The following is a 57,671-nucleotide window of genomic DNA, read 5'->3' as shown; positions in this document are numbered from 1 at the left end:
ACTCTGGTAGTAAGCGATTTCGGGCTATTATGTTAACTTCGTTAACTACCTTTATCGGTTTAGTACCTATTGTATTTTTCGAAACCAGTATGCAAGCCAAAATAGTGATCCCAATGGCGGTTTCTCTATCGTTTGGTGTGTTATTTGCGACGATCGTTACCTTAGTACTTATTCCAAGTCTTTATGTCATTATTGAAGATTTAAAAGGACTAATAACACGTAAAAAAAGTACGCCTTCTATCTCAATTGAGCAGAATGAGAATGTGACTTCTCATTAGCACAAGAGATTATGACGTAGAAAAAACCAGCACTTAAATTCAGTGCTGGTTTTTTATTTTGCTTTTCACCTAAGATAAAACTTTGTTCATCCATTGCTTTTATCTGACACAATCAAGTTTTTTTGATTTACTAAAAAGCTGCTTGCAAGCAAGGTCATAAGGTGTCAAAGTGAGAGTGTATCTCAGTAAATATTATTCACGAGAGCTATTCAAGGAGGTTATTGCTACAAAATTGATTGTTGATCATTTTGTCAGCTTAAGTTCTTAGCTAAAGGTTGCCAATTGATTGACTCATTGTTTATCAATAGTTAGGGAACTTTTTATGACCGAAGAAAAAGCCATTTATATCCTAGATACCAATATTCTCTTACACGAACCCTTTGCCTTTCTATCTTTCCAAGAACATGACGTTGTTGTCCCAATGACGGTATTAGAAGAACTTGATTCCATTAAAGACCGACGTAAAGACGTTAGTAGAGATGCTCGTGTCGCCATTAGAGCTCTCGAAGATGCTTTAGTTGATGCAACTCCCGAAGAAGTGTTAGCGGGCGTCCCTTTACCTGCCAAAGATGGTGAAGTTGGTATTGGCTGTTTGTCGATATTTAATGACTATAATTTAGAGCAAACCGCTGGAAAGCTATCTTATAACGACAACGATAATCGTATTATTAATACCGCTATTTATATTCAAAACAAGCGCAAAGATCGTAAGGTAGTTTTAGTTACTAAAGACATCAACATGCGGTTAAAAGCAAAAGGCGCTGGCTTAAACCATGTTGAAGATTATCGAACCGATCAGCTGATTGATGATATTCAGTTTTTAACTAAAGGTTATCATAAGTTTGAAGGTGATTTTTGGCAGCAAGTTACTGACTGTGAAAGTGAAACTGAAGGGCGCACCACAACTCATTATCTGAGAAAAGAGATTTTGCCTAATGCATTTATGAATGAATATTTGATTGATGAGGGAGAGCATTTTGCAGGTAAAGTTGTTGGTGTTAGCGATGATAAATTGGCTATTGAAGACCTAAGCCGTGAACGTTTATTAGGGAAGCAAGCCTGGGGGATCAGTCCAAAAAATATTTATCAGGGTATGGCGATGGATGCATTGTTAGATCCCACTATCGATTTAGTCATAATGACGGGCCCTGCAGGCTGTGGTAAAACGCTATTAGCGTTAGCTTCTGCTTTAGAGCAAGTGGTAGAGCGTGGATTATATGACAAAGTTATTGTCACCAGAAGTACCCCCGAAATTGCAGAATCGATAGGCTTTTTACCAGGTACCGAAGAAGAGAAAATGGCACCATGGTTAGCCGCTATTACTGACTCACTTGAAGTGTTACATAAACAAGATGAGAACATGGATGGCAGCCTGAATTACATTATGGATAAAGCCAATATTCAATTTAAGTCGGTCAACTTTATGCGTGGCCGTAGTATTCAAAATGCTATTGTCTTATTAGATGAATGTCAGAATTTAACGGCGTCGCAACTAAAAACCATTATTACCCGTTGTGGTGAAGGGACTAAGCTGGTTTGTTCAGGTAACTTAGCGCAAATAGATAGTAATTATTTAACCGCACTGACTTCTGGCTTAACCTATATTGTTGAGCGTTTTAAAGATTTTCCTGGCAGTACGACTATCAATTTAAATGGTGTGGTACGTTCACGATTAGCATCGTTTGCTGAAGAGAATCTATAATATTCAATGAGATATCATCAAGCACCAAGATAGAGTCATTAACCTCTATCTTGGGTGATTGCTTGGCAAAATTTGAGCAATGAATCGTTTTTTCTTCGTCGGCTTTTTAAAGACATAGCTGCATAACTAAGCGAGTTAAATTAGTGAGTATCAATCTGACATATATCAACATCTAATATTTTGGTTATTTACATCGATAGTAAATATTCATATAATCGACGCAGTTTTTGTAGAGAGTTTGTATGTTAAAGTCATTATCAAAAGTCTTTGTTGTGGTTGCTATGCTTGTTGCCTTTATTGGTCAAGCATTGGCTTATACAACTATGTCTTGTGAAATGCCATCAGATGCTCACCAATCCCATATGACTATGGAACACTCATCGTTTACTGCTCATGCAGGAATGGATCATAGTGATATGCAAATGCAATCATCAAATTCTGAAGATTGTTGTGAAACGGATTGTCATTGCCCAAAAAGTGCTTGCAGCACTGTGACTTTTGTTAATGCAAATAATGCGTTGTCAGATGCTATTGCATTTAATGAGGCTGTTGAAAGTCATACTACTGAACAAACTAATTCAATTCCTGCTTCACTGTATCGCCCCCCAATATTCGCCTAACACAGGATCAGTGCGCCTAATTTTTACTAAGTATTATTCTTGCGCACAAAAATAACTTTTCTTGTTAATACATTTTAGCGTGATTGCGCCAAAATAATGTCCAGCATAGTCTGGAGGCGAAAATGATAAAAAGATATATAACTATTGCAGCAATGTTGCTGTGCTTACCGGTGTTAGCTCAGGCTAATGAAAATAAAACACACACATCACCTATTGAGTTAATGGTGTATAAAACGCCAACTTGTGGGTGTTGTAAGAAATGGATATCGCATATTGAAGATGAAGGTATTATTGCGTATTCAAAGAACTTCCACAACATTAGCCCTATTAAATCAAAGCTAGGTATAAAGCCCAACTATCGTTCTTGTCATACGGCGGTGAGCAAAGAAGGCTTTGTTTTTGAAGGACATGTGCCTGCAAAATATATTCAACAATTTCTGTCTGAAAAACATTCTAATGCCATTGGTTTGTCGGTGCCTGCCATGCCTGTTGGCTCGCCTGGCATGGAAGTGAGTGATCGTTTCATGCCTTATAACATACTCATTCTTTTTAATGATGGCACCAGTGAGGTTTATCACAAAGTGAATAGTTATGAGGAGCAGTTTTAATGAAAGTTAGTTATTTAGGGTTGTCGAAGCTAACGTTTGCTTTGATGGTTGGTATGTCGGCTGTTACCGCTCAAGCTAAAAGTGTGATATCACTTGAGCAAGCAATTACACTGGCTCAACAAAACGACCCTTGGCTGCATGATAGCCGATTAAAGCAAAAAGCCGTTGAATATCGTAGTGTTGCTGCTGGTACGTTGCCAGATCCTAGAGTGTCTCTTGGTATGATGAACCTACCCACCAATACTTGGGACCTTGATCAAGAAGCGATGACGCAGCTTAAGGTTGGTGTTTCCCAAATGTTGCCCAGAGGCGATAGTTTAGCGATCAAACAAAATCAACTTAAAATTGAGTCTTCAAAATTTCCATTATTACGGGAGAAGCGTAAAGCTCAGTTAAAAAGCAAGGTTTCTGAAATTTGGTTAGATATCTATTTAGCGCAACAGACAATTGCGCTCATTGAAAAAGATAGCGCTTTGTTCGATCAAATGGCCGAGGTTGCAAAGGCGAGCTATTCCAATGCAATCGGCAAAACTCGCCAACAAGATGTGATCAGAGCTCAACTTGAAATCATCCAATTGGAGGATCGATTGACGGTTGAAAAACAAAAGTTAGAAAGCGCAATGGCACGCTTAAATGAATGGCTGCATATCTATGATGACAGCAATTTAGCACAGGCTTTCAACTTTGATACTCAACCTATGTCGTTTGAAGTTTCTGAGCAGCTGCCAGTGATATCGTTAGCAGCCCCTGCGTTATTAAGGCCATCACAGTATTCACGTAATCGTTTGGCGAAAGAGCTGGCAAAACACCCGGCGCTTCTTACCATCGATGTTAAGCAAAAGGTGGTAGAAAAAGGTGTGGCGTTAGCTAAACAGCAGTATCAACCGCAGTGGGGACTTAATGCTAGTTATGCTTACCGCGATGATATGCCGTCAGGGAATAGCCGAGCGGATTTATTTTCTGTCGGTGTTACCTTTGATTTACCGTTATTTACTGCAAATAAGCAAGACAAGCAGGTTGCTGCATCTATCGCTGAGTCTGAAGCGGTAAAAACTGAAAAGCTACTATTAATCAAACAAATGATCAGTGCAGTTGAGAAAGAGCTAAAACAACTCAATCGTCTTTCACAAAGACAATCTCTATATCAAAAGCAGTTGCTTAAACAAACACATGATCAAGCTGAAGCTTCATTAACCGCATATACCAACGACGATGGTGATTTTGCTGAAGTTGTTCGGGCGAGAATTGCAGAGCTTAATGCGAGAATATCGGCATTACGAATTGACGTTGAACTACTCAAAACCGTTGCACGGATTAATTACTTTTTTGCTCAGTCAACCGCTGACCATCATGGGTTAACTAACCCAGCGCTATCGAACACATTTGGGGAAGAAAAATAATGTCAACCAATACAAAATTACTTATCGCTGCTGTCATTGGTGCCGCAATCGGGGCTGGATCAATATCGACTTTTCAAAATAGCAATTCAGAGGAGAATAATGCTGACACGGGTGCTGTAGAGAAAAAACCGCTTTATTGGGTTGCGCCAATGGATGCCAATTATCGTCGGGATAAACCGGGTAAATCTCCTATGGGCATGGATCTTATTCCAGTTTATGACGAAGCTTCATCCAATGATGATTTTGGCCCAGGTGCCGTTAAAATAGCCCCTCATGTGATTAATAATTTAGGTGTTCGAACTGCACCGGTAGAACTAAAAAATATGCATACTGAGATCTCAACGGTAGGATATGTTCAGTATGATGAAGACAAATTAGTACATATTCATCCACGTGTGGATGGTTGGATTGAAAAGCTCTATGTTAAAGCCGCAGGTAACCCTGTGGAAAAAGGGCAGCCACTCTATACGCTTTATTCGCCACAATTAGTTAATGCGCAAGAAGAGTTTTTGATTGCACTAAAGCGGCAAAATCGCTCACTTATCGATGCGGCAAGAGAGCGCTTAAAGGCGTTGCAACTTTCGTTAGAGTTTATTCAAACACTTGAAAAAACACGTAAGGTAACGCAAAACATTACCTTCTATTCGCCTCAAGCGGGTGTGGTTGATGGCTTAAAAATAAGAGAAGGCTTTTTTGTTAAGCCAGGAAATACCTTGTTTAGCATTGGCAAGTTAGATCAAGTATGGGTTGAGGCGGAAGTGTTTGAACGTGATGTTGCGCAGATTGAAAAGGGCTTGCCAGTTTCTATGACCCTTGATTATTTACCAAGCCGGGAATGGACTGGCGTGGTGGATTATGTTTATCCAACATTGAACAGTAAAACACGCACCCTTCGGGTGAGATTAAAATTTGATAACTCAGACCTCCAATTAAAACCCAATATGTTTGCGCAAATCTCTATCCATGCCAATCAAGCCCAAAGTGCGTTAGTTGTTCCTAAAGAAGCGGTTATTCGCACAGGTAAACAAGACAGGGTTGTGGTTGCCTTGGGTGAAGGTCAATTTAAATCAGTCGAAGTCACCATTGGTCGGGTAGATAATAACAATATTGAAATTCTAGCGGGCTTATCTGAAGACGATGTTGTGGTAACTTCTGCACAATTTTTAATTGACTCAGAATCAAGTAAGTCATCAGATTTTAAGCGTATGACTCATGACGAAGAGCCTAATTCAGTGTGGGTGCAGGGACAAGTGAACAGTGTCATGACAGATCATCGCATGGTGAATGTTTCTCATGATCCGGTTGAAGCTTGGAATTGGCCTGAAATGGTCATGGATTTTAATGTGGCAGACAATGTCGATATGGACGCATTAACTTCTGGACAGTCGCTTCATTTTGAAGTGAGTAAAACAAGCGATGGTGGATATGAAATTACTACCATTCATATTATGGCTGAGCCTGAAGAAGGCAGTGATGACGTCGCCATGGCAACGGTCAATGGGGTGATAAATACAATTGATCATCAAAATCGTATTGTTAATATCAGCCGAGCTGCCATTGAAAAATGGGACAGACCCGCTGCGACCATGGATTTTATCGTCACTGAGGGCGTATCAATGGCAGATTTCAATCCTGGTGATGAGATCTCATTTACTTTTGAAGTGCACGATGAGCTCATTATCACCGAAATCTCACATGTCACTATAAAGCAAAACAGCCATGAGCAAACCTCAGGTGTTGTTGATCACACCAACCATTAATTGAGGAAAACGACTATGATTGAATCAATTATTAGGTGGTCAATAGGCAATCGTTTTTTTGTCGTACTTGCTACTTTAATTTTAATTGGTGGTGGGCTGTTTTCATTAAAGAACACTCCCGTAGATGCTATACCTGATTTATCTGATGTGCAGGTGATCATTAAAACCAATTATCCAGGTCAAGCACCTCAAGTGGTGCAAGATCAGGTGACTTACCCATTAACTACTGCGATGTTGTCGGTGCCGGGCGCCGTCACTGTTCGTGGTTATTCCTTTTTTGGTGATTCATTTGTCTATGTGATATTTGATGAAGATACCGATCTGTACTGGGCGAGAAGCCGAGTGCTTGAATATTTAAGCCAGGTGGCTCCATCACTACCGGCTACTGCTCGGCCGCAGCTTGGGCCTGATGCGACAGGCGTTGGTTGGGTATATTTATATTCGTTAATCGATAAAACAGGCAACTTAGATATTAGCCAGTTACGTAGTTTGCAAGACTGGTTCCTAAAGTATGAATTACAAACGGTTCCTGGCGTGTCAGAAGTTGCTGCTATCGGTGGTATGGTGAAGCAATATCAGGTTCAAGTGGATCCTGACAAACTGCGAGCCTACGATGTGCCATTAAGCCATATTCAGACAGCCCTTAAGCGCGGTAACCAAGAAACGGGCGCCTCTGTGGTGGAAATGGCGGAAGCTGAATATATGGTGACAGCTTCGGGGTACATTAAAAGTCTTGCAGACATTGAATTGATTCCTTTAGGGATTAATTCACAAGGAACACCACTAACCATTGGTGATGTAGCTCAAGTTACTCTTGGGCCGCAGATGAGACGTGGCATAGCTGAGCTTAATGGTGAAGGGGAAGTTGTCGGTGGTGTTGTGGTGATGCGTTTTGGTGAAAATGCGCAAAAAACCATTGATGGTGTTAAAGCTAAATTAGAAGACTTAAAAAAAGGTTTACCTGAAGGGGTTGAAATCGTCACCGTATATGATCGTTCTGGCTTGATTGGTGAAGCAGTGGAAAACCTTTGGTACAAGCTATTAGAAGAATTCATTGTTGTTGCCTTAGTTTGTATTGTGTTCTTGTTCCATGTTCGCTCCTCATTGGTGGCTATTTTTAGTTTACCTGTTGGTATTCTAGCTGCATTTATTGTCATGCATATGCAAGGTATTAACGCCAATATTATGTCTCTAGGTGGTATAGCCATTGCCATAGGAGCCATGATTGATGGTGCTATCGTGATGATTGAAAATATGCATAAGCATATGGAGAAAACGCCGTTAACCAAGGAAAATCGTTGGCAAATTGTGGCAGAATCTGCCAGTGAAGTGGGACCTGCGTTATTCTTTTCATTATTGATTATTACCGTCTCGTTTGTGCCTGTATTTACTTTAGAAGCACAAGAAGGACGCATGTTTTCACCATTAGCATTTACTAAAACTTATGCAATGGCCGCTTCGGCAGCGCTTGCTATTACATTAGTACCAGTATTAATGGGCTATTTCATCCGAGGCAAAGTATTACCTGAACACAAAAACCCGGTGAATAGAGTGTTGACGGCGGTTTATATGCCAGCGTTAAAGCTAGTGTTGAAATTTCCTAAGTCCACTATAGTTGCAGCATTATTGGTCACTGTCGTCGGTTTTTGGCCGGTTAATAAAATTGGTAGTGAGTTTATACCGCCATTAGATGAAGGCGATTTAATGTACATGCCGACTACCTATCCGGGAATTTCTATTGGTAAAGCGCGTGAGTTATTACAGCAAACTGACAAGTTGATTAAAACTGTGCCAGAGGTAGAAACGGTATTTGGTAAGGTTGGGCGTGCAGAAACGGCAACAGATCCAGCGCCATTAACTATGATTGAAACCTTTATTCAATTAAAGCCTCGTTCGCAGTGGCGAGAAGGCGTGACCACCGAAAGCTTGAAAAAAGAGTTTGATAAATTAGTGAAATTTCCGGGCTTAACCAATGCTTGGGTAATGCCAATTAAAACACGGATAGACATGTTAGCTACAGGGATCAAAACCCCTGTGGGGATCAAAATCGCAGGTTCAGATCTTTCCGTCATTCAAGATATTGGCAAGCAGCTTGAAATCATCATGATGGATATTGATGGTACTGCGTCTGTTTATTCTGAACGTGTTGCCGGTGGTCGCTATCTTAAGGTTGATATTAAGCGCGAAAAGGCTGCAAGGTATGGGCTTAATATCGCTGATGTCCAACAAGTGGTAGCGTCAGCTATTGGTGGCATGAATGTTACCCAAACAGTTGAAGGGCAAGAGCGATATCCGGTTAATTTACGTTACCCACAAGATTACCGTGATTCACCTGAGCAACTAGCAAGGTTACCAATTGTCACACCAAACGGTATGCGTATTTCACTGGCCGATGTCGCAGATGTCTATGTAGCAGATGGACCTCCAGGCATTAAAAGTGAGAATGCGCGGATCAATGGTTGGGTGTTTGTTGATATCGATGGTGTAGATGTCGGTACCTATGTTCAACAGGCGCAACAGGTAGTTGCTGATAAATTAGTATTACCTGCAGGCTATTCAATTACATGGTCTGGGCAGTATGAATACATGCTACGCGCTAAGGAAAAACTAACCTATGTTGTTCCGTTAACATTAGCGATCATCATTATTTTACTGTATTTAAACTTCAGAAATTTTGTTGAAGTAGCCATTATCATGGGCACCTTGCCACTCGCCATGATTGGCAGTATCTGGCTAATGTATTTACAGGGCTTCAATTTTTCAGTGGCAGTTGGTGTCGGCTTTATTGCCCTTGCTGGGGTTGCTGTTGAAATAGGCGTGATCATGTTGGTGTATTTAAACCAATCGTTTAATGCGCTAAAGGAACGCTGTCTGGCTGATAACAGCACTCCAACGGTGTCAGATTTGCAAGAAGCCGTGTTGCAAGGGGCTGGTATGCGGGTACGACCTGTCATGATGACGGCAGCGGCGATCATCGTTGGTTTGCTACCGATATTATATGGGACGGGAGCTGGTTCTGAAGTGATGAGCCGAATTGCTGCGCCTATGGTAGGCGGTATGGCGAGTGCGGTTATTTTAACGTTATTGCTACTACCCGCAGTTTATTTTCTGTGGCGCTCAAGCGGATTAAAACCTCGCTCAACTGATACTTTCAGTCTGCTTAAAACAAGCCGAAAACTACATAAATGGCTGATGGCATTTATTGGGGCTCAGTTTGTTATTTGGTCGGTAACTGGCGCTTACATGGTATTTTTTGATATTGACTACATTCACGGTGACAGTTTAGTGCAGAATCACCAAACAAAACTGAATGTAGAAGATATTCATTATTCTCAGCAAGCGCTTTATCAAGCTTACCCTAATGCAGAAAAAATACAGTTAGCTAAATTTATTGACCGCGATGTATATCGCTTTAAGCAAGATGGCGTTCATTTCATTGTTGATGCTCAAAACGGTGAACTGCTATCTCCGTTATCTAAGCAGCAGGCAGTTAAAGCAGCGCAATTTGAGTATACCGGCTCAGGTGGTGTGGCCGAAGTCGAGTATATTGAAGATAACCCGCCGTTTGAATTGAGCCGCAGAGTACATGATGCTCTGCCGGCATGGCGCGTGAATTTTGATGATTTTGGTAGCCCTTCATTATATATCTCAGCACGCTCAGGTGCTTTACTGGCAAAGCGTCATGAGTGGTGGCGAATTTTCGACTGGATGTTCAGGTTCCATGTCATGGACTATGAAGACAGTGAAATTGATAACCAGTTATTATTTTGGTTCACCTTGTTAGGCATCTTTGCTGGCATTAGTGGCTTAATACTGACTTTCTATCGCGTATTTAAAACGAACAATAGTGATACTCAATTGGATGCAAAAGGGGGGAATATTTAATGGATTGGGTGAAAAAAATTCATAAATGGGCTTCCATTATCGTTGGTATCCAGTTTTTATTGTGGTTAGGTTCGGGGATTTATTTTAACTTGATGGATCACCATAAAGCGGGTGGCCATGCGTATCGTGCTAATGTAGAGAATAAAGTGGCACTTGATAAACAAAGGTTATTAGAGCCTAAGCAGATTCTTGCGCAAGCAAAAGCGGCGATATCTATTAATGTTACACAGTTATTAGGCCAGCCATATTACATTGTTAACCATGAAAAGGGGTTATATCCAAACTTTAAAAATGCCTATAGCTTGTATGATGCCTATACCGGTAGGGAAACTAAACTAGGCCGCGAAATGGCATCAAGTATCGCGATGCAGTCATATAATGGACCAGGTAAGATTGACAGTGTTCAATTAATACAACCTCCTATTGCTGATTTTCCTAAACAACAAAATGCGACTTGGCAAGTTAACTTTGCTGATGATCTTGATACCAGCGTATACATAGAAGCGGGATCTGGCCGTATAGTTGGTCATAGTGACGCTAATAAAAGGTTGGCAGACATATTTTTTATGCTCCATTTCATGGATTATGCTAATGAGGGGAGCTTTAATAATATTCCAATTATTATCTTTGCCTTTATTACGTTATGGCTGTCATTTACTGGGCTTATTTGGACGATTGATTTGCTTCAAAGGGGGCAGTATAAGCTGTCAGTGTTCTCCTCAAAACGAGCCATTAAAATATTTGATCAGCAACAGCAATCCTTGGGGCAAGTAACACTTTCTACTGCCACCAATGTACTTGATGGCTTAGTGGAACATGGCATTTCGTTACCATCAAGTTGTGGTGGTGGAGGAACCTGTGGGCGCTGTAAAGTGCTAATCAACCCACCTGCACCTCCGACATCTTCAGATTTGGCTCAATTTTCACAACAAGAGTTAGATCAAGGGTATCGTTTAGCCTGTCAGCACTTTTCAAATGACGTTCAGGATATGACATTATTTGATATAACCGATGCGAAGAAATTTAACTTAACGTTAGTTGCCAGTAAATTCTTAACTCCGGATATAAAAGAGCTGCGCTTTAAGACTGACGGTTTACCGTTAACTTATAAGGCAGGTGCCTTTATGCGATTTTTCATTCCAGAAGGAATTGGTTATTCGAAACCTCAAGAGATCCCAGAAGATTTTGCTTATTTTTGGGATACTATCGCTAACTACCAATATCCAAGAAAAGCCAGTTCAAGAAACTATTCCATGGCATCTGCTTGTCAGCAATCAGATGAATTAGTTTTTGCTATCAAGTATCAACGAGCTCCAGAAGAAGGGGTACCTTCTGGGCTAGGTTCAAGCTACATGTGTAACCTAGCTGTTGGTGAATCTGTTGAAGCGCTAGGGCCATTTGAAGAATTTTACGCTGATGCAAGCTATGCTGGACCTATGATTTTTATAGGTGCTGGTTCGGGTATGGCACCATTAAGAGCAATTATTATTGAAAAATTGCTGGTACAAAATACTCAACAGCCTATCCATTTTTATTTTGGCGCAAGAAATGAAGAAGATTTATTGTACAAAGATGAATTTTTTGCGCTGAGCCAACAATATGAAAACTTTCATTTCACACCGGTACTTTCTGGTGAACCGGACGATTGGTTAGGCGCGACAGGATATGCACAGCAAGTGTTATTTACTAATTTTGCTCAAAAAACGTTGCTTTCTGCACAATTTTACCTGTGTGGACCAACAGGGATGATGGATGAAACCATGTCAAAATTAAAGAAGATTGGTGTTACAAATGAAGCGATTCATTATGATAGTTTTCTATAAAATGAGGCCGAAAAATAGTCAGTGAGTTATTTAATACGGTTGTCTCCTTTTAAAGGAGAGCAATCGTGTTAATGTACTATGTCTGTACTTATTTGGTTACAGAGTCAGTTAAGCTATTTAGGGAAAGTAATAGAGTCAAGGGATTATACTATGGTTAAATTTTTAGTGACTATCATGTTCTTGTTTGGATCAGCAATTGGTAGTGCTGCTTCGCTGAATTTAGAAATGGATAAAATTAATGAGGGGATTAGCCAGAAACCCGAACAATATTTTTATGAACTACAAGCTCAACTAAATGACGATATCTCTATATATGAAAAAGTAAAATTACAAGTCATTATCTCTGAACTTGCTTATTACATCGATCAACCTGAAAAGATACTTTACTTTGTACAAGAAGCGATTTCTTCGGGCGTATTAAATGACTTTTGGTATACAAGAGCCTTGATCAATAAATCAAGAGGGCATTTTCAAAGAAGAGAAAGTAATCTTCACCTGATCACTGCTCAAATGGCTTATGTAAAAGCAAAAAGCATTGGCGAGCCTAGTTTAGAGACCGCAGCTTTGCTCGAAGTGATTTTAGCAAATATACAACTGAATAAAGACTCTCAAAGAGCACATAACCTAAAACTGGTTAAGAAATATTTATCTTTTCTAGATGACGATCTTTATAAAGCGATATTGCTTCAAAGGTATACAACAATTTTAAGAAGCCTAGAGCGTTTTGAGGAAGCGTCTAAGATTTCGCAAGATACTATTAAAATCTTCAAGCAATTAGGTAGCTTACATTTTACCTCAATCAGCTACTACAATTTCGCAAGAGTAGAGGAATTTAGAGGAAATTTTCAAGCAGCACTTAAAGCAATGGAGTTGTCATACCGATGGGCGTTAAAAGATAATAATTATTTGAATCAAGCTTTTTCATTGACAAGAATGGCACAGTATCAAGAAAAACTTCAGCTGGTTGAGGATGCTGAAAAATCTCTTTTATTGGCTCAGCAAAGCGCGTTTAAGACGCAATCATCGAGAGTGCAGTTACTGATGTATAAAAATATTGCAGAGTTTTCATGCCGTCTTCACGATGATACATGCTATAGCAAATTTGAAACCGCGATAGAGCATGCTAATGCCAATAACCTTAAACAAGATAAAGTTGAGTTACAAAGACAGTTATCTAAAATTTATGCGACTAATGGTCAATATCAAAAGGCATATGAGGTACTGTCTTCTACGATAGATTGAACTAAATGTATGCTTAAACACGCTTTGACGCTATTTCTTATACAAACTTGAGGTTGATTAGATAGATACTAGTTTACCCGTAAGTTGAAAGGTATTACCAGGGTGGTAAAGGTTGGCAAAACTTACAGTGCCTTCGCCGGAGAGCGTCACTCGCGTTATTTTAAGACACGGAACAGAATCCGACATTTCTAAGTGATGTTTTAACACCCCTTGCGGCATAATTGCTTCTATCGATATTTCTGCGCTGGTTAACGGTAAGATACTATTGAGGTATTCAGTGCAGGTTAATTTACTAAAGTCTTGATTGATAAAATTGGGTGCTAACGCGGTATTGACGTAACGCTCTTCTAGTTGAAACGGCCGGTCGTCTTCTAAATGTAAGATCACAATTCTAACTACCTCTGCTTCGGCTGTTAGTTTTAACGATTTTAATACTTTTTCATTCGGGCGCATCAGCACTTTGCTAAGCACTACGCTAGTGTGTTTATGTCCTCGTTCAGCGATTTCTAGCGAGATATTTCTAATCTCTAAAAATGAGCTTTGCACTTTAATTGGTGCGACAAAAGTACCAACACTTGGACGACGATAAAGTACCCCATCTTGGACAAGCTGCTCGATAGATTTACGCACTGTCATACGACTCGTCGACAGTATATCTGCTAAATCATTCTCTGATGGCAGTTTTTCATTTTCTGCCCATTTGCCATTATTAATTTCTGTTAAAATGAAATTACTTATTTCTTTATATTTTGGTAGCAGCATAGCCTACAACAACATCCAATATTAATTTATAAATTATAGCTTTGCATAAAGATAAGCTCACCAATAATGGTGAGCTTATTTTGCTCTCAAGACATAAACTTCAAATTAAAATTTGTAATTTAGTCTTACAAAACCTCTGCGACCAATAAGATCATATGTCATTACGTCGGTATTAGCATCATTCCAAGAGGTGAGGTATGGTGCTTTTTTATCAAAGATATTATCGATACCAGCAGAAATTTTCAAATCTTCGGTGAGTTGATAATAACCTTGTACATCTGTATACAATACCGCATCAACAGACTTTCCAAGTGGATCAAAGTCTCCGCCATTTACGTCATCGGCTGCGCCAATGTATCGTACTGACACTCCTCCTGACCAATTATCTGCCATTACCGAGAAGTTAAAATTACTGCGCCATTTAGTATAGCTACCTTGATCTTCTGTAATATAGCCTACTTTGTCTATGGTCGGTTGACCAGCAAATGGTGTACTTTCATGTGTTAACAGACGGGTAATATCCAAAGTGGTTTTTGCGTGTAATCCTTGCAGTTCAAAGCGATAGTCCATATTTAGATCAACACCTGAGACATTTTCTGTCGCAGCATTTACTGGTCGTTGATTGATCTCAGTGACTTGTCGAGTCAATGGATGTCTGGTAAAAGTCCCGCAAAATTCAGAGTTACCGATTGGATCTTCATAACATAATTTAAGCATATCAGATCCATTCACTGACGTGATCGCTCCTTTCATGTCGATATCGAAATAGTCAACCGTCATTGAAAAACCATCAAGAAATTGCGGACTCCACACTAAACCAGCGGTTAGTGTGTCGGCTTCTTCAGGGCCTACTTCCGGGTTGCCACCCACATTAGTTAATACCGTTGTACCATCTTGAACAAAGTTTTCAGGGACATTATCGGCTAAACAATTCTTGGCAATAGCGCCTGTTGCATTTTCACAAGGGTCTATTGTTCTTAGGTTTTCACCATTTGTGCCGCCAAATTGCTCAGTGATAACTGGGGCGCGAAATGCAGTAGATTTTACCGTTCTGAGCATGACTTCTTCATTAATTTTCCACGTTAGACCAAGCTTGTACGTAGATTCTGCATCTAATGTGTCATAATCTGAATAACGAAATGCGACTTCGGCGTCTAACTTTTGAGCAAAACTTACGTCTTCTAATAGCGGAGCAGAAAATTCTACATAGGCTTCAGTAACACTAAATTCACCTGAAATTTCATCTTCTAAACCATTCGCAAGTACGGTTGAATCTGGATTTCTCCAGCCTTCTTCCCAACGTTTTTCGAGCCCCGCTGCGAAAGCAAAGGTACCCGCGGGTAATTCAAATAAATCACCGGCTAAGCTAGCACTCCAAGTGCGCATTTCATTACCGCCAGTGCCTTCACGACGATATTTTACGTAGTCTATAACTTCTTGACTCAGTTCATTGGCACCGAACCAGTCTCCACAAGGAATGCCATTACTATTATCGTAAGTACATATACTGTCATCTAAAGTTTGTTGAGCTTTTGCTGGATCTATATCGAATGTCCAGCCATCAGAGCCTGTATTTCGTCCGTAGTTGTAGGCAACTTCCCAGTACCAGCCATTATCAAATTCACCGTCTAAGCCTAGGACAATTCTCATGGTATCTGTTTCTTGGAAGAAATATGGTGCACCTAATTCAGAGTTACGTCGGCGCTGAAACTCAACTTGCTCACCTGTTGGGTTATACATGAAGTCTGCGTCAACAGTTATGCCGCCAAAACCATTTCGTGGTGTGACAATTTGCTGAGCTTTTCGCTTGGTGTACATTGCCTCATAAAAGACTTTCATTGAATCATTTATTTGGTAATTAGCAAAGTTTGCAATACTAACTCGTTCTAGCGGGCTGACCGCATTTAAGTATGGCAACCAATCAAACCCATGTTTGCTGCTGTCATAAGGTCCAAAGTCATTGCCGTGGGTTGCCGTATCAGGATCTTGGTTAAACTGTATCGCTGTTCCGTCTGGTAATAACGCGCGACCTCCTTCAGTAGTACCACTACCGAAACAGACAAGCTCTCCTTCTTCAGTACCATAGACAGGGCAATCAATTCGGTCTGATTGACGTACAGCTTCACTATTACTATAAGTTGCGTTGACAAAGAAGTTGCCTTTGTCAAAGTTTCCACCAAGACTCAAACTAACATCTTGACTTTCTCCATCGCCATCATCAGCCATACCTGTTTTGATATCTAACTCTGCACCGTCAAAGTCTTTTTTAGTGATGATGTTGACAACACCTGCCACAGCATCCGCGCCATAGACTGCAGATGCACCATCTTTAAGCACTTCTATTTGTTTAATAATAGAGGTAGGGATCATGTTTAAGTCAACAGAACTGTTTGCGCCTGTGCCACCAGCGACAATGCGTCTACCGTTAAGCAGTACTAGAGTTCGCTTAATTCCCATTCCTCTGAGGTTAACCTGTGCTGTACCATAACCGCCACTAGTCCAGTAAGCGTTGGTTTGGTTACCAGCAACACCTGCTGAAAAAGACATTTCTTGTAGTAGGTTTTCAACATTAGAAATTCCAGTAGCTAAAATTTGATCGGAGGTGATCACACTTACTGGACTGGCAGCTTCCATATCTGTTCTTTTAATTCTACTACCCGTAACCTGTATTTTTTCAATATCTTCTTCCATGCTTTGACTTTGGGGGCTTTCTTGAGCTACTACCGTACTTGAGCTAAGTAAAGCCAGGCATACTATTTTTGCAACTGGTGACAGTTTCATAAGGACTCCTGCTAGGTTTCTTGATAAATGTTTTATGTTATTTTTTATTGTTGTAGTATATACCGCTCTATTTTTATACAATAGATTTGTGGTATATACAACAGCTGTGTTGGAAAAGTTAACTAAAGTCATGTAATGATGATAAAGGGAAGGAAACATTATCATTCACTTCAGTTACTTATAATTTAATTGAAACTTTCCTGTTAGCTAGCTTGGTCAGCCACAACTTCATTTGAAATATTATATAAATTGAAGGTTGTTATTCTATTATATTTACTTGTTTTTACAGAGGTAGTCATGAATTTAATAATCAAATTTTTAATTGTTATCAGCTTAGCGATCAGTTCAACTGTTTTTGCACATGTACATCTTGAAAAAAGTGTGCCTGCGGACAGTGCGATGTTGATGAAAGCGCCTGAAGCATTGTCTTTAACCTTTAGCAAAGAGGTGCGCGTGGTTAAAGTGTCATTGAGAAATAACCAAGGTGATAAAATCAACTTTGGTTTTAAGCCGGTGAAAGCAGCAAGTAAGCAATTCTCTTGGCAACTGCCTAAGATGGCACCAGCAAGTTATACCGTTAATATCACTTTTTTAGGTAAAGACGGCCACAAGATGAAAGACAGCTTTGGCTTTATGGTCCATTAAGAGAATGGGGTAATTAGCATGGAAATGTATCTCTGGAATACCATAATAGTATTGTCAAAAATTATATTTTATCTTGGCTTCGCTAGTATTGCTGGATATACATTTTTCAATCTAGTGATGATTCAAGCTAAAATTAATGACAAATTGATGATAGAACAGTTGAATCAAAGTAACTGGGTGAAAGCTTCTTTGTTTACTGCTTTGATTGCTAATCTAGTTTGGTTCTTCGCCAGTACAGGAGCAATGGCCGAATCAGGCATTGAAGGTGCTTTTGCTCCGGATATGTTAGCCATTTTGTGGGATTCGACAGTTGGCGATGCTACTTTGCTTCGAAGCATTGGAGTAATGTTAGCGATATTAGCCTTGGTACCTTTTTTTCGCTCTACAGCGTTAAAAAATTACTTTAGACAAGCTACTTTTCTGTTAAGTGTGTTAACACTTACTTACTCATTTACCTTATTAGGGCATATCTCTGAGCTGGGTATGTTCGTACAAATATTGCTTATGTGTCATGTGCTGGCAATGGCTTGGTGGTTTGGCGCGCTTTACCCATTAAAACGAGCCTGTGATTTGTTGCAAGATGATAAACTTTATCAGTTAATGGAAACCTTCGGTAAGCAGGCAAGTGTGATGGTCAGTATATTGTTATTCGCAGGTCTGTGGATGGTGATACAACTAGTTGGCAGTATTGACGCACTATTAAGCTCAAGTTACGGGCAGATCATGTTGTTAAAGTTATTGTTTGTTATCGCTATTTTAGCTATCGCTGCTAAGCATAAATTGAAATTGGTGCCACAACTTAAACAGGGTGAAAGTCGAGCAATGTTATCTCGATCTATTAGGGTAGAAATGATCATAGCATTGATTATTTTGTCGATAACCGCAGTGTTAACCAGCGTTGTTGGCCCTGCAGATTAGAGTCAAACTAAAGTATTAAATTAATTAGGTCTTGTTGATCTTTCAAGTTTGTTTTTGCAGCGGTTTGTTGGAAATTTATACAAGGCAGTGCTTTTGATGTGTGGTTGTTCCACATGATAAAGCACTAAAGATTTTATGCTCCTGCAAAATCACCTTACCCCACATCCATGTGGGGCAACATAGTAGAAATGACAACAAACGCTGCCTGAAAGGTTCGGCTAAAAGCGTTTTACTCTTTGTTGTGAGGAAATTTGCTTAGATGACTAGGCGTCATTCCTCACGCCGCGATTAAAACGCTTTTATCTCGAACAAAAATTAAACAGCAAAGATCAGCATGCCCTAATCTATTACTTGTTTGCTTATTAATGATTTTTAAAACATTTCGGCAAGCATTTAAAATCCCTCAGTCATCTTTCACATATGCGCCGCTTGCAGGTGATATGATGATTATTAAATGGACACCTCCCACTTTAGGTACTTAATTTTTCAAACCGTCTTTTCATTATTAGCTAACTAAAAAAGTGTATTTTCATTTAATAGGAAAGTTACCTATTTTGAGAGATTAATCTTATATTATTGCAAGGGATGAAGGATATGCCAGAAACGCTGTTAGTTAAGGTAATTGCAAATCTTGCCGCGTGATAAAACAACAACTAAACAGAAGTTTATTATATAAAATAATGAAATGATCAAATAAGCTTGACCTGTGTCTAAGGCACAGGTTTACACTTGGTTTGAAAATGACAATGTAGGTGAGAAATTAAGGAGCGAATGTGAAGGTAACAGAGCTGGCGACAAGTCTAGGTACAACACCGGATACGGTGAGGTACTACACGCGACTAAAACTCATACACCCTAATAAATCTGTAAATGGCTATAAGTTTTATTCGGCGAAAGATGTTGCTCGATTGAAGTTTATTTTAAGTGCCAGACAACTTGGGTTTTCGGTTGCTGATATCAAGCAAATTATCAGTGAAGCTGAGCATGGTAAAAGTGCCTGTCCGTTAGTTCGCACCTTGATTAAGCAGCGTTTAGATGAAACGGAAAAGCAATTTCAAGCCATGTTAGCACTGAGACAAAATATGACATCTGCCTTAACACAATGGGGTACGATGGAAGATAAGGCACCTACACCTCATATGGTTTGTCATTTAATCGATAGTTTTGAACACACTCATTTGGGAGAAAGTGATGACTGTAACGAATCCTGAGACTGAGAGTACTCAGCAGCTTATTATTGAAGGTGCAGGATGCGCCAGTTGTGTTGGTAAAATTGAACGGGCTTTGAAAGCAACACAGGGTGTTGATAGTGCGGAAATGAATTTTGCAGATAGAACCGTCTCCGTTACAGGTAGCGTAACGGCTGAAGCATTAGTCAAAGCGGTAGAATCTGTTGGTTATAATGCTAAGCCACTCGATGATAGTGGCGCGATTGATGCGCTTAGTGAAAAAGAAGAAGCTGATTGGGCATATTATAAAAAGTTGATGCGCGATATGACGATTGCTTTATCGCTCGGTGTGCCCTTAATGATATACAGCATAGTGGTTGGTGAGATGACCGTTGAAAGTAACCTAGAAAGGTTGTCTTGGTTGATCGTTGGCGTGTTAACCTTTGGTGTAATGTATTTTTCAGGTAAGCATTTTTATTTGGGAGCTTGGAAAAGTTTAAAAAATCATTCTGCTAACATGGATACCTTGATTGCACTTGGTACGGGTACGGCGTGGTTGTATTCAATGGTGGTCGTTTTTATTCCTGATGCCGTGCCATTGATGGCGAGGCACGTGTATTTTGAAGCTACAGCAATGATCATCGGTTTGATTAATCTTGGCTTAGCTTTGGAAATCAAAGCCAGAGGAAAAACCTCTGAAGCCATTAAACGGCTGATTGGATTGCAAGCCAAAACAGCGACAGTTGTTCGTGATAGCAAAGATGTGCAAATTGCAATTGAGCAAGTGCTGCTCAATGATGTGGTAAAAGTCAAACCTGGGGAGAAAATCCCTGTCGATGGTATTGTGGTTGACGGTCATAGCTCGATTGATGAATCTATGTTAACTGGTGAGCCAATGCCGGTTGAGAAATCTGAACAAGATGAAGTGGTTGCTGGGACGCTAAATAAGTCTGGGCTGTTGTTATTTAAAGCAACGCGTGTCGGAAAGGATACGGCACTTGCCCGTATTATTAATATGGTGAAGCGAGCACAAAATTCCAAACCACCGATAGGACGGTTAGCGGATGTGATTGCCGCGTATTTTGTGCCTGTTGTTATGATTATTTCAATTTTAAGTGCGCTCGCATGGCTTAACTTTGGTCCTGAACCTGCGATTGCTTTTGCTGTTGTCTCAGCGACAACTGTGTTGATCATTGCTTGCCCCTGTGCACTTGGATTGGCGACGCCAATGTCAGTGATGGTCGGGGTGGGAAAAGCAGCCGAAGCAGGGGTACTTATTCGTAACGGCGAAGCATTACAAGCCGCCTCTAAAATTACCGCTATGGTGCTAGATAAAACAGGCACTATTACCGAAGGTGCGCCTAGTGTCACCGATATTGTGTTAGCCAATGCTAGTGATGAGCAAAGCGTGTTACAACTTGCTGCAAGTTTAGAAAGTGGTTCTGAGCATCCTTTGGCGCAAGCGATTGTTGAAAGTGCGTTAGCGCAAAATATCGAGTTGTTTAATATTGAATCGTTTAATGCCATCACAGGCTATGGTGTTGAAGCTAAGTGCGATGAGAAGGCCTTGCTTTTCGGTAATGACAAATTGATGAAACGAGAAAATATTGAGTTGACAGACTTTACTGAGCAGGCGCAATCCCTAGCCAAAGAGGCCAAAACTCCGATGTACTTTGCTGTTGATGGTGAACTTGCTGCAATTATCGCGGTTGCCGACCCGATAAAGTCGGACTCTATTTCCGCGATTAAAAGACTTCAGGCAAATAATATACGTGTGATCATGCTCACTGGTGATAATAGGGAAACCGCTGCAGCTGTCGCGAAGAAAGCGGGTATTCGTGAGTTTTATGCTGAAGTGCTGCCTGAAGATAAAGCCAATAAAGTACAAGCATTACAAGATAACAATGAAATTGTCGGTATGACAGGAGATGGCATCAACGATGCACCTGCGCTTGCATTAGCTGATGTTGGTTTTGCCATCGGTACAGGAACTGATGTGGCTATTGAAAGTGCTGACATTACGTTAATGCGCGGTTCATTACATGGCCTTGCTGATGCTATCGCTGTTAGTAAAGCAACATTGCGCAATATTAAGCAAAACTTATTTGGCGCCTTTGTCTATAACGTAGCAGGGATCCCATTTGCTGCCGGCGTTTTATATCCGTTTTTTGGTATTTTGCTTAGTCCGGTCATAGCTGGTGCCGCGATGGCGTTTTCGTCACTGACCGTGGTGTCGAATGCTAATCGACTTCGTTTATTTAAAGCTAAAGAACATTAAGGAGAATCATCATGATGATAATTAATTTATTTGGCTTCTTACTAATAGCGCTGATTATTTGGTGGTTTTGGCTTTATAAACCCAAACAAACCACAGTGAATAACCATGAATTGTTAATTGAAGTACAAAATGGCGTCTATTCGCCATCTGTGATTCAAGTACCGGCAAATCAGCCTGTTACATTGAAATTTTTGCGTAAAGATGAGTCGCCATGTGCCGAAACATTGTTGCTCCCAGCTTTGGAAATTAGCAAACAGCTCTCATTAAATACAGTGACGCAGGTGACGCTACCGAGTTTATCACCAGGCGAGTATCAGTTTCATTGTCAGATGCAGATGTATCGAGGTGTTTTGAAGGTTGTTTGATGAGACTTATCAGTGATCACATGGAAAATATATGAATGTGATCACTGGTGATGTTTAGGGAGTGTTTATTTTTATATATGAGATATCGATTCGCGAGTGATCAACTCTGGCTTGAAAAAGTTTTCAACATCAATATTTTTCTGTTTATACACGTGTTTAAGGATCCACTGCGTTGACATTTTAGCCATATCTTTAATTGGGAAATTAATCGTGCTGAGTTGCGGATAGAGATACTCAGTAAAAAATACGTTATCAAAACCAATAATGGAATAATCATCAGGCATAGTGAAGCCTCGGTCTCTCACTGTTTTCATGGCACCAGCAGCCATTTCATCGTTGGCACAAGCCACCGCTGTGAAATTAATACCTGTATCTAATAGGCTGGCCATGCCATCTCTGCCACTTTGAATGAGATAGTCTCCTTCAACAACTAAAGCATCATTTAAAGGTATATTGGCTTCTTTTAATGCTCGTTGGTGACCATGAAACCGGTCGGTAGCATCTTGTTTTGATAAAGGGCCAGAGATATAAGCAATATGTTTATGACCATGTTCAATAAAATGTTTGGTGGCCAGATACCCACCTAATTCATTATCTAAATAAAAACAGTTGTCTTCGATTTCTGGAATATGACGATTCAGCACGGTAAATGGTGTTTTATTCTTTTTAAGCTTAACAAAATATTCATTAGGCAGAGCATCAACGAGCATAATTAAAGCATCGCAGTTTCTGTCGATCAGAAATTCAATGCCTTCTTTTTCACTTTGTTCATTACTGTGACCAGCAGTAACAATGGAATGTTTTCCTGCTTTGCGTAGTTCTGTTTCAATTTCACTTAACATGGCTCCGTAGAAAGGACCATGAAGCTCAGAGACCAGAATACCAATACAATTAGAGCGGTTTGATGCTAAAGAACGAGCAACAGAGTTAGGGCGAAATCCTAATTCTTGCATAGCATCCATGACTTTCTTTTTAGTTTTTTCACTAACATGTTGATGATCGTTTAATACACGAGAAACCGATGATAATGAGACACCAGCGAGTGCAGAAACTTCATAGATGGTTGCCATTGTTGTCCTTAGAGATTTGCATGTTCTTATCTGGGTAACTTTAACACGATTGAAATAAACTACACCAGTTTAAAGTGGGTAGCATATCATCAAGATACTGATCATTATCGCATAAAACGCAAAATTTTGGAAGCGCTTCCAGTTTTTTATGGAAAACGGTTGCTTTTTATTTTTGTACAGGTAAGAATGGAAGCGCTTCCAGTCTCGGTGAGTGTGATGCTTATCGCTCATAGTGACTAGAAATAACAACATTACACAATAGCATGATTGAATATTCGCTAAGGGGGAAATAATGGCTGGTACATCAGCTCAAGGTCAATTTACACCACAATCTACGGGGGTAACAGGTCAGTCGTACGGCTTTGCTCTAACCACACTGACTACCTTGTTTTTTATGTGGGGGTTTATCACCTGTTTGAACGACATTTTGATCCCTCATTTGAAGGCCGTATTTGATTTATCATACAGTCAAGCAATGCTTATTCAGTTTTGCTTTTTTGGTGCTTATTTTCTCGTGTCATTACCCGCTGGAAAAATTGTTAAGGCGATAGGTTTTCAAAAAGGGATTGTCATCGGTTTGGTTGTTGCAGCACTTGGCTGCTTTGCCTTTTATCCTGCGGCGGCGATGTTAAGTTACCCTATATTTCTTGGTGCTTTGTTTATTCTGGCAAGTGGTGTGACAATTTTACAAGTATCGGCAAACCCTTATGTCAGTATTTTAGGTGACGAGAAAACCGCTTCGTCACGATTAAATATGACTCAAGCATTTAATTCTTTGGGCACGACTGTTGCGCCGTTTTTTGGTGCGTATCTGATTTTAGATACTGTGACAGATAGCATGTCTAAAATACAGCATGCTGAATCTGTACAACTTCCTTATCTGATGTTAGCTGGAAGTTTATTGCTACTTGCCTTAATTTTTTCTCGTCTTAATCTGCCTGTTATTACTCATGTTGAACAACCTGATGAACATAAAGATGTTGATGGTAGTGCATGGCAATACCGACATTTAGTGCTGGGAGCATTTGGAATATTCGTCTATGTAGGAGCAGAAGTCTCAATTGGTAGCTTCTTAGTCAGCTTTTTAAATGATCCCAATATTGCTGGCTTAGTAGAAAGCGAGGCAGCAAAATATATTGCTTATTATTGGGGAGGAGCAATGGTCGGTCGCTTTATTGGCGCGGCGGTAATGCAAAAAATTCCAGCAGGTAAAGTGTTAGCATTCAATGCGGTTGCGGCGATTAGCTTAATTGCCATAGCAGTGTCAACATCGGGACCATTAGCTATGTGGTCAATTCTGCTTGTTGGTTTATGTAACTCAATCATGTTTCCTACAATTTTTAGTTTAGCAATCATTGGTTTAGGTAAGCATACTAGTCAGGGTTCAGGTATCTTATGTTTAGCTATTGTTGGTGGTGCTATTGTGCCATTACTGCAAGGGGTGTTGGCTGATACTATTGGCCTACAGTTGTCTTTTGTTTTACCTATTATCTGTTATCTCTATATTGGTTACTTCGGTCTTGTTGGTAGTAAGCCGGTTAAACGGGATGCTTAAGGAGATGAAAATGCTGAAAGAAAAATCAATGAACAAAAAGTTTGCATTCGTTATTTCGACCTTAAGCTTATTGTTATCAGGTTGTCTGGAGCAGGCTGAAGAGAAGAAAATTGAGACAACAGTCGCGAAACCTGCGCCAGCCCATAATGTTAATATCTGGCCGGAACTCGATATTGCGGTAAAAAAAGATCCTGCTATCGAGCAAAAAGTTGCGAAGCTATTATCCTCAATGACAATTGAGCAAAAAGTTGCTCAGATGATCCAACCAGAAATTCGAGACATTACTGTAGCTGATATGCGCAAATATGGCTTTGGATCTTATTTAAATGGTGGTGGAGCGTTTCCTGATAATAATAAACATGCAACACCTGCTGACTGGATCCGTTTAGCGGAGAATTTATATCAAGCATCGATTGATGATTCATTAGATGGCTCAACTATTCCCACTATGTGGGGTACTGATGCGGTGCATGGTCATAACAATGTCATTGGTGCGACATTATTTCCACATAATATTGGTTTAGGGGCGGCGAACAACCCTGAATTAATTGAACAAATTGCTCATGTTACCGCAAGAGAAGTTATGGTTACTGGTATTGATTGGGTATTCGCTCCTACGGTGGCTGTGGTACGAGATGATCGCTGGGGACGCACTTACGAAGGTTATTCAGAAGACCCTGAAATCGTAAAAAGTTATGCAGCTTCAATTGTCAAAGGTTTACAAGGTGTAAGCGGGAAAAACTTTCTGGATGATAACCATGTGATCAGTACCGTTAAGCATTTTATTGGTGATGGTGGTACGGTTGATGGTGATGACCAAGGTAACAATATTGCCTCAGAGCAAGAGTTGTTTGATCTCCATGCACAAGGGTATGTTGGTGGTTTGACGGTTGGCGCGCAATCAGTGATGGCCTCATTTAATAGTTGGCATGGTAAGAAAATTCACGGTAGTAAGTACTTGTTAACTGATGTGCTTAAAGAACGTATGGGTTTTGATGGTTTTGTTGTCGGTGATTGGAATGGCCATGGCCAAATCAAAGGTTGTAGCAACGAGAACTGTCCTCAAGCCATTAATGCGGGTTTAGATGTATTTATGGTACCAACCGGTGCTTGGAAGCCGCTTTATGATAACACCGTTGCCCAAGTCAAAAGTGGTGAAATTCCTATGGCGCGGATTGACGATGCCGTAAGCCGAATTTTGCGTGTGAAATTTAGAGCGGGGTTATTTGATAAGCCAAGCCCAGCAAAACGTGCTTTGTCGGGTAAAACTGAACTGATTGGCGCAAAAGCACATCGTGATGTTGCCAAACAAGCAGTACGAGAGTCTTTAGTTTTATTGAAAAATAATGATCAATTATTACCACTGAATCGTCAGCAAAATGTCTTAGTGGCTGGTGATGCCGCCGATAACATAGGTAAACAATCAGGTGGTTGGACAATTACTTGGCAGGGTACCGGTAATACCAATGAAGATTTTCCTGGTGGTAGTTCAATTTATGATGGTATCAAAGCTAAGTTAGCAGACAGTGACGCTAGGGTTGAATTTAGTGTTGAAGGTCAATACCAGCAAAAACCTGATGTTGCGATTGTTGTCTTTGGTGAAGAGCCTTACGCCGAAGGTAACGGTGATTTAGATAACCTTGAATATCAACGAGGTGATAAAAAAGATTTAGCGCTGCTTAAGCGTTTAAAAGCTGACGGTATTCCAGTGGTATCTATTTTTATTAGTGGTCGACCTATGTGGGTTAACGCGGAATTAAATGCCTCTGATGCTTTTGTTGCCGCTTGGTTACCTGGTTCAGAAGGTGCTGCCATTGCTGATGTGTTATTTACCCAAACAAACGGTGAAATTGCTCATGACTTTAAAGGTAAATTATCATTTTCATGGCCGGCAACAGCGCAGCAAACAAGCATTAATCGCTTTGATAAACAATATCAGCCGTTACTTCCATATGGCTATGGCCTAACTTATGGTCAAGAAAGTCAACTATCAAATACGCTGAACGAACAAAGCCAAGTGTCTGCTGAACAAACTACTGCCTTATCTATTTTTGATCGGGCAGTGCAAAAACCTTGGCAAGCATTTTTACAGTCTGGCGATCAAGTCAGACAAATCAATTCCAATGTGCAACATATGGGTGCTATCTCCTATAAAACCATTGATAAACAGGTGCAAGAGGATGCTCGTGCCGTGACGTTTGATGGCAATGAGCAAGCATCAATATATTTTAGTGGTAGCTTCCCAGAAGATATCCGCAGTTATGTTGAATTGAAGTCAGCATTATCTATTAACTTGAAAGTTGAGCAGCAAGCTTCTGAAAAAGTATGGTTAAGCATGGCGTGCGAAGGGGAATGTAAAGGTGCTGTTGATCTTTCTCAGCAGCTCAATGCCTTGGAGTTGAACCAATGGCAAACAATTAGCGTTGACCTAGCATGTTTTACTCAGGCGGGTTTAGATGCCGCTAAGGTATATTCGCCATTTAAGTTAACGACCAAAGGTACATTGTCACTGAGTTTTGCTGACATCGCCTTAGTACCCGATTTAGCCCCTAAGGCTGATATTAACTGTCAATAAGCAATATAAAATTAAGCAAAGCAGTATGATAAGCGGATTCATTATCATACTGCTATCATTTGAGAAAGCATGATAGCTAAATTGAATGATATAAAGATTAACTAAAGGTCATGTTATGAAGATGAATACTCTTTTGTTGAGCAATGCAAAGTACACTAGTTTACTGTGCGTAGCTTTATTAGTAGGTTGTGGTTCTGGTGATTCAGACAAAAGTGAACAACCGACATCTGTTGTGACGACACCAACAGATCCTGTTGATAATGGTAATGACAATTCAACAGGGGGCTCAACAGGTGATGATACTAATAACACAACGTATAACGATCCTACAGAAGCATCGCTGATCAGTGACCAATGGCAGCTGGTTTGGCAAGATGAGTTTGAGCAAACAACAATTGATAATACCAAGTGGGGTTTTGAAGTTAATTGTTATGGCGGTGGTAATAATGAGCAACAATGTTATACCGACCGTGAAAAAAATGCCTATATTGAGCAAGGCATATTAAAAATTGTTGCTCATAAAGAGGACTTTAGCGGTCCAGCTGCACAAGATGATGATCCGAATTATAACCCTGATAATACCCGTACCTTGCCGTATACTTCGGCACGTTTACGCACGAAGCATAAAGCAGATTGGCGTTACGGACGTTTTGAGATAAGCGCAAAGCTACCTCAAGGGCAGGGGACATGGCCTGCAATATGGATGTTACCAACCGAGTGGGTTTATGGTGGCTGGGCTGGCTCAGGTGAAATAGATATTGTTGAGGCGGTAAACCTTAAAGCGCAATCGGATGAAACGGGTGTTGCTGCAGGGACCGAAGAAACTCGTGTTCATGGCACCTTACATTATGGCCGAGCCTGGCCTGAAAATGTTTATTCAGGGCAAGCATTCCACTTACCGGATGGGCTTAACCCAGCAGATGACTTTCATGAATATGCGGTTGAGTGGCAAGAAGGGGAAATTCGCTGGTATGTTGATGATATTCATTATGCAACACAAACCGAAGATGGCTGGTACAGTCAATATATGAATGATGATGGTAATTTAATTAATGGCCAAGGCAGTGCACCGTTTGATCAAGCATTTCACCTGATCCTAAACTTTGCTATTGGCGGCGCATGGTCGGCTAATGTTAATGAAAAAGGTATTGATGCCACTGTTTTTCCACAAGCATTTGAAATTGATTATGTTAGAGTATATGAATGTTCGGTTTCGCCACAAACTGGTGCGGGATGTGAAGCAGTTGGTGATGGCGCAACCCATGTAGAGGGACATAAAGCCCCCAATTTATAATGGTTAGTTAATACATAGTGCAAGGATAAAAAGTGTTCGTAATAAAGTACCTTAGCTTGGTTATTTATCTGTTAGTGATGCTATCGGGTGTATTGAATACACTTCCTGCACAGGCCCAACAAGCCTCGCTGAAAGAAATTCAGCAACAAGTGAATCAATATTGTGGTGCTTGTCATAAGGTACCACCGCCAGATGTCATGCCAAAAGATTTTTGGCCTCGAGCGGTTGATGTCATGGCTGATATGGCGAAAAAACGCATGGGCACGACGTTTATTCCAAGCCAAGCGCTTGATAATATCAAAGCCTATTATTACGGTAGTGCGCCAGAATCGTTAATTACCCTACCTAATTTTGCTACTAACCCTGATCAAAGTGCCATCGCTAGGTCAGGTATTGGCGAACTATCGATGACGCCTCTGGTAGTTAATGTCAATAAAATAAACTTATCTGATAAGAAGAATGCTCAATTTTTAATTGCAGATGCCGATAGTAATCAAGTCTCTTTGTTAACTCGCCAACAGAACAATTGGCATGAGCAGGTGGTTACCAATATCAAAGTGCCCAGCCATACTGAAGTTATTGATTATGACTTAGATGGTGATAAAGACATTTTAATCGCTGCCTTAGGGCTTATTCCTCCTTCTCCCGCTCTTGCAGGGCAAATTGTATTATTAAGACAAAACGAAAAAGGTCAGTTTCAGCAAGAGTTATTACTTGATGGAGTCGGCCGGATCACTGATGCAAGAGCCGCAGATCTAGACAACGATGGCGATTTAGACATTGCCGTTGCGGTATTTGGTGGCGGCAATGTGGGTGAAGTGTCTTGGTTAGAAAATAAGGGTAAAGGACAATTAGTTAAACACGATATTATCAGTGCCAGCGGTGCGCTAAATGTCTCTATTGTTGATTTAAATAATGATGGCAAATTAGATATTGTGAGTTTATTCGCGCAAGAGTATGAGATGGTGCTTGGTTTAATCAATCAAGGCAAAGGTCAGTTTAAACAACATGCATTGGCTGAAGCGCCTCATCCTATGTTTGGTTTCACCGGCATGCGTGTTGTTGATTTAGATGGTGATAATGACAGTGATATTCTCATGACCAATGGCGATGCTAATGATTTACATATGGATCCTAAACCTTACCACGGGGTGCAATGGTTAGAGAATAAAGGAAATTTAGTGTTTCACTACCATGATATCGGCCGCTTTTACGGCGCTGCATCTGCTGTTGCGGGGGATGTAGACAATGATGGTGATTTAGATGTCGTCGCGGGTAGTTGGAATAACTTCTGGCAAGATGCTAATCGACAAAGCCTTATTTGGTTTGAAAACGATGGTAAACAAGGCTTTACTCGTCACAATATTACCAATCAGCCACAAAGTATCGTGTCATTTGAATTAACCGATGTCACTGATGATGGCAAATTAGACATTGTTGCTGGCGTATTTCGAATGGACTTATTGATTGCTCAAATGATGGGAACGCCAAAAGAGCAACAAGATCAAACATTAAAAACACGTATTGTGTTGATTGATAATCAGCAACTTTCAATTAAATAATAACGAGAATAATGGTTAAATGAAGTCTGCGCTTTCCTTAATCGCAACCTGTGTTGTTGCGTCATCGCCTGCTGTTGCTAATAACAGTAATATCACTGTCGAACAAAAAAATATTCCAGTCACTAGTGATAATCTAGAGCATGTCACGGTATTAGGTACACATTTGCCGAAAACGAGTCATGACCAATTGGCAAAAGTGACGCTAGATGCAGAGCAGATCGCTGCGTTAGCGGCTAACAGTTTTGCGGATGTGTTACGAGGTTTACCTGGCGTTGATGTGTTTCAGCAAGGTGGCGCTGGTGGCCTTACTTTTCTATCGGTGCGTGGTGGTGATCCTAATTTTGTAGTGGTGTTGCTTGATGGTGTGAAAGTGAACGACCCGACCAATAGTCGTGGAGGTGCCTTTGATTTAGCGACAGTCGATCCTGCAACAGTTGAAAAAGTAGAACTACTATATGGTGGTTATTCAACGGTTTATGGCAGTGATGCTTTAGCAGGGGTACTCAGTATTACTACCAAAAGTGCCAAACAAGGTGATTTAGCCAATGCAACGATTAATTTAGCGAGTGCAGGGCGTTATGGCGGAAGTGTTCATATCGCTACTCGTGTTGCTGATTTAGTTGATTTAAGTGTGACTGGCGGCATACAGCGTGACGATCAAAGTACGTTTGGTGATACATTTAAACGTCAACAGTTTACAGTGAAGCTTAATTCCGTCAAAGCGTCTCCATTTTATTGGCAGCTTAATAGTTTTTATGCCGAGGGCAACAGCCAGGCATTTGCCGAAGATAGTGGTGGTGAACGGTTAGCCGTTATTCGTCAGCCACAATCAATAGAATTTCAACAACAAAATAGTGCCTTAACCTTAGGTTATGCATTGACTGAGCAACTTAGTGTAGAACTTCAAGGGACTTTGTCTGATAGAAACGAGCAAGTTGATAGTCCAGCCATAGCGCCTGGAGTGATTGATGGTGTGCCAGCATTACAAACCGACAGTGATTACCAGCGCAGTGATATTAGCTTGCTCTCACGTTATCGGCTGTCTGAGCAGATTGATTTTGCCTTTGGTGCCAGTTATGCCGATGAACAAGGCGGCATGGAAAGCTTGATTGATTTTGGTGTTTGGGTGCCAGCCAATTATCGTTTACATCGACAATCAAAAGCCATTTTTGCTGAAGCTGCACTGGCGTTTGAACCGTTAATGCTTACTGCGGGGGTGCGTTATGATGATAGTGACGCCTTAACTATCAATACCCATCGACTGTTAGCCCAATATCAACTCACGAGTGAGACACAGATCTCTGCTCATTATAGCGAAGGATTTAAACTACCGAGCTTTTTTGCCTTAGGTCATCCTTTTGTTGGTAATAAAGCATTACAACCTGAACGTAGTAAAAATTATGCTGTCAGTGCTAAAACGGACTTTCCTGAACAGCAATTTAACGTAACAGCGAGTATATTTCACAACCGTTTTAGTGATTTAGTCGACTTTGATCCTGAGGCATTTACCAATATTAACCGCTCTCAAGTAGACGCTAAAGGTATTGAGTTAATTGCTCAGTATCAGGTTAATTCACGGCTATTTGTCTCTGGGCAAGTGAGTTATAACCATACCGAATTAAAAGACACTGACGCTAAATTAAGAAGAAGACCTAAGGTTAAGTCCGGCGTTGCTTTGCACTATCAACCGCTTGAACAACTTAATTTTACGGCCCGGTTAACGGCTAACGGCCAATATTATGATAGTGCTATTCCAACCGGCATGATCAAAATGGACAGTCATTATCGTCTGGATTTATCATCTGCTTGGCAAGTAAAACCTGCGATACAGCTTAGGTTAAATATTGCTAATGCTTTAGATGATCACAGTGAAATGGCGGTTGGCTTTAAAAACTATGGTCGTAACATTAAGTTAACGGTATCAGCTAGCTTTTAAAAGGTGTCAGTAGGTTACTCCAAACTTTATCGTCAAAGGGTGGTAGCTTCTATGCTTTATAAATACGCTAACACTAGGTAAACTCATTATTCTGTTGTTAATTGGTCTCATTTATCTAAGCCATGAAATCCGAATATTCTCACCTTCCTCATATAAAAGATCACAATGAGCTAACGTTATATGAATTAATTCCTGACGTTGTATGGATATTTGATATCGACCGCCATGGTTGGTGGTGGGGCAATGAAGCTGCATTGAACTTTTGGGGATTAACGACGCTTGAACAACTAATAAACAAAGACTTATCTGGAGATACTCAAGGAGCCAGAGACAGAACGGTACAAACGTTTGAACGAGCAGTCGCTGAAGGCTTAACTAAAGATCCCTGGACGACATATCCCAATGGCAAAGCAAAAACCTTGTATATGAAGCATAAAGCCGTGTTGGTGGGGCCAGAAAAACATAGAGCCATTATTGCTTTTGTTAATGAAAGTGTCAGCTTGGGTGAAATCCCTGAGAACCTTTTGCTGGTTGAAGCTATGCGATATACCAAAGTGTTGGTAACTAGTTTTACTTTATCCGGTGAAATTGTGGTCGAAAATCCTGCAGCAACCAACGCATATTTATCAGTGAACCCTCGTGAAAAAGGTATTGCACAATCGACCTTTGCAGCCCGATTTGCCAATGCTCAACAGGGTAATAACTGCCTGAATCAAGCGATTGCTGAACATGGTGGTCGTTGGACTTATCAGATGCAAACAATTCATGGTATTAAACAGCATACGTTAGATATTAGGGAAACTCGTCACCCACTGACTGGCGAATTTTTGTTATTGGTGGTGGAATATGATGTGACTGACTTACACCAAGCCATTGCACAGGTAGAACAAACTAAAAATAAATTAAAACAAATGGCGCATGTTGATGCCTTGACTAATTTACCTAATTTAAGGCAACTTGAGGAAACGGGAGCTGCATTACTTAAACAAGCAGACAGGCGACAGGAAAATATTGTCATTATGTTTATCGACCTCGATGGCTTTAAAGGAGTTAATGACAAATATGGTCATCATGCAGGGGATGAGTTATTAAAGGCTGTCGCCAGTCGGCTGACTAGCCAATTACGCAATTCTGACTTAATCGCAAGAATTGGTGGTGATGAATTTGTGCTTATGCAAGCGAATATTGATGATAAAACTGACATCGCAGGTGTGGCGCAAAAAGTTATTGATATAATCAGTGAACCATTTGAACCTTCTTTTGGTTCGGTGCAACTGGGAGCCAGTATTGGCATTGCTAGATTTCCGGATGATGGTAAGTCCATGGAAAGCTTACTTAAGGTAGCCGATCATGCTATGTATCAAGTAAAAAAACACAATAAAAATGGTTTTCAGTTTGCCTGCTGTGATTAGGTGTTTTAAAACGTCTGTGCCAATATCAAGCAAAAATCATCGTCTTTGTCTGTGATGACTTCTCCTTTTTAGTCGAAAGATCTGAACATCGTATGGGCATTTCGGATGAGTGGCCAAAATTAACTTGTAGCTTGGGTAGGTTTTGGTTTGGACAAATCATTGAAAAATACCGCTCACCTCCAAGCGAACGGCATTAGGGATAAATCCTATTGTTATTACAGAGTTCGTTTTAGTAACACTACCCAATCTTTATCTTCACGAGCGGGTGGTTTACCTAGGTTAACTAGGCTGCCGCTTTGAATGATTTTGGCGCTACCCGTTTGCAAACTCCCTCCCTCGACAGGGTTGTACCAATGTACTTGGTAATCCCCTTTAACACCCGTCAAATTAATATTAAATGTCTGGGTTTTATGAGGAAAATAAATAGCATAAACTTCTTGATATTTGGCAAAAGCGTATGTGCCTTCTTGCTCTACCACTTGTAGGTTAGATTGCATTTGCCACCAAGGTAAGTAGTTTTCAAAAAAGTCTCGCGCGTGTTTTGTCAGAGTCCAAAGTTGGTCGCGTACGCGCCAGCTTTCTGAAGTCAGATCATTATGGGGGACTTTGGCACCGAAATACCATTCAACGCCAGCTGCTCCTGAAAGCAGGGTGCCCCAAAGTACATCGCCCCGTAAACTGACATGTCCCGGATCGTTGGCATCAATATCAGCCCCTGTATGCCACATGCCGATTTCATCCATGGTGATCAGCCATTTATTACCTGATTGCTCAGAGTTTTTCTGCCAGGTTCGCACTACATCGCCTGCATGTTTGCGGTCGTGCGCTTGTAGGGATAGCCCATCGAGCCCTTTGTAGCCCAATAGTGGATCGAGCACAGGCTTTCGAGTATTTACCTCGGCATGGGTGTGAATAACAACGGGGTGATCATAGGGATCATTCTCTGCAAAGAAATCGACCATGGCTTTACGCTGATTATCATCTTGAGGAGGTGGAGACCACTTGGCATAGCCATTCTCTTCGCCCAGGTTCCATACTAAGCCGAGATGATGACCAAAACGCGCAATAAGCTCAGAATAATACAGCGTGCGCATGGGACCAACATTACCATCATCTAGCAGCCTTTCGTTTTCAGTCTCTTGAGTCACTATGTGTAGCATGATGCCACGTTGCTGCATGTGCTCGAAAACTTGTTCCCATTGAGCGAGCTTACTGACATCGAATCGAGTGAAATCTTTGTGATCAACATAAGGCCAGACATCGCGACCATCACCGTTGATATTGAGAGTAAGGAAGTACACCGAATTCATGCCTTTACTTGCGAGGTAATTGATAGCACCAAAAATTGATTTGCCTTTGCCTCCTCTAAAGGTTGGATCGCCATGCTGCCAGTCTTTCTTGTGATCTGAATAGAGGTGTAGCTTTTCATCGACATTTGCTTCACCGTCACGAACATCTTGGACGACGCGATAGGTACCATCAATCGCATAGTAGCCAAGGAAATTTTCAGGCCCGTTAGCACCCACTTTAAGCAAGTACTGGTTTGAGCTAGGCGAATAGAAATAACCATTTTTTACAGAAACTCGTCCTATGCCACGAAGGTCTGGGGCTACCTTGTCGCTAGGTTGAACTTTAAATTGTCCCTTAGCATATTCTAACTCAAGCGGTTGGCCATTATTGCCGGAAATCGCGATGTTTTCGCCATATTGCAATTGGGCATGGTAATGCCATGTGCCCGTATTGGGTGGTCGAAACTTTACTTGCCAAACGTTGCCGGCATCTGTACCGCTTATAGCAGCGTTTCCGTCAGCTGCATAATATCCTCGTACGTTGTATTGCTGATCACCTTGAGAAAATGTGACCGTTAGTAAGTAATTAAGGAAAGGGTTGTTGTCGTCCAACTCGGAAGTCTCTGGACCAGAAAAGTTTAGCGCTACTGGGTGCCATTGCTGGTAAACCTGTATAGGCGTACTTGAGCTAGACGTTAATTCATGCTGAGTATCGGAGCACCCCTGCAAAAATGATACTCCAATGAATATACAAAAGAATGGGACAACATTAATATTTTGTCTGATGTACCTTAGGCTCATGAAAACCTCCAAGTTGAAGTGTATATGACCGATGCATTTAACAGCTTGGTGGCATAGGTCGTAAACGGTGAAGTTAGAGCTGGGTATTTAAAGTCTATTGCTTGGCTTTTTTTAAGAAACCCAAGGTGTCTTTATGAAACTTTCATATAATAAATTTTATCCTAGTTAATTCGATGAATAATTTCTTCGGTTAAGTTGTGAGAACATTGGGCGTTGATAGTCTGAGTATGTTTTTCTGGCTTGTCAGACAAATGTAGTTCGCTATTTGAACCATAAAATAAAAAAGCCGCTGGGGGGACTAGCGGCTTTTCACTTTATGGTTAACTCGAGGCTTTATTAGAAAACGTAACGAGCACCAATGTTAAAGCGTGCACCATATTGGTTAGCACGAAGTAGTTGTTCACTGTAACGCACGTAAGTACGTTGTGTTTCTTCAGTGATATTCAACGCTTCAGCAAAGATGGTAAAGTCTTCTGTTACAGAGTAACTTACGTTAGCATCCACTTGCGAGTATGCTTCGGTATACACAGGTGAACCGTGTTGATCGAAGCCTGCTAAGAACTCGTCGCGCCAGTTATATGAAATACGTGCTGATAAATCGTCGTTTTCATAAAAAACTGAGAAGTTTGCCGAGTCACTCATACCAGGTAGAGCAAAGTCTTGCTCAATGGCATCACGATCTGCTTCTACGTCACCGCTAACGAATGTGGCATTCACCATCATACCAAAGCCTGTGTCAGAGAATAAATGCTGTGCAGCTAATTCCCAACCGTAAAGATTCGCTTGTTCACCATTGGCAGTACTTGATTCGTCAAACACTGCTAGCGGATCATCGCTATTAGGTGCAATCGGTGTTGTTAAATCGTCAAGCCCCATGTTTTCGTTAATGCGGGCAAATACGTTAACATCCGTAGCTTGAATACCTTCAGCTTCTAATTGAGCGCGGGCTTCTTCTGCACGTGGACCATTATATACGTCACGAATACCTGGAACGGTAGTTTTTGTACTTGAATCAACTAAGAAGTTATCAACCATTTTCTTGAAGTAACCTACTGATGCGTAGCTACCTTCACCGTAGTAATACTCAAGTGAAAAGTCTAAGTTATCAGAGATGTATGGATTTAACCCAGGGTTACCTGAAATGATTTTACGTTGACCAATTTTTGGTGTACCAACAAAGTCTCTTGTTGAACGCATTGCACCGATATCAGGACGAGCAAGTGAGCGAGCATAAGAAAAACGTGTGATAATTTCATCAGTTACTTCAAGGCTCACATCTAAACTTGGTAAGAATTGTTTCGTTGTTGCGCCACCAGAAGAAAAGGTTTTATCTGGTGAAGTGCTATAAGTGAATTCATTACCACCAGCCCAGATAATATCTGTAATTGGTGTTTCTAAACCTTTTGAAGTGACTTTTGCTTCTTCATAGCGTAAGCCAGCAACAACATTAACAGGCATGCCGTTGAATTCATCTTCAAAGTTGAACTGTGTATAAACAGAGGTAACAACTTCGTTTACTCGTGCATCTGAGTCAATGTTACCGGCCCAGAATTTACCTGTGCCATCAGCATTTTGGAATTCATCACCCCAAGACTCGTTGAAACAACATTGTGCAAAGGTGTCAACAATGGTTTCATAGCCGTTTAGAATGTAATCAAAGTCTGCTGTGTAGTATGAGTCAATTGGGATATCACCGCTATTACCAAATGCATCTAACAGACCACTAGTGCTAGCAACTTCCCACTTAGCATCATCCCAATATTGTGCTGACCAGTTCCACCAACCTGCTGGTAATAAACCCGAGAATGCACTGGTGTTTTTAAAGTCTTGTTCGGTGCGAGAGATACCAAAATTAATACTGGCTAATGCACCGTCACCATCATTTATCCAAATACCTTTTAATTGGTACTGAGACATTTCGTTTTCACCTGAATTGTCACTAGCACCACCAAATAATGAACCAATATCAGAAGGTAATAAACCATCTTGTGGGTTACCGTCTCCACCAATAAAGGTCATGTCATAAATTGGTACACCACCGCTAAAGTAATTAGCTGTTTTTTCATCGATTGAGGCTGTGCTTGGACCTGCGCCAGGAACAAAACCACACCATCCACAAGAAGTGTTACCTATGATTAAGAAAGCGTCATGGCCTAAACCGACACCATCTGTGGTCGCTGAAGAATCATGAGCATCAAATTCGAATGATAATGTTTCTGTTGCTTGCCACTCTACATTTAGACCTAATGATTTATTTTCAGCAAGTGATTCACCACGACCTACGTTAGTGGCAAAGTCATTACCTGCTTCAGTAACTGATGTGTAAGTACCACGTTCGTTAACCGTTGCTTCGATGATTGAACCACCGTTGTTAAACCAAATACCAAAGGCATTAAAGTCACGCTTTGATTCAACTTTTGAGTAAGTGTAGTCTAATGTTGCTGTGACTTTATCAGAAGGTGTAAATTGAAGAACTGCTTGCGCATTAGTACGTTGACGACTGTTATCACTGATACCATAGCCAGCATTTTGCGGGTACCAAGTAGCGCCATCAGCACGTGTGTTATTGTTAGTAATAATACCAGTACCTGTTCCCACATTAGGGATCCAGTTATCTACATTGGCATTTTCTTCACGGTTATCACGATCTTGGTATGAACCAGAAAATGAAACACCAATTGTGTTATCAGCAAAGGTATTGCTAACAATAGCTGAGATTTCAGGTGTGAACTTACTGCCTACATCATCAACAGAAGTTTCATGAACTGCTTTACCACTTACCACGGCTTTAAAACCAGGGTTGTTTAATGGGCGTGCAGTCATCATATTTACAGTAGCACCAATACCACCTGTAGGTAATTCGGCTTTTGCTGTTTTATACACTTCAACAGCACTCACGGCATCGGTAGCGATGTTACTAAAATCAAATGCACGTCCACCAACGGTCGGCATTTGACGACCATTTAAGGTCACCATGTTAAACTCTGGGCCCATACCACGAACGGTAATTTTTGCGCCTTCACCGTTACTACGATCAATTGAAACACCCGTAATACGTTGTAAAGATTCTGCTAAGTTGCCATCAGGGAATTTACCGATGTCTTCTGCTGTGATTGCATCAACCACACCATTTGCATTACGTTTAATATCGACTGATTTGACTAAACTACTACGAATACCAGTAACTTCGATAACTTCAATTTCTTTTTTTGCTTCTTCAGCCGCATTAACTGCTGTAGCTGATGATATTGCCGTAGCACCAAGTACTATAGTGATAGCTTTCGCTAGTCGACTTTTATTTAAATTATATTGCTTCATTGTTCTCCCCTAGACACTCAGCATAGTTGAATTTTTTCTGGAAGCGCTTCCAAATTAAGTTAAAAAATTTAGCGTTTGGTTTTTGGAAGCGCTTCCATAACTTAAGGTAGATCGATAATAAGGTCAATGAAAAAATGGCAAAATTAGTAAACTTTATTAGAGTTATTACTCTTTAATTGCGTTGAACCTGTTGAATTTAAAGTGTTCTTGTGATTGGAGTTCGTGTATTGATTTTAATCAGTTTGCGGTTATTTATTGATTTAATGAAGTTAAAATAGCTCAGTTGTATTATTTGAACTGTGAGTTGGTTATGCATTTGCACTGCCCAAGAAAGGGCAGTGCTATTTGGTTATTTGGCGGGTTGATTCAGTTCTGTGTGAATACGGTTGATTAGCGCATTATCAAGTTTATACCAACGCATCGTTAACGCGACTAATAATGAACCTATGGCAGGGTACAAGGTAAATGATAATAATATACCATGTTGTGTGGCGGCTGTTTGAACGACATCTGCTTGGTAATTATAATAAGCGAGTAACCAGCCAGCGAGTGCCCCCCCTATTGCTACCCCCATTTTTATAAAGAATACGACGGCAGAGTAGATCATACCGGTAATGCGAATACCGGTTTTCCAATGGCCATAATCAATGGTGTCAGCCATTTTTGCCCAAAGTAATGGGGTCGCCATCTGTAGAAAAAAGTTCCATAAGAAGAATAAGACAAAGGCGAGTATTAATTGCTCAGCAGCAACAAAGTAGCTGAGAATACAAATACAAGCCGCGATAGTTTGCAGCCAGATATAAGCTTTAATTTTACAGACTTTGTTAGCTATAAATTGCGAAAGGGCACAGCCAAGTATACTGCCTACCATGCCTAAGGTCATAAAAGCAGTGATTAGATCGGCTTGTTGCAGATAATATTTTACATAGTAAACCGCTAAAGTCCCACGCAGTACCTGACCGCTTAGCAGCAGCAACCCTGCAATACACAATATGCGCCACTGATCGTTTTGCCAGAGCATTTTAAGGTCATTTTTAAAGGATGATTGTTGTGTTACTGGTGGGGGAACTCGCTCTTTTGTCCCTAAAAAACAGAGTATAAATAATACGACACCTAATACACTCATGGCTAACATGGCGTTTTGAAAGCCAATCGCTTTATCACCATCTCCTAACCAATCCACTAGTGGCATAGTACCAGAAGCAACAATAAGTCCGCCTAACATACCAAAGACAAAGCGATAAGATTGTACTGAAACTCTCTCTTCAGGTCTGTTGGTGAGTACCCCACCTAAGGCGGAATAAGGAATGTTGATGGCAGTATAAACAATCATCAATAAAGTATAAGAGACAAAGGCATAGATGATTTTACCGCTATCGGATAAATCAAATTTAGTAAAAGCTAATACGCTGATAATGCCAAACGGTAGTGCTAACCATAAAAGGTATGGGCGAAATTGTCCCCATTTAGTGTGAGTTCTGTCAGCTAGTGCGCCCATCAATGGGTCGGTTACTGCATCGAATATACGAACCACTAAAAACAGTGTTCCGACAATAGCGGGTGATAAACCAACGACATCGGTATAATAAATGAGTAGGAACATCATCACGGTTTGAAAGATGATATTACTCGCGGTATCACCAAGTCCGTAAGCTATTTTCTCTTTGACACTAAGCATATTGTGTTTTTCTTCCTGATATTAACTGGTTTACTTACGACTACCAATTAATTGACTAAAAGCATGACCACTGTTCTTTATCGTACGTTTTTGTGTCTGATAATCAACATATACTAAGCCAAATCTTTTTAAATAGCCTTCTGCCCATTCAAAATTGTCCATTAAGCTCCAGGCGAAATACCCTTTAATATCAACTCCTGCCTCAATGGCTGTATTGACTGCGAGTAAGTGAGATTGAAAATAGTTAAACCTATCTACGTCATTAACCTCACCTTTATCGTTCTGATCTTTCATTGCTGCACCATTTTCGGTGATATAAATAGGTGGCAGGTCATAGGTTTTATTTAACGAAATTAACACATCGCTAAATCCTTGTGGAAATACTTCCCATCCCATATCGGTCAGTTCAACATCACAAGGCTTTATTTCCTGATAAATAGTGTCTTCATCTGCTTGATAAATAGCTCTGGTGTAATAGTTGATACCCATAAAATCAATTGGTTGAGAAATAATGGCTAAGTCATCGTCCAAGATCTCAGGCTGATGTTCAGCATCAAGTTGTGAAATTATTGCTGGATATTGGCCATCAATGATTGGCTTTATATACCATTGATTTAGGTAATCATCGGCATATTTTGCCGCTTTTATATCGGCGTCATTATCTGAAATAGCGTAGGCAGGGGTGAAATTTAATACGATACCATTAAGTGTATTTGGACTTAATTTTTTCAGTACCTGCATGGCTAAACCATGAGCTAATAATAAATGATGGGCAGCCTTTTTTCCGTATTCTTTTCCTTTAAGCCCTGGGGCGTGAATACCAAGCTCATAGCCAAGGTAAGCACTACAAAACGGTTCGTTTAATGTGGCGTAAGAATAGACACGATCACCAAATGCTTTAACAATTTGTTCTACATAATGCTGGAACGCATAAGCGGTAGCTCGGTTTAACCAGCCGCCGTTATCTTCTAAATGTTGTGGCAAATCCCAGTGGTATAAAGTAACAAACGCTTTAATATTGTATTGTTTTAGTTTATCGAGAATTTGCTGGTAAAACTCTATGCCGTTGTGATTAATGCTTCCATCTTCATTCATCACTCGGCCCCACGCAATAGAGAGTCGATACGCATCAACGTTAAGGTCTTTGATCATCTCAATGTCTTGTTGCCAAAGATTATAATGATCACATGCAACAGCACCATTTGAGTTGTCGGCAATTGTCCCTGGTTGCGAGCAAAAAGTATCCCAAATACAAGGTAGCCTGTGTTCAATACCACCTTCTATTTGAAATGAAGCTGTTGCTATACCATAGGTAAATTGTGGTGATCTCATTGGCGAATTAATCGGTAATGTAAGTTTCATTGTGATTATTATCTTTTGATTTATTAAAATTGGAAGCGCTTCCAATTTAGCTTTGTTTCAATTAAATATCAACTTTTTTATCTAAGAACCGTTTTTTACAGCCAACATTAGTCGCTATCTATCAGAAAAATAGCGAGTTATTACAAAGAGGTTTTTTTCTGAATACCAGTGTAAATCACATGAACGATCATTAAGTTTGTCAATACTTACCAACACAAAGCTAAGCTTAGACATGATCTTTGATGTAATTCGTTATATCATCGATAGCATAAATATTGATGAATTGTGGTCGTTAAATTTCAGTGCTATTTAAATTTTCAGGTGAAAGCCAAGTAGTGGCGACTTACAAGTTGTCTATTCTTGGTCTTTTTGTTGCGATTATGGTGGTTGCTTTTGCGCTATCAAGTTATCGCTATCATCAGGAGCTAGCCGTAGTCGAACAACGGGAATTATCCGCCTTAAATAATTTGGCGAACCTTGTTGATAACGAATTAAACAAAGCATTAGAGTCACTAGAAGCGATTAAACGTTTTGCCGATTATTCTTTGAATTTTCCCAAATCTTTAGCGTCAATGCCAACGCTTAAGCAGGAGGGGGAGCGTTATTATTCAGATAAAACACAACATGACATATTAGCGCACCGGCAGCGATTAAGTGTCAATATTACAGGGATCGGTCAGTCCGATAGCTTTACTGCAAATATTGAGCAAGAATTAGCCATGGCTAATATGCTAACACCTGCTTTCATTGCGGCGCAAAATACGGTTCAAATCGCTAATTGGTTTTCTTATCTTTCGCTGCAACGCTTTATTAGCCTGTATCCTTGGATTGATCGTCAAACTTGGCAGTATCATGATGGGCTATTGGAGCAGGAGTATTTTGTAAAGGTTAAAGCATCTTCACCACTTATTTTTACTCCAATTTGGTCTCAGCCTTATGTGGGGTCTGCAACTGGGAGCTTATCGGTTGCATTATCTTCGGGGGTTTTTCGGGAGCAACAGCTGACAGGGGCAGCTATGCTCAGTATTGATTTAGCACATATAAAACAGTTGATTTTAAAACATGTTGAAGACGATTTTAATTATGTGGTTATTAATCGTCAGCAACAGTTGCTACTGCATTTAAATGCTAACGCTGAAATGTTGAATACTCCCAAAGAGTGGCATGCGGTTTTACCAGAAGCGTTACAAGGTTTAGCTTACGATACTCTATTAACACAAGCACCGTCTATTCGCTATCAAACTGAGTCACAGCACAGTGACCCTTGGTTGATCCAGCATCAAGCATTTGCAGCCAACGACTGGATGATTGTTAAATATAAACGTTATGAGCTTTTTTCAACGCCAATTTTTCAGCGTTATACTTGGTTTTTTATCGAATTATTTTTGGGTCAGCTAACGCTATTACTTGTTGTTTATTTTGTCACTCATAAGACCTTTATTGCTCCCACTCAACGCTTTATTCGCCATATTTCTCATAGTGCTGAAGGTGATCATGGTAAAATTAGCCCTCCTAAGGGATGGCACCATTGGTTTGCGGTGGTGGGGGATATATTTAGCCAGAATAGAAGCTTGCTACAGCAACTAAAAGATCAAAATAATGTGCTCGATTTAAGAGTGCATGAAAAAACACAAGCCTTAAGAGAAAAAAGCCAACAGCATCAACAAGATTATGCCATTTTGCATTCAGTGATGGATGCCATTCCTGATTATTTAATTTTCAATGATACTAAGGGGCATTTAATTGGATGTAATTTGGCGTTTGAGCAGTTTGTTGGCCGAGCTGAGCAAGATATTTTGGGGACTAAAGTTGGTACATTAATCGATAATAAACTTGGCCGCGCCTTATTATTATGTGCTGAAGACTTTCAAGCGCAAAAGAGTCGGTGTGGCACCTTTGAAGTAATTGAAACGAGTAATAATACCTATGAATTATTTAGTTCAGATTTTTATAACCAAGCGCATCAGGTGCTTGGTTCAATTGTCATTATTCGTGATGTCACCAAGCAATATGCCATCAATAGCGCATTAGAAAATGCTAAAGAACAAGCAGAATTGGCAAATAAGGCTAAAAGTCAGTTTTTGGCGAATATGAGCCATGAAATCCGCACACCGATCAATGCAATCTATGGCATGCAATCATTGTTACGACAAACTGCTTTAACGAATCAGCAATTGCAACAATTAACCCATGCACAAGATGCATCGGTGGCATTACTTCATTTAGTCGATGAACTATTGGATTTGGCCAAAATTGAATCGGGCAACATGTCGATCAATAAACAAAACTGTGTGTTAGATAATGCCGTAAATCAAGCGATTAAGCTGAATATTAATAATATAGATAGTGAGCAGGTCGCATTTCATGTACGTATTGGCAGTAATGTACCTTCACATGTTATAACGGATGAGATGCGTTTAGTACAGGTATTAAGTAATTTGCTCAATAATGCCATTAAGTTTACTCATGACGGAGAGATCTCAATTACCATTGAGTGTCTGGATAAGCAAACAGAACAAGCTTTGGTGAAGTTTACAGTGGCTGATACAGGCATAGGCATTGAAAAAAGTAAGCAACAAGATTTATTTAAAGCCTTTGTTCAAGCGGATGAGTCGATGACACGTGAATACGGTGGCTCAGGTTTAGGGCTATCTATTTGTCAGCGTATTGTAAATTTACTTGGCGGTGAAATAGTACTTACCAGTGAATTTGGCGTTGGTTCAACATTCAGTTTTGTTTTACCGTTCGATTATGATGCGCAAGCGATACAATTTGAACGTGAGCAGAGCATCAACTTTTTTGCATTACAATTTGAGCCACCTGTCGAATTTACCCAATTACTAACCTCTTATGGTTATCATTATGACGCGCTTCAATGTTTGTCTGAAGTAGAGCAAGCCCCAGAGGCAGTTATTAATGTATTGTTAGTGCAAGTTGAGCAAGTCAATGACTCTTTGTGTCAGTCACTTAGTGAACAACTGGCATGTACTCATTCAAACCTGACAAAAGATCAGCAGTGTTTAGTCATGGTCTACCAAACTTGTCAAAGTATGGATATTAATCATCATTATGATTTATTGAATCAATATCAAATTCCTTATGTTATTTGTGAAGCGCCGTTATACCGCTATAGCTTATGTAATGCTTTAGCTGAACTTGATGAACAGGCTTTGTCAGCCGAACAAAATGGACAGACTAATGCGGAAAATGTTGAAAAACTACCTACTGAGCATAAGTCACTGCAAGGTGTCTCAATATTGTTAGTGGAAGATAACTTAGTGAATCAATTGGTGGCAAAAGAGTTATTACAATCGATGCAGGCGAAAGTGACCATTGTCGACAATGGCCAGAAAGCCATAGATATGCTTGCTCAGAAAGAGTTTGATGTCGTTTTAATGGATATTCAAATGCCAGTGATGGATGGACTTGAAGCAACTAGGTTAATTCGCAGCGAAAGCAAATATCAGGATTTACCCATTATCGCCATGACGGCACATGCCAGACAAGAAGATAAAGAAAGCAGTTATGCCGCCGGTATGAATCTGCATATTGCTAAGCCGGTGACGGCGGAACTACTGCTCTCGTCTATTCAGCATGTGTTAAGTGAAGTCAGTATGGAAGGTTAAAAACTTTAGCAACGACATTAATTAAGGTGAAGATGAGCATAGAAACTTCGGGCTATCAACATATTAAGCTTATTATCTTGGATCTGGTAGATCTTTCTCGGGATGCGATTCATATTCATATTGGTTTAGCTGTTTTTTTACTGGCGATTATTTTTTGGCGGCGTCAGCAAGTTGATCTTTGGGCCTTGGTACCTGTGTTTTTAATCGCGTGTTTAATGGAAGCATTAGATTTACGTGATGACTTAGCAACGTTTGGCTATCTGCGCTGGTCGGCAAGCCTTCATGATGTCATTAACACGGTGTTTTGGCCGACAATAGCAGTGATCACCAGTAAGTTTTTAAGTAGCAAGAAAAGTTGCTAACTCTTTGTATTTCAATGTAAAATTAAATATGAACTAATTGTTTGGATAGAAATAGAGCGCTTTTTAATCAATCTGTTGTGCTTGTTGGTGCAGCCTCTGCATGATGTCATTAATCAGTTGCCGTTCATCGCTTGTTAATACCGAGAGAAGTTGTTGTTCACGCGCTAATACCAAAGGCTCTAACTCTTGATAGAGTGCTATTCCTTTGCTTGAAAGTTGTAATAACGATGAACGTTTGTCATGTTTATTTGCTGTCTTAACCAATAATGCTTTGTTATCCATACGTTGAATTGCACGGCTGGCAGGCATTTTCTCTAAGTTCGCTTGTGTGCCAATTTCTTTTGCGGTTAATGGGCTATTGCTCGCTAGTATGGCAAGAATGCGCCATTCCTGTCGGGTTAGATTAAATTTTCCGGTATAAATTTGTGCAATACTGTCGCTGATTGCGGCTTGCAGTTTAGTTAACTGATACGGAAAAAATTGTTGTAATGTCAGGGATTGCTCAATTGTCATTGTTATTATTGTTAGTTTTCAAATGGGAAGAACGCAACTTATACTCTTGTTCAAAGCGGTTATTCGCCAAATTCATGGCTCGCTTGCTCGAGAGAAAAGTACTTCACTTGGCTCTAGGTTAATCGCATGCCTGAATAATGTCACTTAATTTTGGTGCGAGTTTTTGTAATAAAGTAAAAAAGTGCAATTGATTTTTCGCACGTTCTAAATTGTGCAATGGGTGTTTGGTGTGAAAGTAGTTATCGCCATTGATAAAATCGGTGAGAAAGCGAATACCGAGCATAAAAGGTAATAACTGTGTGCCTACGACTAAACTGTGCTTTTCAAGCTCACTCATGGTGCCGGAAAAGCTTTTAATATAGGCTTGGGCAAGTGCTTGAAATATTTCTATTTTCACTGCCATATTGGTTAAGTTGGTACCGTCTTCTGGCTCTGTTGAACAACAGGTACGCACCATATCACCAAAATCATTCATGATAAAACCCGCCATACAGGTATCTAAATCAATCACTGCGATAGGTTTATCGCTTGCCCGGCTAAAGAGTAAGTTATTAATTTTAGTATCATTATGAGTCACTCTAATGGGTAATGACTCACTTAGCGTAGCGACCTGCTCAATAAAGTCTTGCTGGGCAAGACAGAAATCGACGATTTGCTGACATTGTTGTAGGCGTTTTGCTGGATCTGTGTTTACCGCTTGGGTTAATTGCGCCAAGCGGGTGTCTAAATGATGAAAGTTAGGAATAATTTCATTGAGCTTACCGGCTGGAAAATCTGCCAGGGCGGCAGTAAATTGTCCAAAGGCAGTTGCAACTTGTGCTGCCTGTTCGGGCGACGATACTGATTCGACAGTATAACTATCGGTGATAAAATTAAGCGCTCGCCAACTACTGCCATTATCTTTAACGATGGCAGTGCCTGCATTGGTGTGGATTTGCCAAATCGGTGATAAAGCGTATTGGTTGAGTTTGTGCTTTTGTTTAATATGCTCACTGAGCAACTCGGCGTTGTTTATCACCTGTTCAGGATGTTTAAATACTTGGTGATTAATGCGTTGTAGCACAAATTGCTTGTCTTGATTACTTACAAGATAAGTACAGTTGATCAATCCATTTCCTAAAGGGGCAATAGTACAGGTGTCTAAAGACGCGTCATAGAATGACAAAACGTGGTTAATTTGTTGGCGGTTGACTACTTTACTCATCAAGGAATTTGTCCATTTACTAGCTCTAGCATCTTGGTTTATATGTCATAGGGATAACAGAGTGAGCTATGTGTAGATCATGTCTTGTTAACTGAATCTAAATGAGCTGGCTATGTTACGTCAAACAAAAGTTGATGTGAAGTGAAATGCCATCTGATAAAGGCTTAACAATAACATCAAAAACAACGTAGGCCCGCCCGATCGCTCAATGTTAATGTTCCATACTTTGGGTCAATTTGATCAGCTTAGTTAATAGAGGTGTTTGTTGCTGATAGGCTAATACGATTTCCCGGGTTAATTGCATACCGTTAATGGCTTTAAAGGCGAGATCTTGTTGCTCAATGATTTCGCGATGTGCAGGGACTAGTGCACAACCTAAACCTGCTCGCACTAATCCCAGCGCATAATCGATGGTTTGAATTTTCGCTCTAATATCAAGCTCAACACCAGTCAGAGTAAAAGTATCGGTTAAGCTTTGCCATGCGCTGCATGGGGTACGTTGGATAAAAGCGAGCCCGTCAAAGTCGTGGAGTTCAATAGATTCTTGCAATGACAATGGGTGGTTATGCGGCATAGCGACTAAATAGTCTTCTTGCCAGATTGAATGATAACTCTCACCATCTTTTAACTCTTCTTTAATAATAATTCTGGCATCACACTGCTCATACTGTGGTACCAAAGTGAGTTCAATGTTCGGTTGGCTTGCGGTGAAATCCCTAAGTAATACACTCATTCTTTTGACCCCGAGTCCGCGTGTGACACCAAGAGAAAAACTGTGTCTATTAGCCTTTACTTTAAATGATGACTTGATCGCATCGGCTTGGCCAAGTAACTGCTTAGCGAGCGGATATAATTTTATCCCGTGTTCGGTTGGGGTAACACCTCGGGCATGACGAATAAATAGTGGCTGATGAATTTCAGTTTCTAATTGTGCGACGGCTGAAGAAATTGAAGGTTGGGCAATAAAGCACACTTTTGCTGCAGCACTAAAGCTTTGTTGCTCGTAAACATGAATAAAATAATTAAGGTGTTTTAAATCCATAACGCGATGACTGCTGACTTTTTAGAGTAACTGTACACTAAAGGTATAGTTTTATTCTATAGCTAGTGAAGAAAAACTATATTTTAACTTTATCATGTTATTTATTAATCTACAGCCACACAAAATTTAGCCTGTCTGTTCGACAAATTTAGGAATACTTATGTCAAATGCAACCTCAAAACCAAGTTTTAACTGGCAAGACCCATTATTACTCGATTCATTGTTGTCTGAAGAAGAACGAATGATCAGAGATAGCGCACATCAATATTGTCAAGATAAGTTGATGCCAAGGGTACTCGAAGCAAACCGCCATGAGACATTCGATCCTGAAATTATGCGTGAGCTGGGCGAATTGGGGTTATTAGGCTGTACCATTGAGGAAAAATATGGCTGTGCCAATGTTAACAATGTGACTTATGGCTTAATTGCCCGTGAAGTTGAACGTGTTGATAGTGGCTATCGTAGTGCCATGAGTGTGCAGTCGTCTTTGGTGATGCATCCAATTCATGCGTATGGTACTGAAGAACAAAAAATGAAGTATTTGCCTAAATTAGCGACCGGTGAGTTAATTGGTTGTTTTGGTTTAACCGAACCTAATTCAGGCTCTGATCCGGCAAGCCTATCTACAAGAGCAACTAAAGTTGATGGTGGCTACCGCTTAACGGGTAACAAAATGTGGATCACGAATTCCCCGATTGCCGATGTTTTTATTATTTGGGCCAAACTTGATGGTGTGATCAAAGGGTTTATTCTTGAAAAGGGCATGGAAGGCTTATCAGCCCCTAAAATTGAGGGTAAATTTTCACTGCGAGCTTCTATTACAGGTGAAGTGGTGATGGATAATGTGTTTGTCCCTGAAGAAAACTTATTACCGCATGTAAAAGGTTTGTCAGGCCCGTTTGGTTGTTTAAATAAAGCTCGTTACGGTATTTCGTGGGGGGCATTAGGTGCTGCAGAATATTGTTGGCATGCCGCCAGACAGTACACGCTCGATCGCGAACAGTTCGGTCGTCCATTAGCAGCTACTCAGTTAGTACAGAAAAAATTAGCAGATATGCAAACAGAGATTACCACAGCACTGTTTGCCAGTTTACAAGTAGGTCGATTAATGGATGCCGGCACCTTAGCTCCTGAAGCCATTTCACTGGTTAAACGAAATTCTTGTGGTAAAGCGCTGGAAATAGCCCGTATCGCACGTGATATGCACGGCGGTAATGGTATTGCTGATGAGTTCCATGTGATACGCCATATGATCAACTTAGAAGCGGTGAATACTTACGAAGGTACTCATGATATTCATGCGCTTATTCTTGGTCGTGCACAAACAGGTATTCAGGCATTTTTTTAAACTAGTGTATTGATTATTAAAATAAAAAAATAACCAGAGCGTGTTGAACTTTGCTGTGATTGTACAAATGTGCTGCCTGAATAGTTCAAGCTAAAGCACCCTACCTTTGTTGTTGACTGTTGTCATAGACTACTATGCCAATAGTCAGCGCTATAGCTAGGATAATTTGAATTTGAACAAACTATATAGCTAAAAATTAAAACGCTCTAGTACTATAGGGATCTGTCATGTCTGATCGTAATCAGCGCTTGAAAGAAAATTTTGTTCGAGCGGTTGAACAATTTGATCTGCCGCCATTAAGTTGTCAGCTAACCCCCGAAGAAGTTGGGCTTTCAGCTACACAATTGGTTGATCTATTTGAAACACAAGTTATCAGCCGTCATTTAGATTTGCACTCTCGTGAGATGCAAAAAAATGGTCAAAGCTTTTATACCATTGGAAGCTCTGGGCACGAAGGTAATGCTGCTATTGCCAAAGCATTTCGGCCCACCGATATGGCTTTTTTACATTACCGAAGTGGGGCTTTTACTATTCAGCGCGGTAAGCAAGTCGATGGGCAAACATCAATTTATGATATGTTGTTATCATTTGCTGCCGCTAAAGATGATCCTATTTCTGGTGGGCGTCATAAGGTATTAGGTAGCAAAGCCTTATCGATCCCACCACAAACCAGTACTATCGCGTCTCATTTACCTAAAGCGATGGGTGCCGCATTTTCTGTTGGTTTAGCACAACGACTTAAGCACCAAGGTGAAATGCCTAACGATAGTGTCATTGTTTGTAGTTTCGGTGATGCATCTTCTAATCATTCCACTGCGCAGGGCGCCATTAATAGTGCTGCCTGGGCGGCATATCAATCAATTCCTATGCCGATCGTGTTTGTTTGTGAAGATAACGGCATTGGGATCTCAACCTCAACACCTTCCGGATGGGTGGCGGCTAACTATCGAGATCGAGCTGGACTAATATACATTTGTTGTGATGGCCTGAATCTATTAGATACCTATCGAGCAACGAAGCGTGCGGCAAAAATTGCACGTGAAAAGCAAGTGCCGGTGTTTTTGCATGTCAAACTGATCAGACTATTGGGTCATGCAGGATCTGATGCTGAGTTTGTTTATCGAAAAGAAGCGCAAATTAATGCCAATGAGCAAAATGATCCATTATTGCATAGCGCGCGCCTATTGATTGAACAGCAGATATTGTCACCACAACAAGTGATACATATTTATCAATCCATTGCTGAACAGATTATTCATGTTGCACAGCAAGTTGTGACGCGTCCAAGGCTTACTTCGGCAGAAGAAGTGATGGCCAGTATTGCACCTGAAGTAACAACAGCGCCAACAGCTATTAATACGATTAGCGATAAAGAGCGGATGGCGTTGTTTGCTCACGAGAAGCATAATCTGACTAAAAAACAGCACCTTGCAAAATTGATCAACTGGACGTTAATGGATTTAATGGCGGAGCATAGCGAAATTGTCATGCTTGGAGAAGATATTGCTCGTAAAGGTGGTGTCTATAATGTGACGACCAAGCTTGTTGATCGTTTTGGTCAAAATCGAGTGTTAAATACCTTATTGGATGAACAGTCTATTTTAGGTGGTGCCATAGGATTAGCGCACAATGGCTTTCTCCCTATCCCCGAAATCCAATTCTTGGCTTATGTGCATAATGCTGAAGATCAAATACGGGGTGAAGCCGCGACATTATCGTTTTTCAGTCAGGGACAATACACCAACCCTATGGTGATCCGTATTGCTGGTTTAGCTTATCAAAAAGGTTTTGGTGGGCATTTTCACAATGATAATTCTTTTGCGGTATTTCGCGATATTCCAGGGCTCATTATTGCTTGTCCTTCTAACGGCGCTGATGCTCAACAAATGTTAAGAACCTCGGTCAAGTTGGCGCATGAGCAAAAACGCGTAGTGGTATTTTTAGAGCCGATCGCTCTTTATATGACGAAAGACTTGCACCAAGAAGGCGATGGCTTATGGACATTTGATTATCAGCCTCCGGCACAAGTTGCAAAAGAGTCGGTTGGTGAACTATCTGTTAATGTTGCTGGAGACGGTCAACAGCTATGTATATTAACTTACGGTAATGGCTATTATTTATCTCGCCAAGCACAAAAAATATTGTGTGATAAAGGCATTGATTGTCGGGTTGTCGATTTACGTTGGTTAGCACCTTTGGATGAGAAAGGGATCATCGAGCAGGTTAACCGCTGTGAAAAAGTGCTGATTGTTGATGAATGTCGACAAACTGGCTCAATTAGCGAAGCGATAATGGCATTATTGACCGAGCAATGTACTGATAAGCAAGCTCGAGATGTTCAGCGCTTGTGTGCTCATGATAGCTTTATTCCATTGGGTAGTGCTGCGTATCAGGTATTACCGTCAAAAGATGATATTGTCGAAATGGCAATAGCATTGTGCAACACAAATAACTAGGAAGAAAAAATGACCCGTACCCGAAAACAAAGAGCTGTGGTGATTTGTCCTGGAAGAGGCACATATAATAAAGAAGAGCTTGGTTATCTTTCGCGCTTACATGCTGATAAAAAAGACTTTATTGCTTATATAGATAACTATCGACAAGCACAAAACCAGCCATTGATCAGCGAATTGGATGCGATGAAAAAATATAGCATGCGCACTCATACTGCAGGTGAAAATGCCTCTGCACTGATATACGCGTGTGCTCACAGCGATTATCAAGCCATTAACTCAGAGCAATACGATATTGTTGCTGTCACTGGTAATTCTATGGGTTGGTACATTGCCTTAGCGGTTGCTGGTGCATTGCATGATGACGGTGCGATAGCGCTGATCAATACCATGGGCTCAATGATGACAAATGGAGTAATTGGTGGTCAGCTTATTTACCCTATTGTCGATCAGTATTGGCAAAAAGACCGTGCCCGAGAAAAGCTGGTGCTTGATTTAGTGGAGCAAGTTAATCGCCAAGCGGATTGTCAGGTGTATGTTTCTATCTATCTTGGTGGCTATATTGTGCTCGGTGGTGATAATAAAGGATTACAGGCAATACAAGAAAAGCTACCTGTTATAGATGACAGGTACCCGATGAATTTGTTTAATCATGCTGCATTTCACACGCCGTTACTCAATGATATTTCAACAAAAGCTAAACAATTGCTGGCAAGTAATTTGTTTCATGCGCCAACGGTGCCATTAGTTGATGGTTTAGGAAATATTTGGCAACCTTATGCCACTGATTGTCAGGCATTATATGATTACACCTTAGGCACGCAAGTGACTGAGCCTTATCATTTTAGTAAGGCAATTGAAGTGGCAATAAAAGAATATGCACCAGATAAATTAATCATATTAGGGCCTGGCGCCACATTAGGAGGAGCTGTTGCTCAATGTTTAATTGAACACCAGTGGTTGGGGCTGACTTGTAAAGCTGATTTTATTAACAAACAAAAGCAAGCACCTTTTATTTTATCCATGGGAATAGATGAACAACGGCAATTAGTGGTTTAAGCCATTCATTGCTGATGACATATAAAAGTATAAATATTCACCTTGTTGTGCTTGTTTTTCTTACATAAAGCCCATAAGTCGGTGTCATTACTGTAAATTACCATTAAATAGTGAATAAAAAGTGGGATTTACTGATTAAAATAGCTAAAATATTAATTATTCTAGTATGGTGATTAGGACGATAATGACATCTGAACGTAAGAAAAATGAAGCGGAATTAGCATTGGCATTTAAAGCCTTATTAAAAGAGCAATGTTATGGTTCTCAAAGCCAGTTAGCTGATGCATTAGCTACACAGGGCTTTAAAAATATGTCGCAGGCAAAAATTTCACGTTTATTGTCAAAACTGGGCGCTGTGAAAATGCGTAATGCCAGTAATCAAGTGGTTTATATTTTACCTGACGAGCTTGCTATTCCTAAATCAAGGCAGGCGATACAATCGGTTGTTGTCAGTGTTAAACATAATAATACCCAAATTATTGTGAAAACAGGTATTGGTGGTGCGCCGTTGATTTCCCGTATGCTGGACAGTATGGGGGAATCTGCTGGTATTTTAGGTACATTAGCGGGCGATGATACTATTTTTATTGCGCCGATTGATGTTATGAAAATAGACCAGATCACTGAAGATATTAAAAGATTATTAGATGTGTAATTTGATCTCTAATCATTGTCCTAAAAAAGGAAGCCATATTGCTTCCTTTTTTTGTGTTTTATTTATCCACGCTGAATAAATAACGAGAGCGGCTATAAAAAGGTTGCTCAGGCATAAGCAGAGTATTATCTAACGTTGCACCTAGCGCTTTGCTATTGGCTCGTTGTGGCTCTAAACATAATGCGCCGTGTTGTTGATAGCGATAGTTGTTTTTTCCAACTTGGCTACCGTCAATGTAATTGGCTGTATATAGAATCAGGCTAGGTTGATCGGTAAATAGGCGCATGGTGATCCCTGTATCGGGGGCTACGACCTGAGCGGCAAAAGCTTGCTCTGTTAGGCTATCTTCATTTACTAACCAGTAATTATCATAGCCTTTGGCAATTTGTATTTGTTTGTCATCGCTATGCATTGCTTCACCGATTTTTCTTGGCGAAGTAAAATCATGCACTGTGCCGTTAACTGGTGTGATTTCGCCAGTTGGGTAAGCTTGTTCTGTCATAGGTAAAAAATTATCGGCATTGAGCGTCACTAAATGCTGATAAATGTTGTTGCTGCTATGACCCGATAAGTTAAAGTAACTATGTTGGGTGAGGTTTACTAAGGTTGGTTGATCTGTGCTGGCAAAATATTCAACGATCAACTCATTGTTATCATTCAAGTGATAATTAATCGTGAAGGCCACTTCTCCGGGAAAACCAGCCTCTCCATCTGGGCTAGTGTAGCTTAGGCTTACGCATGCTGAGTCATGTTCTTCAGTGCATTTAGCTTGCCAAAGCTGCTTGTTGAGTCCTGATTTTCCGCCATGAAGTTGGCTATCAGGAGCGTTTAGCTCAAGCTGGTGATCTTTGCCGAGAATATGTATTTTGCCATGTTTGATCCGACCTGCGTATCGACCAATAATGGCGCCTAAATAGTAGCTATCTGTTTCATAGTCTGCAACATTGTCATATCCGAGTACAATATCCGTTAAACGCTGTGTCTTATCAAACGCATAAATAGCTACAATTATCGCACCGTAATTAGTGAGCTTTACTTGCATGCCGTGGCAGTTGGTTAAGGTATATAAACTTGCTTGCTCACCAGATGAAAGTTGACCAAAACTTTGTTCAGTGATGCGATTAACGGTGGATAAATGTGGCAAAACGATGCTCCCATGGTGAGAACGTGTCATTAATTAAATGACGGATAGAATGATGGTTATTATAGTAACTGAGTTGTTATATGAAGCAAGTCTTTGTCTAGCATGAAAAAGATCATGCCATTTAGCTATCTATATGTTAAATTGTTAATTGTTTGTTAACATCTAATGTAGTCAATGGAATGCTCCTTATGCTTAATTTTTTCTTATGGTTTTTATTCGTTTGCTTGACTGCTAACGCCTTCGCTGATGACAGTATTAAGCTATCTAAACAACTTGCCGCTGTGGTTCAGCCTGAACCGATAAAGCGCGTAAATCCTAAATACCCGATGAAAGCCGCCCGTGAAGGTCGCGCAGGTTGGGCAAAGTTTAGCTTTATTGTTGAAAAAGATGGCACGGTTTCAAATGTGGTGGAACTGAAATCATCTGGCAGTAAAGATATTACTAAAGCTGCCAAACAAGCGATAAAAAATTGGCGCTACGAACCTGCCATGGAAAATGGTGAGCCGATCCAACAATGTGTCAATACGGTAAAAATAAGCTTTAAAATGGAAGGGGGAAGCGATGGTGTCAGGAAAAAATTTCGTAAAGCGTATCAGTTAGCAATTGATGCATTAAAGAAAAAAGATTATCCAGAATTTGAGCGTTTAAAAGAACGATTACAATCATTCAAATATCGCCATATTGGTGAACATAATTATTTGCAAAGCCTACTGGCTTTACACGCGGAGCAATTGGGTGATTCAAAAAAACAGTTAGCACATTTATCTAACATCTCGTTTATTAATGATGATGAGAAATCTCAACAATTTAAACACTCGGTGTTAAGTAATCGTTTTATGTTAGCGATAAAGTTAAGTCAGTTTAAAATGGCATCCGATGTTTATCAGCAGTTAATGAAACTTGATATCAACTCAGAGCAGCGTCAACAGTACAATAATTTAATGGAAAAAGTTGAAGACCTCATTGCCAGTGAAAAAGCGTTTGTCGTTGCCGGCGATATCGGCAACAAAGATTTTTGGCATTATAGCTTAGTGCGCAATGAATTTACCTTAACTGAGATCAGTGGCAGGTTAACTAAGTTAGATGTTCGTTGTGCTAACAAGCGCCATGTATATACAGTAGAAAATAATAATTCGTGGAAATTACCGTCTGCTTGGCGCAGTTGTGATTTGTATATTTATGGGGAAAACAATAGCCAATTTAAATTAATTGAACACGGCCAGAAAACTTAATTGTTAATATTTTTAATAACTAAGCAATTGCTAATCGCTAAATATATTTGTTCGCTAACTAATTTAGTAGAAATTGCGCAAAGCTGTACTACACTTAAGGTGCAAAGCAAATTCCACTTCTTTGTTTCATGATCATGCGCCTTAATGTGTGACTAACATTAGGGCGCATTTATGTCTGATTCTTATTGTCTAATGATAGCGATGCTTTCATTAAACTTTTTGATGCATTTAAATGGTCAGCATCGGCAGTAAAATCATTTTTCCTTAAAAATATTACGCTAATTTTTTACAACTGCTAGCAATTTATTTTGTTACTAATATTTCCATTGGTATAAGATATGGCAGCTAAATGAAAGGTGTTAATCGCGTAAGGTAAATCATGTCAGAAAACTCATATAGTCGTTGGACTATGGTGAAAAGCTTACTAATTTTTCAAATTAAGTTAGCATTCGATGCACTTAGGGATTTATTACTCAGTCCTGTATCCTTTGTTTGTACGCTCTTCGACATTTTTCGTCAACCATCGAAAGAGCAAAGCCAGTTTAATCAATTGATGAAATTAGGGCAGCAAACGGATATATGGCTTAATTTATTTGCCCATCAGCAGCCACCCATTAAGAGTGAGCATACAGCTGAAACAAATACCAAGCAGTCGCCACTTGCTACGATTAACAATCATTTATCAAACAATAATGCCGATCAATTGTTTGACCAAATTGCAAGCATGCTAAAGGAAGAGCAAGCGCGTGGTAAATTAACCGCAGCAACAAAGAACAAGATCAGACAACTTTTAGAGAGAACGTCATCGCCAGAGGAAGTGGTCGATATAGAGCCGTCAGATAAAAATGCAGGTTAAGCATTCATTCGCTAAGCAGGCTGTTTTGCTTGCTCAAATGGTGCGGTGCAATTACTGCTTTGATCAATAGGTGCTTCTCGTTAGAATAC

General features: G+C 40.3%; 37 protein-coding genes and 2 pseudogenes (1 of these 39 running past the window's edge). 28 read left to right on the top strand and 11 right to left on the bottom strand.

Annotation, left to right across the window (positions count from 1 at the left end):
• From IV514_RS10240 to IV514_RS10200, 9 genes and pseudogenes are all read left to right on the top strand, one after another.
• Nucleotides 1–278: the final stretch of an efflux RND transporter permease subunit gene (locus IV514_RS10240; RefSeq protein WP_206485122.1), read on the top strand. Its footprint begins 2,878 nt before the window's first position; only the last 278 of its 3,156 coding nucleotides appear in the window; its start codon lies beyond the left edge, outside the window; it ends in the stop codon at nucleotides 276–278.
• Nucleotides 279–600: 322 nt separating this feature from the next.
• Nucleotides 601–1,980: a PhoH family protein gene (locus IV514_RS10235; RefSeq protein ID WP_206485121.1), complete on the top strand. Its 1,380-nt coding sequence runs from the start codon at nucleotides 601–603 to the stop codon at nucleotides 1,978–1,980.
• Between the two features lie 242 nt (nucleotides 1,981–2,222).
• Nucleotides 2,223–2,600 (top strand): hypothetical protein, encoded by a 378-nt coding sequence (locus IV514_RS10230; RefSeq protein ID WP_206485120.1) that lies wholly within the window; start codon nucleotides 2,223–2,225, stop codon nucleotides 2,598–2,600.
• 122 nt (nucleotides 2,601–2,722) lie between these two features.
• On the top strand, nucleotides 2,723–3,208 hold the full coding sequence (locus tag IV514_RS10225) for a DUF411 domain-containing protein (RefSeq protein WP_206485119.1): 486 nt from the start codon (nucleotides 2,723–2,725) through the stop codon (nucleotides 3,206–3,208).
• Nucleotides 3,208–4,608 carry a TolC family protein gene (locus IV514_RS10220; protein WP_206485118.1) on the top strand — a complete coding sequence of 467 codons (1,401 nt, stop codon included), beginning with the start codon at nucleotides 3,208–3,210 and terminating at the stop codon, nucleotides 4,606–4,608. The genes IV514_RS10225 and IV514_RS10220 overlap by 1 nt, the downstream gene beginning before the upstream one ends.
• Nucleotides 4,608–6,368 (top strand): efflux RND transporter periplasmic adaptor subunit, encoded by a 1,761-nt coding sequence (locus tag IV514_RS10215; protein WP_206485117.1) that lies wholly within the window; start codon nucleotides 4,608–4,610, stop codon nucleotides 6,366–6,368. The genes IV514_RS10220 and IV514_RS10215 overlap by 1 nt, the downstream gene beginning before the upstream one ends.
• A 15-nt stretch (nucleotides 6,369–6,383) precedes the next feature.
• Nucleotides 6,384–9,485, top strand: a pseudogene (locus tag IV514_RS10210) (CusA/CzcA family heavy metal efflux RND transporter); the annotation flags it as partial.
• Between the two features lie 767 nt (nucleotides 9,486–10,252).
• A complete protein-coding gene (locus IV514_RS10205) occupies nucleotides 10,253–12,076 on the top strand; it encodes a 2Fe-2S iron-sulfur cluster-binding protein (RefSeq protein WP_206485115.1) in 1,824 nt (607 codons plus the stop codon).
• Between the two features lie 150 nt (nucleotides 12,077–12,226).
• Nucleotides 12,227–13,318 (top strand): hypothetical protein, encoded by a 1,092-nt coding sequence (locus IV514_RS10200; protein ID WP_206485114.1) that lies wholly within the window; start codon nucleotides 12,227–12,229, stop codon nucleotides 13,316–13,318.
• Nucleotides 13,319–13,375: 57 nt separating this feature from the next.
• Here IV514_RS10200 and IV514_RS10195 read toward each other — a convergent pair whose 3' ends face one another.
• Together IV514_RS10195 and IV514_RS10190 are read right to left on the bottom strand one after the other, a co-directional pair.
• Nucleotides 13,376–14,080 (bottom strand): UTRA domain-containing protein, encoded by a 705-nt coding sequence (locus IV514_RS10195; protein ID WP_206485113.1) that lies wholly within the window; start codon nucleotides 14,078–14,080, stop codon nucleotides 13,376–13,378.
• Nucleotides 14,081–14,185: 105 nt separating this feature from the next.
• Nucleotides 14,186–16,861: a TonB-dependent receptor gene (locus IV514_RS10190; protein WP_206485112.1), complete on the bottom strand. Its 2,676-nt coding sequence runs from the start codon at nucleotides 16,859–16,861 to the stop codon at nucleotides 14,186–14,188.
• 297 nt (nucleotides 16,862–17,158) lie between these two features.
• Between IV514_RS10190 and IV514_RS10185 the strand changes: the two genes are divergently transcribed.
• From IV514_RS10185 to IV514_RS10165, 5 genes are all read left to right on the top strand, one after another.
• Nucleotides 17,159–17,506 carry a copper resistance CopC family protein gene (locus IV514_RS10185; RefSeq protein WP_206485111.1) on the top strand — a complete coding sequence of 116 codons (348 nt, stop codon included), beginning with the start codon at nucleotides 17,159–17,161 and terminating at the stop codon, nucleotides 17,504–17,506.
• Nucleotides 17,507–17,524: 18 nt separating this feature from the next.
• Nucleotides 17,525–18,424: a CopD family protein gene (locus tag IV514_RS10180; protein WP_206485110.1), complete on the top strand. Its 900-nt coding sequence runs from the start codon at nucleotides 17,525–17,527 to the stop codon at nucleotides 18,422–18,424.
• 773 nt (nucleotides 18,425–19,197) lie between these two features.
• Nucleotides 19,198–19,635 carry a MerR family transcriptional regulator gene (locus tag IV514_RS10175; RefSeq protein ID WP_206485109.1) on the top strand — a complete coding sequence of 146 codons (438 nt, stop codon included), beginning with the start codon at nucleotides 19,198–19,200 and terminating at the stop codon, nucleotides 19,633–19,635.
• Complete coding sequence (locus tag IV514_RS10170; RefSeq protein WP_206485108.1) at nucleotides 19,616–21,871, top strand: heavy metal translocating P-type ATPase; 2,256 nt, start codon at nucleotides 19,616–19,618, stop codon at nucleotides 21,869–21,871. Before IV514_RS10175 ends, IV514_RS10170 begins: the two co-directional genes overlap by 20 nt.
• An 11-nt stretch (nucleotides 21,872–21,882) precedes the next feature.
• Nucleotides 21,883–22,236, top strand: coding sequence for a cupredoxin domain-containing protein (locus IV514_RS10165; RefSeq protein WP_206485107.1), 354 nt, complete (start codon nucleotides 21,883–21,885; stop codon nucleotides 22,234–22,236).
• 71 nt (nucleotides 22,237–22,307) lie between these two features.
• Here IV514_RS10165 and IV514_RS10160 read toward each other — a convergent pair whose 3' ends face one another.
• The gene (locus tag IV514_RS10160; protein WP_206485106.1) at nucleotides 22,308–23,306 is read right to left on the bottom strand and encodes a LacI family DNA-binding transcriptional regulator; all 999 of its coding nucleotides are present in this window, start codon (nucleotides 23,304–23,306) and stop codon (nucleotides 22,308–22,310) included.
• A gap of 292 nt (nucleotides 23,307–23,598) precedes the next feature.
• On the opposite strand from IV514_RS10160, the gene IV514_RS10155 reads away from it, so the two are divergent.
• The 6 genes and pseudogenes from IV514_RS10155 (at nucleotide 23,599) to IV514_RS10130 (ending at nucleotide 33,640) form a co-directional block, all read left to right on the top strand.
• Nucleotides 23,599–24,861 carry a sugar MFS transporter gene (locus IV514_RS10155; RefSeq protein WP_206485105.1) on the top strand — a complete coding sequence of 421 codons (1,263 nt, stop codon included), beginning with the start codon at nucleotides 23,599–23,601 and terminating at the stop codon, nucleotides 24,859–24,861.
• Nucleotides 24,862–24,871: 10 nt separating this feature from the next.
• Nucleotides 24,872–27,436: a glycoside hydrolase family 3 N-terminal domain-containing protein gene (locus IV514_RS10150; protein ID WP_241242279.1), complete on the top strand. Its 2,565-nt coding sequence runs from the start codon at nucleotides 24,872–24,874 to the stop codon at nucleotides 27,434–27,436.
• A 343-nt stretch (nucleotides 27,437–27,779) separates the two neighbouring features.
• Nucleotides 27,780–28,682, top strand: a pseudogene (locus IV514_RS10145) (glycoside hydrolase family 16 protein); the annotation flags it as partial.
• 80 nt (nucleotides 28,683–28,762) lie between these two features.
• Nucleotides 28,763–30,292: a VCBS repeat-containing protein gene (locus tag IV514_RS10140; RefSeq protein ID WP_206485103.1), complete on the top strand. Its 1,530-nt coding sequence runs from the start codon at nucleotides 28,763–28,765 to the stop codon at nucleotides 30,290–30,292.
• 19 nt (nucleotides 30,293–30,311) lie between these two features.
• Nucleotides 30,312–32,228 carry a TonB-dependent receptor gene (locus tag IV514_RS10135; protein ID WP_206485102.1) on the top strand — a complete coding sequence of 639 codons (1,917 nt, stop codon included), beginning with the start codon at nucleotides 30,312–30,314 and terminating at the stop codon, nucleotides 32,226–32,228.
• A gap of 122 nt (nucleotides 32,229–32,350) precedes the next feature.
• A complete protein-coding gene (locus tag IV514_RS10130) occupies nucleotides 32,351–33,640 on the top strand; it encodes a GGDEF domain-containing protein (RefSeq protein WP_206485101.1) in 1,290 nt (429 codons plus the stop codon).
• Between the two features lie 215 nt (nucleotides 33,641–33,855).
• On the opposite strand, the gene IV514_RS10125 is transcribed toward IV514_RS10130, so the two are convergent.
• The 4 genes from IV514_RS10125 to IV514_RS10110 all read right to left on the bottom strand — a co-directional run bounded on the left by IV514_RS10125 (nucleotide 33,856) and on the right by IV514_RS10110 (nucleotide 42,088).
• Nucleotides 33,856–35,730, bottom strand: coding sequence for a DUF5060 domain-containing protein (locus tag IV514_RS10125; RefSeq protein WP_206485100.1), 1,875 nt, complete (start codon nucleotides 35,728–35,730; stop codon nucleotides 33,856–33,858).
• 336 nt (nucleotides 35,731–36,066) lie between these two features.
• Nucleotides 36,067–39,048 carry a TonB-dependent receptor gene (locus tag IV514_RS10120; RefSeq protein ID WP_206485099.1) on the bottom strand — a complete coding sequence of 994 codons (2,982 nt, stop codon included), beginning with the start codon at nucleotides 39,046–39,048 and terminating at the stop codon, nucleotides 36,067–36,069.
• A 349-nt stretch (nucleotides 39,049–39,397) separates the two neighbouring features.
• Nucleotides 39,398–40,726, bottom strand: a complete 1,329-nt coding sequence (locus IV514_RS10115) for a glycoside-pentoside-hexuronide (GPH):cation symporter (RefSeq protein ID WP_206485098.1) — start codon at nucleotides 40,724–40,726, stop codon at nucleotides 39,398–39,400.
• A 30-nt stretch (nucleotides 40,727–40,756) separates the two neighbouring features.
• Nucleotides 40,757–42,088 (bottom strand): GH1 family beta-glucosidase, encoded by a 1,332-nt coding sequence (locus tag IV514_RS10110; protein WP_206485097.1) that lies wholly within the window; start codon nucleotides 42,086–42,088, stop codon nucleotides 40,757–40,759.
• A gap of 302 nt (nucleotides 42,089–42,390) precedes the next feature.
• Here IV514_RS10110 and IV514_RS17695 point away from each other — a divergent pair, with 302 nt between their 5' ends.
• Both IV514_RS17695 and IV514_RS10100 read left to right on the top strand, forming a co-directional pair.
• Nucleotides 42,391–45,714 (top strand): ATP-binding protein, encoded by a 3,324-nt coding sequence (locus IV514_RS17695; RefSeq protein WP_206485096.1) that lies wholly within the window; start codon nucleotides 42,391–42,393, stop codon nucleotides 45,712–45,714.
• 32 nt (nucleotides 45,715–45,746) lie between these two features.
• A complete protein-coding gene (locus tag IV514_RS10100; RefSeq protein WP_206485095.1) occupies nucleotides 45,747–46,076 on the top strand; it encodes a hypothetical protein in 330 nt (109 codons plus the stop codon).
• Between the two features lie 63 nt (nucleotides 46,077–46,139).
• On the opposite strand, the gene IV514_RS10095 is transcribed toward IV514_RS10100, so the two are convergent.
• The 3 genes from IV514_RS10095 to IV514_RS10085 all read right to left on the bottom strand — a co-directional run bounded on the left by IV514_RS10095 (nucleotide 46,140) and on the right by IV514_RS10085 (nucleotide 48,835).
• Nucleotides 46,140–46,589, bottom strand: coding sequence for a MarR family transcriptional regulator (locus IV514_RS10095; RefSeq protein WP_206485094.1), 450 nt, complete (start codon nucleotides 46,587–46,589; stop codon nucleotides 46,140–46,142).
• A 118-nt stretch (nucleotides 46,590–46,707) separates the two neighbouring features.
• Complete coding sequence (locus IV514_RS10090; RefSeq protein WP_206485093.1) at nucleotides 46,708–47,793, bottom strand: aminoglycoside phosphotransferase family protein; 1,086 nt, start codon at nucleotides 47,791–47,793, stop codon at nucleotides 46,708–46,710.
• A 211-nt stretch (nucleotides 47,794–48,004) separates the two neighbouring features.
• Entirely contained in the window at nucleotides 48,005–48,835 is an 831-nt protein-coding gene (locus tag IV514_RS10085) for a LysR family transcriptional regulator (RefSeq protein WP_206485092.1), read from the bottom strand.
• Between the two features lie 160 nt (nucleotides 48,836–48,995).
• Between IV514_RS10085 and IV514_RS10080 the strand changes: the two genes are divergently transcribed.
• The 4 genes from IV514_RS10080 to argR all read left to right on the top strand — a co-directional run bounded on the left by IV514_RS10080 (nucleotide 48,996) and on the right by argR (nucleotide 54,350).
• Nucleotides 48,996–50,183 (top strand): acyl-CoA dehydrogenase, encoded by a 1,188-nt coding sequence (locus IV514_RS10080; RefSeq protein ID WP_206485091.1) that lies wholly within the window; start codon nucleotides 48,996–48,998, stop codon nucleotides 50,181–50,183.
• A gap of 227 nt (nucleotides 50,184–50,410) precedes the next feature.
• Entirely contained in the window at nucleotides 50,411–52,639 is a 2,229-nt protein-coding gene (locus IV514_RS10075) for an alpha-ketoacid dehydrogenase subunit alpha/beta (protein WP_206485089.1), read from the top strand.
• Between the two features lie 9 nt (nucleotides 52,640–52,648).
• A complete protein-coding gene (locus IV514_RS10070) occupies nucleotides 52,649–53,695 on the top strand; it encodes an ACP S-malonyltransferase (protein ID WP_206485087.1) in 1,047 nt (348 codons plus the stop codon).
• Nucleotides 53,696–53,879: 184 nt separating this feature from the next.
• A complete protein-coding gene (argR, locus tag IV514_RS10065) occupies nucleotides 53,880–54,350 on the top strand; it encodes a transcriptional regulator ArgR (RefSeq protein ID WP_206485086.1) in 471 nt (156 codons plus the stop codon).
• Between the two features lie 58 nt (nucleotides 54,351–54,408).
• Here the strand turns inward: argR and IV514_RS10060 are convergent, their stop codons facing one another.
• A complete protein-coding gene (locus IV514_RS10060; RefSeq protein ID WP_206485085.1) occupies nucleotides 54,409–55,494 on the bottom strand; it encodes an aldose epimerase family protein in 1,086 nt (361 codons plus the stop codon).
• Between the two features lie 188 nt (nucleotides 55,495–55,682).
• Between IV514_RS10060 and IV514_RS10055 the strand changes: the two genes are divergently transcribed.
• Both IV514_RS10055 and IV514_RS10050 read left to right on the top strand, forming a co-directional pair.
• Nucleotides 55,683–56,726, top strand: coding sequence for an energy transducer TonB (locus IV514_RS10055; RefSeq protein ID WP_206485084.1), 1,044 nt, complete (start codon nucleotides 55,683–55,685; stop codon nucleotides 56,724–56,726).
• A gap of 379 nt (nucleotides 56,727–57,105) precedes the next feature.
• Entirely contained in the window at nucleotides 57,106–57,582 is a 477-nt protein-coding gene (locus IV514_RS10050) for a hypothetical protein (protein ID WP_206485083.1), read from the top strand.
• The last annotated feature ends 89 nt before the right edge of the window (nucleotides 57,583–57,671 follow it).

It is taken from the genome of Thalassotalea sp. G2M2-11 (genome assembly GCF_017168195.1).
In the GTDB taxonomy this organism is placed as follows: Bacteria; Pseudomonadota; Gammaproteobacteria; order Enterobacterales; family Alteromonadaceae; genus Thalassotalea_E.
The sequence above is the reverse complement of the archived record's forward strand: the minus strand, read 5'-3'. Positions and strand labels throughout refer to the sequence as shown.

Coding starts and splice junctions, on each gene's coding strand:
- IV514_RS10125 (WP_206485100.1), bottom strand. CDS start 35,730: ATGAGCCTAAGGTACATCAGACAAAATATTAATGTTGTCCCATTCTTT.
- IV514_RS10185 (WP_206485111.1), top strand. CDS start 17,159: ATGAATTTAATAATCAAATTTTTAATTGTTATCAGCTTAGCGATCAGT.
- IV514_RS10090 (WP_206485093.1), bottom strand. CDS start 47,793: ATGAGTAAAGTAGTCAACCGCCAACAAATTAACCACGTTTTGTCATTC.
- IV514_RS10055 (WP_206485084.1), top strand. CDS start 55,683: ATGCTTAATTTTTTCTTATGGTTTTTATTCGTTTGCTTGACTGCTAAC.
- IV514_RS10150 (WP_241242279.1), top strand. CDS start 24,872: ATGCTGAAAGAAAAATCAATGAACAAAAAGTTTGCATTCGTTATTTCG.
- IV514_RS10085 (WP_206485092.1), bottom strand. CDS start 48,835: ATGGATTTAAAACACCTTAATTATTTTATTCATGTTTACGAGCAACAA.
- IV514_RS10205 (WP_206485115.1), top strand. CDS start 10,253: ATGGATTGGGTGAAAAAAATTCATAAATGGGCTTCCATTATCGTTGGT.
- IV514_RS10160 (WP_206485106.1), bottom strand. CDS start 23,306: ATGGCAACCATCTATGAAGTTTCTGCACTCGCTGGTGTCTCATTATCA.
- IV514_RS10050 (WP_206485083.1), top strand. CDS start 57,106: ATGTCAGAAAACTCATATAGTCGTTGGACTATGGTGAAAAGCTTACTA.
- IV514_RS10080 (WP_206485091.1), top strand. CDS start 48,996: ATGTCAAATGCAACCTCAAAACCAAGTTTTAACTGGCAAGACCCATTA.
- IV514_RS10180 (WP_206485110.1), top strand. CDS start 17,525: ATGGAAATGTATCTCTGGAATACCATAATAGTATTGTCAAAAATTATA.
- IV514_RS10195 (WP_206485113.1), bottom strand. CDS start 14,080: ATGCTGCTACCAAAATATAAAGAAATAAGTAATTTCATTTTAACAGAA.
- IV514_RS10070 (WP_206485087.1), top strand. CDS start 52,649: ATGACCCGTACCCGAAAACAAAGAGCTGTGGTGATTTGTCCTGGAAGA.
- IV514_RS10075 (WP_206485089.1), top strand. CDS start 50,411: ATGTCTGATCGTAATCAGCGCTTGAAAGAAAATTTTGTTCGAGCGGTT.
- IV514_RS10100 (WP_206485095.1), top strand. CDS start 45,747: ATGAGCATAGAAACTTCGGGCTATCAACATATTAAGCTTATTATCTTG.
- IV514_RS10130 (WP_206485101.1), top strand. CDS start 32,351: ATGAAATCCGAATATTCTCACCTTCCTCATATAAAAGATCACAATGAG.
- IV514_RS10165 (WP_206485107.1), top strand. CDS start 21,883: ATGATGATAATTAATTTATTTGGCTTCTTACTAATAGCGCTGATTATT.
- IV514_RS10200 (WP_206485114.1), top strand. CDS start 12,227: ATGGTTAAATTTTTAGTGACTATCATGTTCTTGTTTGGATCAGCAATT.
- IV514_RS10135 (WP_206485102.1), top strand. CDS start 30,312: ATGAAGTCTGCGCTTTCCTTAATCGCAACCTGTGTTGTTGCGTCATCG.
- IV514_RS10230 (WP_206485120.1), top strand. CDS start 2,223: ATGTTAAAGTCATTATCAAAAGTCTTTGTTGTGGTTGCTATGCTTGTT.
- IV514_RS10220 (WP_206485118.1), top strand. CDS start 3,208: ATGAAAGTTAGTTATTTAGGGTTGTCGAAGCTAACGTTTGCTTTGATG.
- IV514_RS10215 (WP_206485117.1), top strand. CDS start 4,608: ATGTCAACCAATACAAAATTACTTATCGCTGCTGTCATTGGTGCCGCA.
- IV514_RS10120 (WP_206485099.1), bottom strand. CDS start 39,048: ATGAAGCAATATAATTTAAATAAAAGTCGACTAGCGAAAGCTATCACT.
- IV514_RS10110 (WP_206485097.1), bottom strand. CDS start 42,088: ATGAAACTTACATTACCGATTAATTCGCCAATGAGATCACCACAATTT.
- IV514_RS10225 (WP_206485119.1), top strand. CDS start 2,723: ATGATAAAAAGATATATAACTATTGCAGCAATGTTGCTGTGCTTACCG.
- IV514_RS10190 (WP_206485112.1), bottom strand. CDS start 16,861: ATGAAACTGTCACCAGTTGCAAAAATAGTATGCCTGGCTTTACTTAGC.
- IV514_RS10095 (WP_206485094.1), bottom strand. CDS start 46,589: ATGACAATTGAGCAATCCCTGACATTACAACAATTTTTTCCGTATCAG.
- IV514_RS10155 (WP_206485105.1), top strand. CDS start 23,599: ATGGCTGGTACATCAGCTCAAGGTCAATTTACACCACAATCTACGGGG.
- IV514_RS10170 (WP_206485108.1), top strand. CDS start 19,616: ATGACTGTAACGAATCCTGAGACTGAGAGTACTCAGCAGCTTATTATT.
- IV514_RS10115 (WP_206485098.1), bottom strand. CDS start 40,726: ATGCTTAGTGTCAAAGAGAAAATAGCTTACGGACTTGGTGATACCGCG.
- IV514_RS10235 (WP_206485121.1), top strand. CDS start 601: ATGACCGAAGAAAAAGCCATTTATATCCTAGATACCAATATTCTCTTA.
- argR (WP_206485086.1), top strand. CDS start 53,880: ATGACATCTGAACGTAAGAAAAATGAAGCGGAATTAGCATTGGCATTT.